The sequence below is a fragment of the Paenibacillus sp. FSL R10-2748 genome, from assembly GCF_038005565.1.
GTDB classification, from domain to species: domain Bacteria; phylum Bacillota; class Bacilli; order Paenibacillales; family Paenibacillaceae; genus Paenibacillus; species Paenibacillus polymyxa_B.
Genome location: NZ_JBBOTK010000008.1, coordinates 173,014 through 230,684, shown reverse-complemented (window position 1 = coordinate 230,684; position 57,671 = coordinate 173,014). Strand labels below are relative to the sequence as shown.

The 57,671-nt window shown below is 41.6% G+C and carries 52 protein-coding genes, 1 other RNA gene and 1 pseudogene (2 of these 54 only partly in view); 37 read left to right on the top strand and 17 right to left on the bottom strand.

Annotated features, from left to right (window positions below; genetic code table 11):
- From eno to ssrA, 5 genes are all read left to right on the top strand, one after another.
- Nucleotides 1–87, top strand: partial view of a phosphopyruvate hydratase gene (gene eno / locus NSS66_RS21965; protein WP_013308266.1) — the final stretch only. It extends 1,200 nt beyond the left edge of the window; only the last 87 of its 1,287 coding nucleotides appear in the window; the start codon falls outside the window, past its left edge; its stop codon occupies nt 85–87.
- A 339-nt stretch (nt 88–426) separates the two neighbouring features.
- The gene (gene secG, locus NSS66_RS21960) at nt 427–660 is read left to right on the top strand and encodes a preprotein translocase subunit SecG (RefSeq protein WP_013308268.1); all 234 of its coding nucleotides are present in this window, start codon (nt 427–429) and stop codon (nt 658–660) included.
- A 188-nt stretch (nt 661–848) separates the two neighbouring features.
- Nucleotides 849–3,473 carry a ribonuclease R gene (rnr, locus tag NSS66_RS21955; protein ID WP_028541877.1) on the top strand — a complete coding sequence of 875 codons (2,625 nt, stop codon included), beginning with the start codon at nt 849–851 and terminating at the stop codon, nt 3,471–3,473.
- Between the two features lie 278 nt (nt 3,474–3,751).
- Nucleotides 3,752–4,231, top strand: coding sequence for an SsrA-binding protein SmpB (gene smpB, locus NSS66_RS21950; RefSeq protein WP_013308270.1), 480 nt, complete (start codon nt 3,752–3,754; stop codon nt 4,229–4,231).
- Between the two features lie 250 nt (nt 4,232–4,481).
- Nucleotides 4,482–4,846: a transfer-messenger RNA gene (gene ssrA, locus NSS66_RS21945) on the top strand.
- On the opposite strand, the gene NSS66_RS21940 is transcribed toward ssrA, so the two are convergent.
- The 5 genes from NSS66_RS21940 to NSS66_RS21920 form a co-directional block, all read right to left on the bottom strand.
- Nucleotides 4,807–6,366 (bottom strand): recombinase family protein, encoded by a 1,560-nt coding sequence (locus tag NSS66_RS21940; protein WP_340959784.1) that lies wholly within the window; start codon nt 6,364–6,366, stop codon nt 4,807–4,809. The two genes, ssrA and NSS66_RS21940, sit on opposite strands and share 40 nt — an antisense overlap.
- A gap of 210 nt (nt 6,367–6,576) precedes the next feature.
- Nucleotides 6,577–6,744 (bottom strand): hypothetical protein, encoded by a 168-nt coding sequence (locus NSS66_RS21935; protein ID WP_340959783.1) that lies wholly within the window; start codon nt 6,742–6,744, stop codon nt 6,577–6,579.
- Nucleotides 6,745–6,843: 99 nt separating this feature from the next.
- Nucleotides 6,844–7,293 (bottom strand): JAB domain-containing protein, encoded by a 450-nt coding sequence (locus tag NSS66_RS21930; protein ID WP_340959782.1) that lies wholly within the window; start codon nt 7,291–7,293, stop codon nt 6,844–6,846.
- A 400-nt stretch (nt 7,294–7,693) separates the two neighbouring features.
- Nucleotides 7,694–9,604 carry a DNA primase family protein gene (locus NSS66_RS21925; RefSeq protein WP_340959781.1) on the bottom strand — a complete coding sequence of 637 codons (1,911 nt, stop codon included), beginning with the start codon at nt 9,602–9,604 and terminating at the stop codon, nt 7,694–7,696.
- Nucleotides 9,586–10,134: a bifunctional DNA primase/polymerase gene (locus NSS66_RS21920; protein ID WP_340959780.1), complete on the bottom strand. Its 549-nt coding sequence runs from the start codon at nt 10,132–10,134 to the stop codon at nt 9,586–9,588. The genes NSS66_RS21925 and NSS66_RS21920 overlap by 19 nt, the downstream gene beginning before the upstream one ends.
- Nucleotides 10,135–10,799: 665 nt before the next feature.
- Here NSS66_RS21920 and NSS66_RS21915 point away from each other — a divergent pair.
- Entirely contained in the window at nt 10,800–11,246 is a 447-nt protein-coding gene (locus NSS66_RS21915; protein WP_340959779.1) for a hypothetical protein, read from the top strand.
- A gap of 111 nt (nt 11,247–11,357) precedes the next feature.
- Here NSS66_RS21915 and NSS66_RS21910 read toward each other — a convergent pair whose 3' ends face one another.
- The gene (locus NSS66_RS21910) at nt 11,358–11,657 is read right to left on the bottom strand and encodes a hypothetical protein (RefSeq protein WP_340959778.1); all 300 of its coding nucleotides are present in this window, start codon (nt 11,655–11,657) and stop codon (nt 11,358–11,360) included.
- A 110-nt stretch (nt 11,658–11,767) separates the two neighbouring features.
- Nucleotides 11,768–12,181, bottom strand: a complete 414-nt coding sequence (locus NSS66_RS21905) for a hypothetical protein (protein ID WP_340959777.1) — start codon at nt 12,179–12,181, stop codon at nt 11,768–11,770.
- 231 nt (nt 12,182–12,412) lie between these two features.
- Between NSS66_RS21905 and NSS66_RS21900 the strand changes: the two genes are divergently transcribed.
- Nucleotides 12,413–12,754 (top strand): helix-turn-helix domain-containing protein, encoded by a 342-nt coding sequence (locus NSS66_RS21900; RefSeq protein ID WP_340959775.1) that lies wholly within the window; start codon nt 12,413–12,415, stop codon nt 12,752–12,754.
- Nucleotides 12,755–12,802: 48 nt separating this feature from the next.
- Here NSS66_RS21900 and NSS66_RS21895 read toward each other — a convergent pair whose 3' ends face one another.
- The 3 genes from NSS66_RS21895 to NSS66_RS21885 all read right to left on the bottom strand — a co-directional run bounded on the left by NSS66_RS21895 (nt 12,803) and on the right by NSS66_RS21885 (nt 14,804).
- Complete coding sequence (locus tag NSS66_RS21895) at nt 12,803–13,831, bottom strand: hypothetical protein (RefSeq protein WP_340959774.1); 1,029 nt, start codon at nt 13,829–13,831, stop codon at nt 12,803–12,805.
- Between the two features lie 89 nt (nt 13,832–13,920).
- Nucleotides 13,921–14,436, bottom strand: coding sequence for a hypothetical protein (locus tag NSS66_RS21890; protein ID WP_340959773.1), 516 nt, complete (start codon nt 14,434–14,436; stop codon nt 13,921–13,923).
- A complete protein-coding gene (locus NSS66_RS21885; RefSeq protein WP_340959772.1) occupies nt 14,409–14,804 on the bottom strand; it encodes a hypothetical protein in 396 nt (131 codons plus the stop codon). The genes NSS66_RS21890 and NSS66_RS21885 overlap by 28 nt, the downstream gene beginning before the upstream one ends.
- A gap of 325 nt (nt 14,805–15,129) precedes the next feature.
- Between NSS66_RS21885 and NSS66_RS21880 the strand changes: the two genes are divergently transcribed.
- From NSS66_RS21880 to NSS66_RS21825, 12 genes are all read left to right on the top strand, one after another.
- Nucleotides 15,130–18,117 (top strand): contractile injection system protein, VgrG/Pvc8 family, encoded by a 2,988-nt coding sequence (locus NSS66_RS21880; RefSeq protein ID WP_340959771.1) that lies wholly within the window; start codon nt 15,130–15,132, stop codon nt 18,115–18,117.
- The gene (locus tag NSS66_RS21875) at nt 18,117–18,791 is read left to right on the top strand and encodes a hypothetical protein (protein ID WP_340959770.1); all 675 of its coding nucleotides are present in this window, start codon (nt 18,117–18,119) and stop codon (nt 18,789–18,791) included. The genes NSS66_RS21880 and NSS66_RS21875 overlap by 1 nt, the downstream gene beginning before the upstream one ends.
- A gap of 162 nt (nt 18,792–18,953) precedes the next feature.
- Complete coding sequence (locus NSS66_RS21870; RefSeq protein WP_165084527.1) at nt 18,954–19,124, top strand: hypothetical protein; 171 nt, start codon at nt 18,954–18,956, stop codon at nt 19,122–19,124.
- 310 nt (nt 19,125–19,434) lie between these two features.
- Complete coding sequence (locus NSS66_RS21865; protein ID WP_340959769.1) at nt 19,435–19,872, top strand: hypothetical protein; 438 nt, start codon at nt 19,435–19,437, stop codon at nt 19,870–19,872.
- Between the two features lie 106 nt (nt 19,873–19,978).
- Nucleotides 19,979–20,350, top strand: coding sequence for a hypothetical protein (locus NSS66_RS21860; protein ID WP_340959768.1), 372 nt, complete (start codon nt 19,979–19,981; stop codon nt 20,348–20,350).
- 59 nt (nt 20,351–20,409) lie between these two features.
- The gene (locus tag NSS66_RS21855) at nt 20,410–20,649 is read left to right on the top strand and encodes a hypothetical protein (RefSeq protein WP_340959767.1); all 240 of its coding nucleotides are present in this window, start codon (nt 20,410–20,412) and stop codon (nt 20,647–20,649) included.
- Nucleotides 20,642–21,577 carry a hypothetical protein gene (locus NSS66_RS21850; RefSeq protein ID WP_340959766.1) on the top strand — a complete coding sequence of 312 codons (936 nt, stop codon included), beginning with the start codon at nt 20,642–20,644 and terminating at the stop codon, nt 21,575–21,577. The genes NSS66_RS21855 and NSS66_RS21850 overlap by 8 nt, the downstream gene beginning before the upstream one ends.
- A 2-nt stretch (nt 21,578–21,579) precedes the next feature.
- Nucleotides 21,580–22,065, top strand: coding sequence for a hypothetical protein (locus NSS66_RS21845; RefSeq protein ID WP_340959765.1), 486 nt, complete (start codon nt 21,580–21,582; stop codon nt 22,063–22,065).
- Entirely contained in the window at nt 22,065–24,101 is a 2,037-nt protein-coding gene (locus tag NSS66_RS21840) for a hypothetical protein (RefSeq protein ID WP_340959764.1), read from the top strand. Before NSS66_RS21845 ends, NSS66_RS21840 begins: the two co-directional genes overlap by 1 nt.
- 707 nt (nt 24,102–24,808) lie before the next feature.
- Nucleotides 24,809–25,312, top strand: a complete 504-nt coding sequence (locus NSS66_RS21835; protein ID WP_340959762.1) for a hypothetical protein — start codon at nt 24,809–24,811, stop codon at nt 25,310–25,312.
- Between the two features lie 154 nt (nt 25,313–25,466).
- Nucleotides 25,467–26,984: an AAA family ATPase gene (locus NSS66_RS21830; protein WP_340959761.1), complete on the top strand. Its 1,518-nt coding sequence runs from the start codon at nt 25,467–25,469 to the stop codon at nt 26,982–26,984.
- Nucleotides 26,985–26,986: 2 nt separating this feature from the next.
- Nucleotides 26,987–28,183, top strand: a complete 1,197-nt coding sequence (locus NSS66_RS21825) for a 5-methylcytosine restriction system specificity protein McrC (protein ID WP_340959760.1) — start codon at nt 26,987–26,989, stop codon at nt 28,181–28,183.
- Here the strand turns inward: NSS66_RS21825 and NSS66_RS21820 are convergent.
- Nucleotides 28,145–29,362, bottom strand: a complete 1,218-nt coding sequence (locus NSS66_RS21820; protein ID WP_340959759.1) for a DNA-methyltransferase — start codon at nt 29,360–29,362, stop codon at nt 28,145–28,147. The two genes, NSS66_RS21825 and NSS66_RS21820, sit on opposite strands and share 39 nt — an antisense overlap.
- A 312-nt stretch (nt 29,363–29,674) precedes the next feature.
- Here NSS66_RS21820 and NSS66_RS21815 point away from each other — a divergent pair, with 312 nt between their 5' ends.
- The 4 genes from NSS66_RS21815 to NSS66_RS21800 all read left to right on the top strand — a co-directional run bounded on the left by NSS66_RS21815 (nt 29,675) and on the right by NSS66_RS21800 (nt 33,256).
- Nucleotides 29,675–30,478, top strand: coding sequence for an AlbA family DNA-binding domain-containing protein (locus NSS66_RS21815; RefSeq protein ID WP_340959758.1), 804 nt, complete (start codon nt 29,675–29,677; stop codon nt 30,476–30,478).
- The gene (locus NSS66_RS21810) at nt 30,411–30,848 is read left to right on the top strand and encodes a hypothetical protein (RefSeq protein WP_340959757.1); all 438 of its coding nucleotides are present in this window, start codon (nt 30,411–30,413) and stop codon (nt 30,846–30,848) included. Before NSS66_RS21815 ends, NSS66_RS21810 begins: the two co-directional genes overlap by 68 nt.
- 376 nt (nt 30,849–31,224) lie before the next feature.
- Nucleotides 31,225–31,572 (top strand): hypothetical protein, encoded by a 348-nt coding sequence (locus NSS66_RS21805; RefSeq protein ID WP_340959756.1) that lies wholly within the window; start codon nt 31,225–31,227, stop codon nt 31,570–31,572.
- A gap of 415 nt (nt 31,573–31,987) precedes the next feature.
- Nucleotides 31,988–33,256 carry a hypothetical protein gene (locus tag NSS66_RS21800; RefSeq protein ID WP_340959755.1) on the top strand — a complete coding sequence of 423 codons (1,269 nt, stop codon included), beginning with the start codon at nt 31,988–31,990 and terminating at the stop codon, nt 33,254–33,256.
- Nucleotides 33,257–33,791: 535 nt separating this feature from the next.
- On the opposite strand, the gene NSS66_RS21795 is transcribed toward NSS66_RS21800, so the two are convergent.
- Together NSS66_RS21795 and NSS66_RS21790 are read right to left on the bottom strand one after the other, a co-directional pair.
- Complete coding sequence (locus NSS66_RS21795; protein ID WP_340959754.1) at nt 33,792–35,414, bottom strand: S8 family peptidase; 1,623 nt, start codon at nt 35,412–35,414, stop codon at nt 33,792–33,794.
- Between the two features lie 80 nt (nt 35,415–35,494).
- On the bottom strand, nt 35,495–36,142 hold the full coding sequence (locus NSS66_RS21790; protein WP_340959752.1) for a hypothetical protein: 648 nt from the start codon (nt 36,140–36,142) through the stop codon (nt 35,495–35,497).
- A 596-nt stretch (nt 36,143–36,738) separates the two neighbouring features.
- Between NSS66_RS21790 and NSS66_RS26860 the strand changes: the two are divergent.
- From NSS66_RS26860 to NSS66_RS21775, 4 genes and pseudogenes are all read left to right on the top strand, one after another.
- Nucleotides 36,739–36,876 (top strand): annotated as a pseudogene (locus NSS66_RS26860) (IS5-like element IS711 family transposase); the annotation flags it as partial.
- A gap of 811 nt (nt 36,877–37,687) precedes the next feature.
- Nucleotides 37,688–37,915, top strand: coding sequence for a DUF896 domain-containing protein (locus NSS66_RS21785; RefSeq protein WP_068938382.1), 228 nt, complete (start codon nt 37,688–37,690; stop codon nt 37,913–37,915).
- A gap of 67 nt (nt 37,916–37,982) precedes the next feature.
- The gene (locus NSS66_RS21780) at nt 37,983–38,381 is read left to right on the top strand and encodes a DoxX family protein (protein ID WP_340959751.1); all 399 of its coding nucleotides are present in this window, start codon (nt 37,983–37,985) and stop codon (nt 38,379–38,381) included.
- Between the two features lie 74 nt (nt 38,382–38,455).
- Nucleotides 38,456–39,406, top strand: coding sequence for a ring-cleaving dioxygenase (locus NSS66_RS21775; RefSeq protein WP_340959750.1), 951 nt, complete (start codon nt 38,456–38,458; stop codon nt 39,404–39,406).
- Nucleotides 39,407–39,636: 230 nt separating this feature from the next.
- Here NSS66_RS21775 and NSS66_RS21770 read toward each other — a convergent pair whose 3' ends face one another.
- Nucleotides 39,637–39,990, bottom strand: a complete 354-nt coding sequence (locus NSS66_RS21770) for a winged helix-turn-helix transcriptional regulator (protein WP_340959749.1) — start codon at nt 39,988–39,990, stop codon at nt 39,637–39,639.
- Between the two features lie 175 nt (nt 39,991–40,165).
- Between NSS66_RS21770 and NSS66_RS21765 the strand changes: the two genes are divergently transcribed.
- Nucleotides 40,166–40,813, top strand: a complete 648-nt coding sequence (locus NSS66_RS21765) for an NAD(P)H-dependent oxidoreductase (protein ID WP_160788547.1) — start codon at nt 40,166–40,168, stop codon at nt 40,811–40,813.
- A gap of 295 nt (nt 40,814–41,108) precedes the next feature.
- Here the strand turns inward: NSS66_RS21765 and NSS66_RS21760 are convergent, their stop codons facing one another.
- Nucleotides 41,109–41,582, bottom strand: a complete 474-nt coding sequence (locus tag NSS66_RS21760) for a tautomerase family protein (RefSeq protein WP_340859431.1) — start codon at nt 41,580–41,582, stop codon at nt 41,109–41,111.
- A gap of 284 nt (nt 41,583–41,866) precedes the next feature.
- On the opposite strand from NSS66_RS21760, the gene NSS66_RS21755 reads away from it, so the two are divergent.
- Entirely contained in the window at nt 41,867–42,424 is a 558-nt protein-coding gene (locus NSS66_RS21755) for a PadR family transcriptional regulator (protein ID WP_023986500.1), read from the top strand.
- Nucleotides 42,425–42,646: 222 nt separating this feature from the next.
- Here the strand turns inward: NSS66_RS21755 and NSS66_RS21750 are convergent, their stop codons facing one another.
- Complete coding sequence (locus tag NSS66_RS21750) at nt 42,647–43,798, bottom strand: glycosyltransferase family 2 protein (protein ID WP_340959748.1); 1,152 nt, start codon at nt 43,796–43,798, stop codon at nt 42,647–42,649.
- Between the two features lie 352 nt (nt 43,799–44,150).
- On the opposite strand from NSS66_RS21750, the gene NSS66_RS21745 reads away from it, so the two are divergent.
- From NSS66_RS21745 to NSS66_RS21710, 8 genes are all read left to right on the top strand, one after another.
- Nucleotides 44,151–44,873, top strand: coding sequence for a GntR family transcriptional regulator (locus NSS66_RS21745; RefSeq protein ID WP_023986502.1), 723 nt, complete (start codon nt 44,151–44,153; stop codon nt 44,871–44,873).
- A 294-nt stretch (nt 44,874–45,167) separates the two neighbouring features.
- On the top strand, nt 45,168–47,552 hold the full coding sequence (locus NSS66_RS21740; RefSeq protein ID WP_340959747.1) for a phosphoketolase family protein: 2,385 nt from the start codon (nt 45,168–45,170) through the stop codon (nt 47,550–47,552).
- Between the two features lie 278 nt (nt 47,553–47,830).
- The gene (locus NSS66_RS21735; RefSeq protein WP_023986504.1) at nt 47,831–48,673 is read left to right on the top strand and encodes an aldo/keto reductase; all 843 of its coding nucleotides are present in this window, start codon (nt 47,831–47,833) and stop codon (nt 48,671–48,673) included.
- A gap of 183 nt (nt 48,674–48,856) precedes the next feature.
- Nucleotides 48,857–49,516, top strand: a complete 660-nt coding sequence (locus NSS66_RS21730) for a PspA/IM30 family protein (protein WP_023986505.1) — start codon at nt 48,857–48,859, stop codon at nt 49,514–49,516.
- Between the two features lie 26 nt (nt 49,517–49,542).
- A complete protein-coding gene (locus NSS66_RS21725) occupies nt 49,543–50,577 on the top strand; it encodes a TFIIB-type zinc ribbon-containing protein (RefSeq protein ID WP_340959746.1) in 1,035 nt (344 codons plus the stop codon).
- Nucleotides 50,574–51,368: a TPM domain-containing protein gene (locus NSS66_RS21720; protein ID WP_340959745.1), complete on the top strand. Its 795-nt coding sequence runs from the start codon at nt 50,574–50,576 to the stop codon at nt 51,366–51,368. Before NSS66_RS21725 ends, NSS66_RS21720 begins: the two co-directional genes overlap by 4 nt.
- A 44-nt stretch (nt 51,369–51,412) precedes the next feature.
- Complete coding sequence (locus tag NSS66_RS21715) at nt 51,413–52,405, top strand: SPFH domain-containing protein (RefSeq protein WP_069290815.1); 993 nt, start codon at nt 51,413–51,415, stop codon at nt 52,403–52,405.
- Between the two features lie 258 nt (nt 52,406–52,663).
- Nucleotides 52,664–56,413 (top strand): alpha-L-arabinofuranosidase C-terminal domain-containing protein, encoded by a 3,750-nt coding sequence (locus tag NSS66_RS21710; protein ID WP_340959744.1) that lies wholly within the window; start codon nt 52,664–52,666, stop codon nt 56,411–56,413.
- Between the two features lie 102 nt (nt 56,414–56,515).
- On the opposite strand, the gene NSS66_RS21705 is transcribed toward NSS66_RS21710, so the two are convergent.
- A protein-coding gene (locus NSS66_RS21705) for a phytase (protein WP_279834994.1) crosses the window boundary here: on the bottom strand, nt 56,516–57,671 show its 3' portion. Its footprint extends 242 nt past the window's final position; 1,156 of the gene's 1,398 nt are visible here — the last part of the coding sequence; its start codon lies beyond the right edge, outside the window; it ends in the stop codon at nt 56,516–56,518.

Below are 57,671 nucleotides of genomic sequence, written 5' to 3'. Positions count from 1 at the left end.
TACAACCAATTGCTCCGCATTGAGGATCAACTGGGTGAGCTGGCTCAATACCACGGCCTGAAATCTTTCTACAACCTGAAAAAATAATATTGCGCAAAAATGCTGATGGCGCCTCTGACTCATGGTTCATGATCACGAAGTCTGAACGCTCAAAGCTTTTACGCATTAAAAAACAGACCTACTCGCCACCGCGGGCAGGTCTGTTTTTTTGTTATTATGGATGTGTATGAGAATACATAACTTTGCAAAGGCTTAATGGCTGAGTGACTTGTATAACTGTTGTTATCTACTGGAAGCTGTGGTAGAATAAAAATAGTGTTTTGCGTTAATTTCCGGCTATTTATAACATGATATGTACATGTTTTCATAAAAGAGGCTGTGTTGTTTTGCAAAACAGATGTATAAGCTCAGGAGGTGGGATTTTTCATGGAAATCTTTTTGAAAGTGCTGCTCGTTGTGTTCTCGATTGCTGTTATTGCGGTTGTTTTACTGCAAAAGGGGAAAAGCGCAGGTTTGTCCGGTGCCATCTCTGGCGGTGCTGAGCATCTGTTCGGCAAAACAAAAGCTCGCGGTATGGATTTGATTTTACAACGTGCAACTGCTGTTTTGGGTGCGGGTTTTATGATCGTTTCTGTTTTAGTTGCATTTTTTGCAAAATAAGATAAATATGTACCTTAAGCCTTCGTTTCGCGGGAAACGGGGGCTTTTTTTAGATTTTGGACAGGCAGGGATGCCGTCGATTAAATTCGTGTATACTAGGGTATGAGTATATTAAGAGCCTTGTATCAGGAACAAGGACATTCGGATTTATTACTGAAAATTAAAGGTCACCCGAGGTGGACAATATTATGATAACAGAGCAACAACTACTCGATTTTATGCGCGAGACTGCATACAAACCCATGACTTACCAGGAGCTGGAGCAGCACTTTGATATTAAGGATGCGGAGGATTTCCGTGAATTTCTTAAGCTCTTGAATTCCTTGGAGGAAGAGGGGAAAATCCTGCTGACCAGCACAAACCGTTATGGCGTGCCGGAACGGATGGATTTGCAGCGTGGGCGGTTGCAGGCTCATGCCAAGGGATTTGCCTTTCTGATTCCAGAGGACCGGGAGCACCCGGATGTATATATTCATGCGAACGACTTAAAAAGTGCGATGAATGGAGATACGGTACTGGTAAGAGTGTCCTCGAAGGGACCTGCGGGCGGTCGATTAGAAGGTGAAGTTGTACGGATCGTGAAGCGTGCAGTGCTTCAAGTAGTAGGCGTGTTTCAGAGCCACGAAGCATATGGTTTCGTTCTGCCGGATGATAAGCGTATTAACCGGGATATTTTCATTCCAAAAACAAGCTTCAATGGAGCCGTAAACGGTCAAAAGGTCGTTGTGCGTATTGTGAGCTATCCAGAAGGACGAGCAGCGGCGGAAGGCGAAGTGTTGGAAGTTTTGGGTCATAAGGATGATCCGGGCGTCGACATTTTGTCAGTTATTCGCAAGCATCAGCTTCCGGAAGCTTTTCCAGATGAAGTTACAGAGGAAGCGGAGAATGCTCCCGACGCGATTACGGAAGAAGAGATTGTACGTCAGGGACGGCGCGATTTGCGTGATAAGATCATTGTTACCATTGATGGTGAGGATGCTAAAGACCTGGATGATGCTGTAAATGTAGAGCGCTTGCCGAACGGGAACTACCGTCTGGGCGTTCATATTGCCGACGTAGGGTATTATGTGCGTGAGAACTCTAAGCTGGATCAGGAGGCATATAACCGCGGTTGTAGCGTGTATTTGGTTGACCGTGTCATTCCTATGCTTCCACATCGACTTTCGAACGGAATATGTTCTTTGAATCCACAGGTGGATCGACTGACTTTATCCTGTGAGATGGAATTCAATGAGCATATGAAGGTTGTAAAGCATGATATTTTCACCAGTGTGATTAAAACGAAGGAACGGATGACGTACACTAACGTTCGCAAAATCCTCGAAGAGGAAGATGCTGAACTGATGGAACGGTACAAGGATCTCGTTGATGTATTCGGCACGATGAAGGAATTGGCATTGAAGCTGCGTGCTAATCGAATGCGCCGAGGTGCGGTTGATTTTGATTTTGATGAAGCTAAAGTGATTGTGGATAATGAAGGAAAAGCTGTAGATATTGTGAAGAGAGAGCGTACGATAGCTGAACAAATTATTGAAGAGTTTATGTTGGCGGCCAATGAAACGGTAGCCGAACATTTCCATTGGCTCAAAGTACCTTTCTTGTACCGGATTCATGAGGACCCAGATCCAGAGAAGCTGCAAAACTTTATGGCTTTCGCGGCTAATTTTGGGCATCAGATCAAAGGTAGAGGAAATTCCATTCATCCGCGTGCACTGCAAACGTTGCTGGAAGATATTCAGGGTACGAAGGAGCAAACCGTGCTTAGCACGATGATGCTGCGTTCGATGAAGCAGGCAAAGTATGATGCGGAAACGACAGGACATTTTGGGCTAGCAGCGGAGTATTACTCTCATTTTACATCGCCGATTCGTCGTTACCCTGACTTGGTGATTCACCGTGTCATTCGTGAGGTATTGGAGAACGGCGGGGCTTTAACAGCCGAGCGTCAGGAATATTTGACTGCACGTATGCCTGATATTGCGCAGCAATCTTCCGAGCGTGAACGTGTGGCTGTGGATGCAGAACGTGATACAGAGCAGATGAAAAAGGCTGAATACATGCTGGACAAGGTCGGCGAGGAGTTCGAAGGCATCATCAGCAGTGTAACCAGCTTTGGGATGTTCATTGAGCTGGACAATACAGTGGAGGGTCTGACGCGTCTGAGTGCGCTTACGGACGACTATTACCACTTTGACGAGCAGCATATGGCTTTGATTGGCGAACGCACCTCCAAGGTGTTCCGCATTGGGGATGAGGTTAAGGTTCGCGTCGCGCGTGTGAACATGGAAGATTACACAATTGACTTTGAACTTGTCGATATGAAGCAACGGCAACGCCGTGAACGGACGGGCGGTTCAGGACAGGGCGGAGGTTTTGCGCGTGGCGGTGAGGGCCGAGGTAAAGGCAAACCCCATGAAGGGCGCGAACGTAAGGGTGGTAAAGACAAGGCTGGCAGGGAGCGTAAAGGCGGTCGTGATGCTGCCGGGAAGCCTAAAGAAGCCGGTTCAGGCGTAGGTGGCGGAGGTATTAGCACCGCAGGTCGTTCAGGGCGCGGCGGTGGAAACGGAGCTGGAGCCGGCTCAGCTAGCAGCTTCGGCTTTGGCAGTGGCAAGGGCGGGTATAACTCGCCAGCATCCGGGGCAAGCAAGCGGCGGAAGAAGACGTCTGCCAGCGGTATTTTCATCGGCGGAGCAGCTACACCAGGCAGTGATGCCAGACCAAACGGTGAAGGCGCTGCACGTCGCAAGCGGAAGAATAAGGGCGGAAGTGGCGGCAATAGCACCGCGGGCTTTGTGCGGAAAAAGAAGAAGTAGGTAGCTAGAGCTTACTTGCTTTGAAGGTTGGAGCTTTCATTGCAGTGAATGAAGCTGATTTGAAGATAGGTATACGAGCGGTTTCTGTCTGCTGTAATGGATGGAAGCCGCTTGCTTTAAGTGTGATATAACTGCAATTAGAAATGTAGAAGGCTTGACCTTTCTTGCTTTTACCATCTGAAATTTGTTACAATATATTTCTAGGTGGCTCCTTTGTAGCCGGATTTTGATACCTGGATTTCAAGAGTGAATTACGTTATTCATAAGGAGTGGTATTCATGGGTAAGAAGGCAGACGGGAAAGTGCTCGCCCAGAACAAAAAAGCTTCCCATGACTATTTTATTGAGGACACTTACGAGGCGGGCATGGTGCTAACGGGAACAGAAATTAAGTCTCTACGGAATGGTCGCTCTAATATAAGTGATGCATTTGCTACGATCCGTAATGGCGAAATTCATATTCACAATATGCATATCAGTCCCTTTGAGCAAGGCAATCGTAATAATCCTACCGATCCGACGCGTACACGTAAGCTGCTGTTGCATAAAGAGCAGATTCGCAAGCTTATCGGTCTGTCCAAACAGGAAGGCTACACGATTGTTCCGTTAAAGATATATGTTCGCAATGGTTATGCCAAGCTTTTGCTCGGACTGGGCAGAGGTAAGAAGCAGTATGATAAACGTGATGCTGCCGCTAAACGCGATGCACAGCGTGATATCCAACGCGCTTTGCGTGAGAAGCAGAAAATTGCGAGATAAGTTGTTGTATTATTGGTTATGGTACAAATTACGTGGAGAAGTTACTTGTTCCTGTAATGGTGCTATTTTATAAGGCTTAAATGGCTTCATTTCGTTCCGTAATGAGCTGTAATATGGTATACTAACGAAGTAGTCAGTTTTAAAGCTTTTAACTTTGTTCGAGTGTTGAATCTTAGAATTCAGCTTTTGATATTATGCATGCTTATGCTCCGGTATTTCCGGATTTATCCGTGGAGCCCTTTTATAATAAGGGGGCGTTTATGGATTCGACGGGGATAGTTCGAGCATGGGTAGCGGGTAGTGGGGACGCGTCCGCTTCATCAACGCTAAAGCCTATTAAACGGCAAACAACAAAACAACTACGCTTTCGCAGCCTAAGAAACTGTGTGCGTGCTTCTACCCAGCATCGTCCATGTGACTGGGATAGGGGCTAACAAATAGTGGAATACGCTGTCTCATCTCCGCCTGGGGTGAGCTGAAGAAGATAATCAGGCTGACCCGAAGGGAATCCGGTGACAGGGAGTTTCTAGGGTGACATCAAAACTGTCACTACACCCGTAGAAGCTTATGTGTCGTTATCTTCGGACAGGGGTTCGACTCCCCTCGCCTCCATCGATCAAATCCACAACTTGTAGCTTAAAGATGACTTCTACGTGTTCCTTGTAGACGATCACCTTTTCTACATAGCTGCCGATGAACTTCTTGATCTCAGGAAGATTCCGGCTGGTGATGTGGTCCTGAAAGCCAGAAAGCAGTTGTCGCAGAGCATCCTCTGTGATGGCTGCTTTTTCTTTTACCTGCTGAGCCTCAAGCAGTTTCGTTTCTAGCTCAATCTTTTGCTGTTCCAGTGAGGACAACTTTTCAAGAATGGTAGGATTGTTCAGACCGCCAGCCACCGCATTTACAATGTTATCGATCTGGCGCTCTACACCTTCCAGACTCTTGTTCAGGCGTTGTTGATCGGCTTTCACATGAGTTTCTTTGGACTTCTGGTACTCATTAAGCTGTTTAGCCAGAAGAGGGATAGCTTCATCGTTAAAAATCTTCTCTTGGAGTTGGGCTAGTACATAGGCTTCAATGTACTCCCGGCGTAATTCGGGATTCTTGCATGCCTTTGTTCGGTCACGGTTGCCGCAACGGTAGGTGACATATTTCAGTTTGCTTCTACCGCTGTATTTGGTATTGCCCATCATGGCATACTGAATACCTACGTTTTTCAAACATTCCCCGCAAACAATGAGTCCGCTAAGCAGGTACATTTCTTTTGCCTTGTAAGCGCCAGGTTGGCGCTTGTTTTGATTCATCTTATCCTGTGCCTTCTGAAAATCTTCCTTGGTTACAAGTTGTGGCATACCACCTTGGACACGAATCACATCTTCACTATTTTTATGCCGATTGCCGTTTCGTTTACCAGCCGCATCCTTGCTATCGGTGAGGTTGAAAATGTAGGTGCCTGTGTACTTTTCATTGCGAAGAATGGTACCTAAGGTTCCCTTGCTGATCGGTTTTCCATAACGTGATGTGTAGCCTTGCTCCGTCAGTTCCCGAATGATCTGATTATAGCCGTGACCAGCGAGGAACATAGAAAAAACAGTTTCGACGATGCCGCGTTCCTCTTCATTAATGATGTACTTTTTTGTTACAGGATCTACAGCATAGCCGATGGGAGGTAAGCCGCCTGTATGTTTACATTGGTATGCTGTTTCTTTCATTCCCTTCATGACCTCACGGGCCAAGTTTTTGGAATAGTATTCAGCCATACCTTCCAGCAACGATTCCAGAATGACACTTTCGGGAGAGCCATCTAGGTTTTCGGTGACGCTGTACAGTTTAATACCGTTCAATTTCAGTTTGCGTTTGTATTTAGCACTGTCGTATTTGTCCCGGCTGAAACGATCCAGCTTATGAACGATGAGCACATCAAACAGACCTTTTTCACTATCGACAATCATTTGCTGGAACTGTGGACGTTTGTCTGAGGTGGCGCTTTTGGCACGGTCGATATAGATTTTAACGAGTTCAAAGCCTTTTTGTTTACAGTAGGCTTCAATGGCTCGAACCTGGGCGTCAATGGATTCATCCCGTTGATTGTCACTGGAAAAACGAGCGTAAGCTGCGGCGCGTTGAATAGTCATTGGTATGATTCCCCCTTTCAATGTAGGCGAATGATGATGGTGATGAATCTGTAAAAGAAGGTGAATCTGAGGAAAAGAATAGCCCCTCTGTAAAAGGAGAGGCCACAGATAGGTGTAGTTCACAAAAGCGTTAAATCGTTAAAGTATGTGAATGTGTTCGCGTTCTGAAAAGTCTACCGCTCAGGTATCTTCAGGAACGTAACTGTGAGCCTATCGTTTTCTCTTCAAAATGGTATCCAGCATTTCAACGGCAGGTTGGTAGTATGAAATGGTCGTTTCCCGTACCTGATCGGAAGTAAGCCAGGAAGAAGCATCGGGATCAGTGCAAAATTGTTTGAGCTTGCGTCTGGAAATACGAGTCGAGTAATGCATTGGCATGAGAACAAAAACTCCTTACTTATCTTTTTTTAGATTGAGCGATGATCTCGAATGCCAACTGAGCAGCAGCGACGATCAACGTGAGTATGGCTTGATTCATTACATGAGCCCCCTTTGCTTGAGGCTGACAAACGAGTCATCGCCCAAAATGATGTGATCCAGCAGTTCAATACCTAAAATAGCACCGCTTTGTTGAAGCCGCTTGGTCATGTCCAGATCTTCCGTAGAAGGATCTGGCTTGCCAGAAGGATGATTATGACAAGCAATGATGGACGCAGCGTTGGACAGCACCGCTAGTTTAAACGTCTCCCTCGGGTGTAACAAGGACGAGCTGAGTGTACCCAGTGAAACCAACTGTAAGGCCATGGGCTGATTCTTGGTGTTCAGGGTTAGGACACAAAAGGCCTCCCGGTCACAGTCCCCGATGAACTCCCGGAAAAGGCAAACGGTATCCTCGGGCCTGTGAACCACCCGATCTGCAAAGAGCAGGGACTTCTCTCGAATGGTGTGTAAGTGCAACACCTGTATACGTTTACCAGCTTGTTTCATTGAGGTTCCTCCTTCAAACAGGTTGTGATGTAGTCTTGTGATCAGGACTACAAAGATATAATGTCTGTTTGAAAGAGGAGTTGAAACGGATTACCTGTTTAGGTGGTGGCGCTAGAGCGACCCGAAAGGGACGTTTGTGAAAGCCTGTGCCACTAGCCTCTTTCTTTGCAGGGCATGGCTTTTTTAGGTGACGGGGCGCTTGTGGCCCGTTTTCTGGAAAACTTCTCTTTTTACTTTAGATGATGAAGGATAAAAAAATTTGTCAGGGGGGGAAGAGAAAGCCACAAGCGCCCCGCTTTCTCCAAAATCCTTACCGGGCAAGGAATTGAGATGTGGCGTGCCTTCGATGTACCTGTCACACCCTCGTCCCTGACTGCCCCACAATGCCTCTTGCTACCGTTTAATCCAAGTCTTCAATGTTATCAACGACTTGGATCTGAGTGCTATTCATCCAAGAAGGCTTAGGGGCGGTTTTCAGGCAAATGCCTCTGATTAAGCGTTCCCCGCCAGACTTATCCGGTTCAAATACAATTCCCTGTTCCTTCAAAACTTCTTTCACTTTACCCGTCAGTTGCTGATTACTGATGTTGGACAGACCGTTATGGCCTTCACGCTGACACCAGCTTACAAAACCGGCCTTTAGATCCTTGTTAAGCAGTTTACTCTCAGGTTTAGCTTCAACCATATCCTCAACAAACACTTGAATTGGATTAATCATTTGGCTGTACTGGTTAGCCAGTTGCTGTACCTTTTTCGACTTTGTAAAAAGGTATGAGTGTTTACGTAAACGTTCCAATCCTTTTAACGCGAAGTTCAAAATACCAGCACCCTCCTTCATCAGCTTGTCCTTCAAATTCGGATCTTTTTGCTCGTCGGTAAATGTTTTTTCAAAGGGAAGAATGGTCATTTTACGAATGAGTCCGTAGCTTTTGTCCTTAGAGTAGGGCAGGTTGTTGGTTGCAAATATGAGCTTACAAAATAGTTCCTGCATGTACCCTTGTTTAAACTTTTCTTCGGTACGAACAGGATCACCAGAAGCGATGGCCTTTAGGTAGCTCGTTTCAATCCCCTTACTGCCGACTTCATTCTCGGTGGTGATGTTGACCAGCTTGTTAATCATCTCAGAGCGAGCAAAGGGCTTCTCCAGATCATTTAACGAAAGGGCTGAGGTATTCCGCTCTCCGACCAAATTTTTTAGCACATGAATGAGTACAGACTTTCCGTTAGACCCTTTTCCGTAAAAGAGAAAGACTTGCTCGGCTTTGGTGGATGTAGTCAGGCAGTAGCCAAAGATTTCAGCAATGAGGTCAATACGCTCTTGGTCCTGATCGAAAATATCATTCAAAAAGGCTTCAAATTTCGGGCATGTAGCTTTAGGGTCATACGCGATGGGAACCTGTACGCTGGAATAGAACGTAGGATCATGCTTCTCCAACTGGAAGTCACGTAGGTCAAGCATCCCGTTTTTCAGGTTAATGTAGTCGCGTTTGCTGTCCATTGGATGTTCCCGTGTACAATCACGTGTCAAGGCAGTCATGTACTCCGCTTCGATTTTAGAACTCCAGAAATAAGGAGCCCAAGTGTGAAGAATTTTTCGTACGTTCTTTTTGAGTACATCGGGAAGTTGATCCCGCCACACTCCAGAATTGTAAACATAGTAGCGTTGCTCAGGAGCTACAAAAATAGTTTTGAGGTAATGACGACGGATGAATTCAGAAAACAGGTTAGGGTTTAAACGTGTTGGCTTATTGTTATTATCTAAGGTAAAGCCAACGTCTTTCGGACCCATATTGTGCACAGACTTCAGTTTGGTCGTTTTGGACATGTAGGGATTAGCACGAGTACTTTTTTTGGTTTTAGGTTGGCTTAACATTTTAGTAGGACTATTCACGATGATTCCCTCCTCATTTTTACGTACACGGTGTTGAAAGCAAGTGGCGATTTGTTGTTCATCACAGCCAAACGTGCGGCAGCGCGTAGGCGGCTTCTTGTTCAGTTGTAATTGACGAATACGATTCTGACTATGTGTGTCGTGTTTATCCGAAAGCGCCGAAAACTCCAATGCTAATTCCTCTGGGAGTAACTGTACCCACTTAAACCAGGTTTCTTCATCCAGGCCCTGTTGTTGCTGGGTAGCGTAGTCCTGGGTAAAACGTGGGCAACGATCGTGCAAGGTTTTCAGGCTCCCTTGTACGTTGGTTTGTACAGATGCAAACGTGTTTTTGTTGGTCGGCACCCGAGTAGGACATTGAAAAATCCAAGAAGGTGCTTCTGCCAGCACTGCACTGGCCTTTAGGGTTCGATGATCCATTGGTATTGACCTCCGTTAGTATGAATGGACGGGGGAAGAACGGTCTGACGTCCACTTCCCAACACGTTTACTTCGCAATGTGACTCCGTCGGGTGTCGCTCTACCCAACCAGTGAACGACGATCCCTCAGGGATTTTGTACAAGTACCTCATTCCTCCGCCTGGGGTACTAAATTGCCATGTAGAAGGTACATTCCCTTGGGAAAGGCGCTCTAGGATGTCAAAACCCTTCTCTCCATCTACGTCAATGCCGATGATGCCACTGTCTCCACCTAGCACCAATCCGATGTTACATGACGGGTATTTGGAGAGCCAACGGTCAATCTTGGCTTGGGATGGTGGCACAGCCTCTTGCCACCCCTTCAAAAAAGGGGCTTTTCCAGGGTGACTGCACGTTACTTTATGCCTCTCAGACATTCCTTCGTGATCGTGAGGGCAAAGCGGAATGACAGGTAAGCCCATGTCGGCATACTTGTAAAAGTACTTTCGAATTTCCTGAGCGTGTTGGTTTTGACCTTTTGCAGTGTTCATACTGTTTCCTCCTCAAAGTAAGTGAAAATACGCATCAGTGTTGCTCTACTTCTCAAAAGACTTTCCTGCAAAGGCGGAACATGTAGGGCGGGATGTAAACTTATCTGGTGAACATAGCAACTAGAGATAAGGAAATACAAACAATCTACTGGTTTTCCTTGTTTACCTTTCTGTCATTTATCCACTCCATGCTCCCACGCATTAGGGAAAGTAAAAATGATGCGTGATAATATTTCGAAGTTGATATCGTAATATAAAAATCAAGTAATATTCAACTTTCAAAGAGCTGCCAAGTGATCATATAACAAGGATTTTTGCTTGTAAAGAGGCTGTTAATCAAGGGATATTCGTAAATAAAGGGATATGGGATTTCCGATTTCCAGAAAAAATATTCATAGTTATTCTTGAAAATAAAGTATTTTATTCGTATTATGAATATATAAAAAGGAAGGATAGAGAGGAGAAGAGTTTCCTGAGAATTTTCCCAGGTAGGACAACGGTTTTGGGGCTATGAATGTTATTCAGTATTTTAAGAGCATTTTGGTTGCTTGAAAGCCCATAAAAACCCATAAATTCATTCACTTACTGGATTTAGAATCCAAAATATCCATGCATAATCTACCATTATACTTATTTATTTCAAATAAAAAAATTTGAGGTGCTCTATGAAAACGAAAATCGAGGAAGCAATTGAAGACATTATTAACAATAATAAAATCCAGACCCAAACAGAATTGAAAGACAAACTGGCATCTGAAAAAAAAATTAAAATATCTCAGGCCACTCTTAGTAGGGAGCTACAAAACCTGGGTATTACTAAAGAAGATGGTTATTACACGGGGCAGAGTGAAGAAGAGCGAGAAAGTGAGGCTTTTTATAAAACACTTTGGAAGGGTCTTATTGTGGATGTACCTAAAAATCATGTTAGCTTTTATGTTCAAACAAAGCCTGGATCGGCAGCTTTGCTAGGTAAAATGATTGAGGAAAAATATCCGAGTAGCGTATTGGGGTGTATACCCGGAGAAAATATGTTGCAAGTAGTCGTGAAAAATAGTACAAGGAGAACTAGAATGAAGGAACGCCTTCAGAAATTAATAAATAGTACTGACTAAGCCTTTATTTTGGTCCTATGTGGTTAAATAAATAAAGACATAAGACCAGGTTAGATGTGCAAGTTGAAAAGACCGGCCTAAAGAGGACGGTCTGAATAAAATTAATGTTAGTTAGTATTGATTGTTATTATTGCGTTCAGACTCTGAAACGTTATCTTGCTCTTTTTTTACACGGTTCCCTTTCACCAGCCAAAAAATGAGTGCGACTACAATCAATGCAATGATCCAAACATAATAGTTTGAAAAGAGAGCAGCACCTGCCATGAGGATGATGTAAGCAGCGACACAGCAGCCTCCGTAAAACATTAAAACTCCTTTGAATCCCCAATATCCAATCGTGAAGATTCGATTCATGATTCGAAAAATAATAAAGCCGAGAATGAGCGCTCCGATGAGTATGAAATCTTCCATTGTGTACGAACCACCCTTTTTAGTATTTAGCAAGTAAAATTAGTAATCTGACGTTTTTTAAGGAAAGTCTTCTCAAGTTAACTGAATAGCGGCTACATATTGTTAGGTGCTTAGTCATTTCTCCAAAGGTCGATTCCCCATGTGCTTTTGGTTTTGGCAGGAAAGGAAAATCTGAGTGATTCCTTGCTCACACTAAAATCAATTTTGTCACTGGAAACTATTCCCCACTTCAGATAAATAGTATGTTTTCCTTCTGCAAGTGAGAGGACATATTGTTTAGTGGAGCCATTAGAAACACTTGATATTTCTTCATCATCCAAGTAAATCGAATAGTCAAGAAATGCGCCACCCCAGGCTCCTTCTCTATTGATGATCAAGGTAACATCGTAATAAGCTTTATCCTCCTCGTGCTTTTCCTCTTTCGAACAACTTGTTAACAAGATAAGGAATAGTAGTAACATACACAGAAACAGAAAAGTTGCTGAACGTAAATAAGGGCCAGCGTTTCTTTGTATAGAGTTCATAAAGTCTGTTTGCATCCTTTCTTATTGTTTAAAGAGTCACATCGTGCATTTAGTGTGACAACGTCCTAACCTCCTTTGGATAGTCCAATTGAATAGGTGGAAAATAAAACCTAAGTAATTGGACCTATTGTACCATAAAAAGTCACTATAGAGACTATTATAAGTAATAAATCCCTAAAGTCCCTTGGTCAGTTTTATGACCTCACTTATGTTTGGCTTAGGGTGATAACTGTGAGCATAGTAATGAAAAAAGTTGGAGAAGGCATACGTCATTATCGTAAGGAACGTGGCTTGAGTCAGGAAGAACTGGCACATTTGGCGCGTATAAATGAAAGCTATATTGGTAAATTGGAAAGAGCAGAGAAGGTTTGCTCAATTGAAATGTTATCCAAATTGACAGATGCCCTTGAAGTCTCCTTAAGTGAATTTTTTCGCTATATTGAGCCTACAAGCAAAGAAGGAAACCAAGAGATCACCACTTTGGAATTAGTAGTGAACAGATTGCGAGGATGCTCGGTTTCAGAACAGAAAAAAGTATTAAAAATGATTGACGTACTACTTGAAGGAATTTAATTGTTTCCTCAAAACGATTTGTACAGATTCCTTTTTCCAAGAATATATTCATTTTAAATATTTCGGATTAACCTTTATTTGTTCGCTATCGTGTTTACTGTAGAACTTCATGTCACGAGTTGATTGGTTGGCTTGGTCTGTAAAAGCCTGTTGGATTGAGGAATCCCCTGTAGTGAAGTAATCCCTTCCTTTCTGTTTACCAAACAAGGAAATGAGCGCGTATTTAAAGCTGGCGGGATTACAAATGCCTCCAGTACCCATAGGGAGCAGCTCAACGACTTGTCCAATGGTAAGTTTTTGCCCCACCTCTGGCTGCTCGTCCAACAATGAGAGTAGGCAAGCAAACAGGACGTCTGCATTGGAGCGTAAAGTGATTTTCTCCAGGGCATAGTGTTCTGTTTTGACGTCACTCCAAGAAAATTGCCAGATGTGAGGCTCACTGGTGGTGTAGCTGCTGTCTACATTTTTGTAAGCATGACGGTTGCCGTAGGCTTTTAGAAAGCGGTCAAGTTGTATGCGGTTGTGTTCGCCAAAGGAGAATTTGGGTAAGATGGCGCGGAAAAAGCTGGAGTAGTTTTCAAGGTCAAGTAACGAATGTGACAAACTACGGTCGTTTTCCTGGTGATTGATCGTTTGAAGCAATTCATACATGGCTTGAAGGCGATGGGAGTCCGTGATTTCGTAATGGTCAGGACGCATGAGGTGTAAAAGGAAGGAAACAGCCTGGAATCCATTCGTCCAGTCTGTCAGCCGCTCCTCCCAAAATTGAAGGATGCTAGCGGATTCTGATGGCATCTTTTCTGTAAATTCCGGCCACAGCTTGATGATGCTTCTAACCACACTGCTTTGTGCAGAGGGAAGGTCTTTCCGCTGCCAGCTCCCGAATGTCCAACCAAGTGTTTGCTTTAAAATCGTTGGCGTCACAGTAACTGGATCACACAAAAGACGCTTCCATTCTTCCAAAGGATATACGGGATATCTGGCATATGGGAAGCGTGAGAGATGTGTATCCATCTGCTCTTGAATGAGAGCAACGAGGGCGCGTTTTTCTTTTTCCGTGAAGGTTAGCGTTGTCATGGTTTTCGCTCCATTTCTAAATAAGAATAGCGGCAGTATGGACATTCACACGCCCATACTGTCGCTTTTTTTTGATTGGAAAGATTCATTTACAGAGTAAAAGGATCATCTTCTTTTGCACTCTGCATGAACAGGATGCGTTGCTCCGGTGTTAGATACGGGTCTTCTAGTGCGATGTAACAAGGATCGGCTAACTCATTCACCCAACGTAAGGCATCTGCAATTTCACCGCCATGAAATACAGGACTATCTGACAGTGCTTCATCCTCTTTTAAAATATCTACAACTCCAGTATCCTGGTCTATCGTCACAAACAGATTCGTACCGTCCACGTATCTGTTTGTCCCACTCTGATCGGTTGTCCTGATGATCACACGCACAAAAAAGGCCTGTTCGGGATGGAGCACTTCATGCTCTTCCAAACAGGCGGGTAGGAACTGTTTTTGATTGTGAATGAATGATCTAAGCGACACCGCCATGATCCAGGTATTTCCGTACGATTCTGGATCATTGATAATATCCCCGTTGTATTCAATGACCTCTTTTAGCTTGTTCAGTATGTTGTCCTTATTTTCCTTTAAACTTGTGCTAGTTCTTTCAGCCATTGTTCGACCTCCTTGTGGTGAATTCCGACTTGTGTGAACAAGGTGATGATATAGTCGTTGGTGTTCATGACGGCGATTTTGTAGATTTGGATGTTGCCGAGGTCGTACAACTCGACGTATTCAGGACAACTACCGAAAAGTCCGTCGTCTTCTCGCCTAAAACCTACGAGGCTAAGATCGTGTAGGTTATCCCCTGCCTCCAGGATGAGGATGGGGCCGGAAGGCTGGAGGGAGAAACGCAGATCATCTTTGTCATGGAATGAATTGCGAAGCTGAGCGAAGTAATCCTGGATGTGTTTTAAGAATGTGGGGGGAAGCGAAGAGTATTGCAGTGAGTCGATGTCTTGCTGGGTCTGTATAATACGCACAACGTAACCTCCTAAAATAAAATAAGGCTTCACCGATAACAGGAAGTCTTTCAAAGTAATAATATCTATTTTCATTTAAGGCCAAGACGGTTTTAGGGTAATTCATATATTCATTCGTTCGCTATGTTAATTCAAAATAACAGAATGGATGGGGCTTTCTGTAAACAAAAGCTTTATTCTATCCGATACATACATAAGAATGGTTTTCTGTTAAAAATAACCTCTTAAACTCAGAATCTGAATGGTGTGATAGCTACGAACACATGTAAACACAAGGTAGCTGGCGAACGTGCCTTGTGCCGCTGGAAAGGAGATATGAAAGCATTTGGACGTACTGCAAAACGGAATAGGATATGAAAGTCTACGCTTATACGGTCCCTTTCAACCTCAGCATATGGAACAATTGCGAATTACCAGGGCCGTTAACGATCATGCATACCTGTATGTGAGCGGCATGCTGTCGGAAGAACAGGGAGCCGCGTGTGTTGGACAGGACATGGAGCAGGAACCGATTGTTATACGTCAGTTGGATGAGCAAGGACAGTCGATGAGAAGATTGTTTCACGGTTTAGTTACACGCATGTCCGTACACTGTATAAGGGGAGTATATACCTTTGATCTGGAGGCGGCCTCGCATTCCTATCAAATGGATATCAAAACGAAAAGGCGCTCCTATCAGGATATTCACCGTACCTATGATGATCTGGTCACTACAATGGTTCGGAAGTACATGTATGGAGATGCCATTGATACCGTAACCAACTATGCCCAGTTAGGTGCTTTTGTTTTACAATATGAAGAAACCGATTGGGCCTTTTTAAAGCGTCTTGTCTCTCGCTTTGGTTCGGTACTTGTACCGGAGATCACGGCTGCATCACCTAAGATTTTCTTTGGGATGCCGGAAGGCAAGCAGCACAAGGTGGAGCGAGATGTATTTTATAGGGTACGGAAAACATTTCATGATTTAGATAGAGGGAACCCGGGGGAACGTGCTGGCGCGTATATCACCTATACGATTGAAAATCTGCAATACTATGCACTGGGTGACTTTATCACGTTACCTATCGGACAAGGCAAAGAGCTGGTCATTGTTCGGGCAGTGACAGAGTTAAAGGACGGTTTACTCCAAACTCGTTATGATCTCCAAGCCGAACAGGATATTCAGTATGCTCGGTATGAAAACGATCAAGCTATCGGGATTTCACTCACGGGAACGGTGCTGAAGGTACAACAGGATTTCGTACAACTTCAACTGGAAATTGACCCGAAGCAAGACCCAGCTAAAGCCTGCTGGTTTCCCGTAGCTACCCGTTATGTCGCAGAAGAGCATAGCGGTTGGTACGACATGCCTGAAGTTGGGGAACAAGTGGAGCTATATTTACCTACACACTGTGAACAGGAGGCCTATGTGACAGATTCCTTGCGACAGCATCGCCACGCCAATGGACAGCCAGATGTGAAGGCATGGAAACACGTACAAGGTAGCGGCATAGAAATGTCTGAGCAGGAGCTGACCCTGTCCACTTCCGATGGGTTTTCGATTACACTACATGAGGATACGGGTATCACCGTCAACAGTCCAGGGAATGTACAGATTCAGGGCGGTCATGTAAAGCTGGATGCAGGTCAGGAACTATCACTTGAAGCTGGAACCGCACTATACTTAAAAGGTGGAGCCAGCAGTATGGTGCTGGATGGTGAGACAGACACCAAAGCCCCAGTGATTTATCAGGAAGGTACGGTAAAAGCTCCAGTTTTCGTAGCTGACCTCCCTCCTGTACCTGAGCCTCCATTGATGAGTATTAAAGCCTATGAAGCGGCTCAAACTGCAGCAGCCAACGCTTCTTCCAGCAGTGCAACTTCTACTCCTACGGCAAAGGTTACAAGTCCAGCGGCACTTCAACAGGCCAACGCTTTGCTGGGTACAGTATCCAAGCTATTAGGCTCCATTCCAGCAGTCGGGAAAGTAGCCAACGTGATGTTGAATACATCGGGTGGAATAGCAGGTAAGGTAGCAGCAACGGTTTTACAAGCAACCGCAGCGATTCCTGTTCGCAGCAAAGGAACGCCTACCTTGGGAGCGTCTAAAGAAGCGGGTGTACATCCGTTGAAACATTTGGCAGGTTTGGCGCTTCAAGGATTGATTAGTCAGTATGAGCATGAGCAAGCGAAACAAGCCTATTATAGCAAGTGGATTTTAGGCAAAGTATACACGAGTGCGCGTCATGTGGCGCATTCCGGTGGTCCTCTGGAGCTCGTTCAAAACTTACTGAAAGAATCGAATGCTATGGCTCGTGCTTATCAGCAAATTCCCGCCGAGTTGAGACAACGCTGGAGGGCGAACTACGACAGTTACATGGCACAACAAGAAAAGCCAACGAAAGAAGAGAAATCTCAGTCTTGGTGGGAACGAGCATTAGAGAAGCAAGGTGAGGCTGAATTACTGAACGCACAACTACAGTTAGAAGGAGCCCGGATTAGCAGTGAAATGGCATGGGATGCTACTCAAGGAGCATACCAAGCTGGTTTAAGAAGTGTATCACATGGTAAACATCAAATTGACTACAACCCAAAACATCCGATTGCAGGTAAAACAGGTGAAGTGATAGGAGATGTGTTCAGCACTGTAGCTGGAGTTGGAGAGATGATGATTGGTACGGGGGGAGAGGTTGGTGGTTTTCTCCTTGATGGATCGGTCGTATTATCTCCGGCTGGTGTGTTGGTGAACGTTGCATCTGCTGGTATGATATATCATGGAGGTGTGATGTCCTACCACGGGGCGTCGAATACAGGAGGAGATTCTGCTGAACTCTGGAAAATGATTAAAGAAAAAAACAAGCAGGGCTCGACCCCTCCTAAGCCCACTGATACCAAGTCGAGTAAGGGCTCGCCAACACCACAGAAACCGAAAAAGAGTGTTCCTGAAAATAAAGGAAACAAGGACGCAGAATCAGGTCCTTATTCCAATCTTGAGGATTCAAAACATGTGGGGCCAGGCAAAAATTTCACACCTGCCCAAAAGAAAAAAATTATAGAGGAAAATAGAAAACAAAACGGAGGCGTGGTGAAATCTGATCAATCTGGTCAAATTGCTACTAAGCCACAAAAAAGCCAAAAAGGTGTTACTCCCGATCAGAATGAATGGCAAATTGATCATATTTACCCCAAAGATAAAGGTGGAAGTAACAGTTATAGTAATGCCCAGGTACTAACACGTAAAGAAAACAGAGATAAATCAAATATTTTGCCTTCAGATTCATCGAAAGCCAATAAAGCGAATCCACCTTCTAAACCTAAAAAAGGGAGACCATAATGAAGCCTATAATGATAACTAAAGGATGGAATAAACACGATCTTTGGAAGGGATGTATACTTTCATCTATTGCGCACGCAATTATGGTGGCCCATTACCCTGAACTGTCCTATGAACATTCTTGGGATGGAATGAACTACAGTGTTATCGACGGAACAGGTGGGAGAGCGACAATTACATTCAGTGAAAAGTATTGTGTTGCAGCATTCCGAAATGACAATGTTTCTCGTTCAGATGTTAAAGCTGCTATTGATTTTTTTGAAGGAGCACCCAATGAAGTTTTGGAACTAGCCAAAAACGAAACTTTGGAGTATCTGCTGGAAGAAGGGGAAGAAGGTGTGCCCGTTCCTTCCATTACTACAGCTTTCTGGGGGGATCAGGATAATATGATCTCTATAGATAACGTAGTAAGAATCGTTTTAAATGGTGGCTATCTTTTAGAAAGCCAGTTAATGGAATATGATTCAGCGGTTGAATCTTGGCGAGATTATTATGAGATGACGGACGAACAAGTTGAACTTCTTAAATCAATATACACGAGAAAGATTAAAGATTTAAGTAATGACATAATATTAACCAAGAAAGAAATTGAAGCGATTGGAACGAGTGATCCTGAGGGATTGAATGAAAGCGAGACTTCCTTTGGGGAAATTGGAATAGGTTGGAGCAAGTAACCTGGATAATAGATGTTATTGTCTTGCTTTCTCTGAGTGATAGCGACGATACTGACTTTGGCGTAGTTTGGCGCTTTCGTCGGTATCGTCGCTAAATGTTATTGATAGATATTGAATTAGTACATATAATTTACAATATAAAAAGGAAGGGACTGGAATAACGTGGCGAAAAATACTGGCAACGACTACAGAAAAGGAGCTGTAAGAGATAGATCTCAAACTTACAATCCTAAAAATGACACATGGGTTAAAAGGGATGCAAGTAACGGAAGATTTTTAGATGCTAAAACATCTGATAACACTCCCTTTAAGGGTGTTAGGAAGGAAAAGTAACTTTTTAATAGAGGGTTAGTAAATTTTATATGTGTGGAGGACAGAGAGTAGTTTGTATGTTTTATTGTAAGCGAAATGAATTTAACTGATTGGTACGCTGATTCAAATAAAAGCGGTGGTTGAAACAGAAGTCATTCTGTCTTGACCGCTGTTTTTTTTAGCTGATTCAGTTTGGGTGTTGTCTATGTGATTTTAGAGTTAAGCCTATTTTCTATTCGTGAAATTTTAAATTTATTATCTTTCTTTGAAAAAAACAAATATACCGACATAAAACGACAAATTTTTCATTAGGCAAATGGTATTATTACTTTTGTCTCATAAGGACAAGAAAATTTGGGGATCAAGTTCAAAGCATTACATTTTAAGTAATTTGTACAAGGCCAGTTATGGGCTGACCTCAGAGAATAGAAGGAAGATTTTCACTGAAAAAAACCTAACACTCTATCAGGATAATGTTGGGTTTGGAAGACGCACAGGTTTTGTGAAGTTTTTATTTTTTGTAGAGCAAGATGTGCCGTACTTGTTGATAGTTAAGGAATATGGTTACAACAGTATCACCAACAAAATTGAAGAAGTAGTTGGAACAATTGAATCAGAGCATCTGAAGGATTTAGGATTCTCGGTTATAGAAAATGAAGTTCAAATATGGTATATGGAGGATGGCGAATTTTATCAACAAGTACAATTGGAGTATGGCTTAGTAAACTCTGAATGGAGAGATCGAAGTAAAAGAAAAATTATGGTTTGAGAATGCTTGGCTTACTCAGAGAAGCGAATCGAAAAGGGATCAGAAAGATACGTTCTTCTTTGAGAAAGGACGACAGTTTGACGTTTATAACACCATAAAAGCGATTTTGATTGGTGCTAAAAAAGAGATTTTAATTGTTGATAATTACATAGATTCTTCACTGTTCCTGGTGCTGGAAGAAGTAGCTCAGTCTGTAGCTATAAAAATATTAACTTCTAAGCTACAGGGAGATACTCCCGTTGCTATAGAAAAGTATAAAGCTCAGCGAGGAAATTTTGAGTGGTGCCAAGTAAAGAATTTTCATGATCGCTATATATTTGTGGATAATGAGTGCTATTTACTCGGAGCCTCAATAAAAGATTTCGCTAATAGAGCAACAACCCTATCAACAATTAAAGATAAGCAGGTAGTTAAATTAATTAGAGAATATGCACTGAATAAGCTTAAAGAGGCATTGGCTAAGAAGACGATGGCTTAACTCTCCAAGTAAAAATATTACATTAAAAAAGATGACGTGCCTAATTGGAAGGTGATCATATGACTTTTTCTGCAATTAAAGATGCAACGAGGTCATTAAAGCAATTATATATCGATTCTAAAGAGGTAGAGGTACTTTTTTTGGATGAGCTTACTGAGACAATTGAAGTTAGGTATATCAACACAGGTGCAGTCACTTTTGTGACAAAATCATCCTTGAGTGAATATAGCATGAAAGCTAATACAATTTTGTTAGATGATTTGTTAATTCTTCGATATAGAGAGGTTACAGATGTATAAAATTGATATAGGTGAGTTTGACGGTAACTCTTGGGAAGCAATAATACAGCATTGCTTAAAAGATAAGTATGAAAATGAACTATATCAAAGAATGCCAGCCAATGTAAGCGGAGATAGCGGTATTGAAGGTTTAACAGTTGAATCAGGTAAAGTATTTCAGTGTTACTGTCCAGAGAGTCAGTACGAGACAAAAGAACTGACTTCAAAGCAAATAAGTAAGATTACGACAGATTTAAAGAAGTTAGTTACTTATGAGAAGCAATTAAAAAAGGTGCTAGGAGCTCAAAAAATTATGGAATGGCACCTAATTACCCCAGAATTTAAGGATAAAAGTCTTGTAGCACATTGTAGATCTAAGGAGGAAGAGTATCAAGAATTAGGTCTAGATCATCTGGACACAAATTTTAAAGTTTTGATTAAAGAGCATACAGATTTTAGTATTGAGCTTAGGAGACATATGCTTTTGATGGAGTACAAAATTGATATTTCCGTTGAAGAACCTAAAACAGTAAATTGGGATGAATGCGATTCTGATCATATTAAAAATTTAAGACGAAAAGTTCGTTCACTTGTTGATATTCAACCAGTGACAGATGAAGAAAAGAATAGAAAAACTGATAAAATTGTAGACAACTTTGTTTTCTATTTCCAGCGTGGAATGAAGGTTGTTAACAAGTTAGAGAGAAGATTTCCCGAACAGTACAGTAGGCTTAATAGGATTAAAATGGGACTAGGTGAGAGAATTGAAGACGAGTGCTTGTTGTCTCAATTACCTAAAGATAAACTTTACGAAAAAATCCAGCAAGAGCTGCTGGACTCACTGATAGAAGGATTAGGAGAAAATTTTGAAAATGCAGGAATTGAACAGTTGTCTAAGAGGATTATTGCAGAATGGTTGATGCTATGTCCTCTTGATTTTGGAGGATAATTATGAGTAATGAGCTGGAGTCAATTAAAGAGTATATTACTGACTTGAATTTTACGAATAGACCTATTCATATCACTTATAAATACAGAGTAATATTTCAAGTATCTAGATTAGTGCTAATACTAGGAATGGCATCATCGAAAAGTGGTAGTTCTATTCTTAAAATTCAAATAGTCTCTGATGCTTTAGAAAATGAAACACTGTTAGATTATTTGAATTGGTTAATAAATAATAACGGCCAAAAATTCGTTAAAAATTGGCGGTATAACCCTATGTTAAGTAGAGTGATTAGCTACAGCAATGCTGAGAGGCTAACTGAGTACAGTAAGACAGGAAAATTGGTTTTAACAGAAAAGGGAGTCACACTTTTTGATGAACTCAGTATGGATGAAAGTCTCCTTGCATACGAGAAAAGCCAGCTATCGAAAATAAAGAAGAGGCTATCTGAAGCTAAATTATTAAGCATATTGGAGAAAGGTAGTATCTAATGATAAAAATCAATCAGCTTTACATTAGAGTGAATACCGCAGATGAAGTTTTAGAATTTAGAGATACATTTGATTCTGGGCTTAATATAATTAGTTCATACACTAATACTAAAGGAAAAAGCACTATAGGCGAAACAATCCTGTTTTGTTTAGGATTAGAGGAGATTCTTGGACATAAAAATGAGAGGGCAATAAAGCCAGTATTAAGATCACTTATCGAAAAAAATGGTGAGGAGAAATTTGTAGTTCAATCAGACATTTACTTAGAGATTGAAAATTCCCATGGTAATGTTATTACTATACAACGAAGTCCAAAGCATAATGACAGAAAAGTTAAATTAGTTAGTGTGTATAATACGACACTTGATGAAGTTATGAATAAAGAGTGCTCTTTCACTGATTATTTTGTCCATGATGGTGGTGCAGCAAAAAATTTAAGGGGATTCCATGCTTTCCTAGAGAAATTTATAGGTCTGGAATTACCAACTGTTTCAACATATGACGGTGATACTGTCCCGCTTTATATTCAAACCATTGTCTCGTGTTTTTACATAGAGCAAAAAAAGGGATGGACAAATATCCTTGCAACAATGCCTAATTATTATAAAATTAAGGATTCGAAAAAGCGGGTGCTTGAATATGTGCTTGGATTGTCCGTATTAGAAACTGAGAGGAAATATAATATTGCGAAAGCAAAGTTGAAGCAAACAGAAACTGAGTGGAATGTTGTATGTCAAAGTATTATCTCTCGAATAAGAAAAAAAGCAGGGTTCACAATCGAAGGTTTAACAGAGAGTCCCTATGTCATATCAGAAAATGAAAATCCAATAATTTCCTCAAAGGAGGATGATAAAAGGGTTTTAATTAGAGAAGTAATTAACAAAATTCAAGTAGAGATTGATGAGCTTAATAATCAGTCTGAACCACTTATTAAAAACAGAAGCGAGGCTTTAAATCGTGAGCTAAATGAGCTAAGTGGATTACTTGAAAATTTCACACTTAAGTTAATGGAGACTCGAAATGATTTAGCCCTTGAACAAGAACAATTGGATTCCATTGAAGCAAGAATTAATTTAATTAATAAGGATTTAGATGAAAATAAAGACCTAAGGAAACTCATCAAACTAGGTTCGTTAGAGAATGCAAACATTACAAAATTAAAATGTCCTACGTGTGGTCAAAGAATTAATGATACTTTGTTTGAACAAGGTAATGACTCCAAAGTGATGACAATTGATGAATCAATTATACATCTTGATAATGAAAAATCTATGCTTGAATTTACTCATAACACTCAATTTGACTTGGTACGCTCTAAGAAAGAGTTAATAGCTAAATTAGAAGAACGTATCGAAAATATATCATCAAGAATTCGAATTATCAAATCGGATATGATATCAAATAATAAGGCAATATCACAGAGTTATGTTCAGCAAATTGTGGATCTTAAGGTTATGAAAACAAACTTAATTGAACTTGAGGATGATGTAGATAAATTATGGTCACAACTGAGGAACATAGGAAGTCAGTGGGCTGTTGATAAAGAGCAGCTAGATAAACTCCCATCTAACTTTATCAATGATTATGACAAAAGAATTTTGAAAAATCTGAATGAGGAATTCAAACGATTACTCACCAATTTCAACTTTGAATCTACAACTATCAGCAATATTTTTATTGATGACTACAACTATCTTCCAAGTGTCCAAGGATTTGATCTGAATGCTGATTCATCTGCGAGTGATACCATTAGAATTATTTGGTCTTACATTATTGCATTGCAGAAGATCTCGATGAATTATGGCAATAATTTAGGATTTTTAGTGTTCGACGAACCTGCACAGCAAAATGCTGATCTTAGTAGTGCGAAAGAATTAATTAAGGAACTTTTGGAATTGGGTAAAACACAACAAGTTTTTGTACTCTATAAAATGGAGCAAAATGACGGGCTTCTCGATAGGCTACCAGAAGGAAGCTACAAGCGAATTCACGCTGATGAGCATATTATTTCATACAGCGTTCAGGATGAATTATAAACATCTAAGGACAAGGTGCAGGTCGCTTTAATTCTTGAATTCTGATTGGAGTGTAAGTTGAAAAAGGATTGAGATTTTCAGTTCCCAAACTTTTCCGGTGGTTCTTCTTTTTTATCTCAATTGATTTTTTTAAAATTCCATGGAATGCGTATAAAATGGACACCTTGTAAAGTAGAAAACGTCATGCTGCACTCGTTACCCAGCATGACGTAGATTTTATATAGGACATGTCCCTCACAAAAAGTAATCGTTCGATTTATTCAGGGTAAACTTACCCACCGAGTATGAGAAGAATGTTTGGTCGTGGTGAATGTTGGAAAGAGGATCTATGATTTACAGAATGAAGATTTATTTATCGTGCGGCGGGAAGAGCACGCCTTAGAATGTCAAGCGAAAGTGCTACATGTAATCTTTGTTGAATGTACAGCACCTGTTAGGAAATTCGCTGCTATGGAGTAGGGTTGAGAGTTGTGTATGAGATGTCGGGTCGATCACTTTACTAATCCCTCTTGATTGCAGTTTAATTGGGTTTGTTGCATTAGAAGGGATGGTGGTTAGCTTTGGCAGCTGCAAGAGCCAGGCTCTACTATATTTATCGAACTTAATACTAACTCATAAATTCACATATTCTTCAATGCTTATAGGATGATTTTATCTTTCATCATTACATAATACATAAGAGTGACTTTAGTAAAGGAGTGGAGACTATGAACAGTAACAGTACATTACGTTCGGAAATTGAATCTATGATACGACGAGATGCCTACAATGATAGGGAGTATATACAGCACCATGAGAGGTATTACGACATATTTTTTGATATTTTCTCTTCATTACGTAGAGATTATGAGAATAATTATAAGCACTTAAAGAAAATAGAATACATTGAGAAGAAGAATCTTCTTAAAATCTATAAAGATATTGTTGCTGGGAGAGGGAGAGAGGTTAGAGCAAGATACTATAGATTTCTTGAGGAAGAGACGAAGAAGCAAATAAGAAAGGGGCTTGGGGAAGAGACGATAGAACGTATTATTAAAAGAACAACTGATTATAATCAAAAATTATCTAAAGGTGCGAACACGCCACTAGAAGATTGTTTTGCAAAAAATATAGTCGATGAGGAAATTAAAACATATGAATGGAATTGCAGCACAAATAAGGTTAAACCATCAAAGAGTGTACTTCAAAAAGCCGATTCATACAGAATTTAAGATTTCATAAACTGAATGTTTCAACCTGGAGGAGGCATCACTAAATAATCAGTGCTAATGGAGCTGAGACTGAACTAGCTCTTTCTTTTGTCAATCAACAATTGTCCCTTTCTGATTTTCAAAGATACAAAAAAGTGATAATGGAGGAAACTTAATGCCATATATAAGTAAACAAACACTTCGAGAAGCTTTGCAAAGAATGAAGGGTACAGCCGATCACATGTTAAAGATTTGGTTTGTACTTAAAGTAATGGGATTAAAGGATGGGGAATCGGTTGAAATAGATACAGGAAACTCGACCCCATCACTTAATAGGCTATTCTCGTTTGGAGAAGCCGATGGCAGTTTCTTTATACCATTTGCACACACTAAGAGATTTATGACAATGAAAAGCGATGCTTCTCGCTCAATAATCCAAACAACTATTCAGCGTTGGTTAAGTAGCGGATCTGTAGTAACTATAAATCCCACTTCTTACTTGGACATTGCACCCTCACAAAGTGGGCGAACCCTGTATGTTACAAAGGGTAGGTCCTATCCTGAAGGATTGGGTTATGGTAAGAATGGGTTTGCATTAAGCGACGATTCTCGCGTATCAATACCAAACTTATCATTTGCAATTTGGTTGTTGGTTAGAGAAGGTATACCGGAGGGAAATAGCAAACAGTACTTAATTGAGCGTATGTTTGAAATTCTAAACCTCAACAATGTTGAATATGAATTAATCTTTACTCGGGAGAATTTCGAAATTGAGTTTCAAGAAGAAGTATTAACTGAAGCTGAAATAAATGAGATATGTAAAAATTCACTTGTAAATACTGATCAACTGGCTAATAACGAGATTTTTGAAGCAAATGAGGATTATAAAAGGAGAATCAGACGTATGGTTACAGTATCGAGCGCACCAGCATGGTTAAAACAAGATCCAAAGGTTCAAGTATCACAACTTATCGACAGTGGGGAAAGAGCAATATTATTATATGGCCCACCAAGAACAGGGAAAACCAGAGTCATTGATAGCATTGTCCCAAGAGATTCTGATGAAAGGGTATCTATTCAACTACACGAAGGCTGGACCTATGAGAACTTAATCATTGGCCTTCAACCTGAAACAGATACAGATAGATTTTCTTGGAAGCTAGGCCCTTTGGCAAAAGCCATCCAAGAGAAAAAGAAATACATAGTTGTAGAAGAAATTAACAGAACTAAAATAAGTCAAGCACTAGGTGAAGTGTTTTCTCTAATTGAGGCAGCATATCGCGGAGAAGAGAACGGAATCATTTTACCAAACGGGGAGAAATTATGGATAGACAGTGAAGTGATGTTCTTCTTTACAATGAATACACTAGATGAAAGTACGGAAGACGTTGATGATGCACTTCTTGGGCGAATGGCTTGTATTGAGTTTCCACCAAGGCTCGAGGATCTTGCTGATTTGTTAGCACAAAGAGAAATCGAAAAAGAAGTATCCAATAAAATCAAAGATTTCTATAACATTGTCCTTGAATACTATCCGCTTGGCCATGGTTATTTTGCTGGATTAACAAAAGAAAGTAACTTTATCTCGTACTATGTTTCTCGTGTTCGCCCTACGCTACAGAATCACTTTCAATCTGCACGAAGTGAGATTGTAGATCAAATTGATAATGCTGTTGATGGGGTGTTTAGGTAACAATGGAGTGGATAGCCAAAGAGTCATCAACCACCTATCTAAAAGATTTTCGGATAGAACTACTTCCGAATAGTATTCCATCTCAGATAAGATTTATAAAAAATAAAGGCAGGATTGGTATTGAAGTAGGTAATGTAGTAGGACTTCTTCCGCTTGAAGGAGGAAACTCTATACGTATCCTTCCGAAGTATACAGGAATAAACATTGTTGAGATGATGTTATACGTCCAAGGCTTAACGAACAAACATAATGAAAACAAAATAGGTGAGCAATTCGAAATCGGTAATAACATACCGCAAGCTGAATTATTTGTTCAAGTATTTTTGCGCGAATTGAGGATAATTGAAGAAAGAAGTATAAAGTTTGAGAGAAGGAAAGAACAGCAGCAATCAAGCTACGCAAAGGGTTCAGTGAATTGGAGTAAGACCAAACTCAATATTATGCAAAAAAAGAATCGCCCTATAGAGACCAAATCTTATGTGCAAGATTTTAATATTTCAGAAAATCATTTATTAGCTGCTGCTGCAGCTAAGGCGATAAATTACATCGAGAAATACTCCAGCGATTGGAACCTGCTGAATAAGTGGATACAACGATTTAGTTATAATGAAGTGTCCAAGCTATTTAGGACAATTGACAGGAAATTAGTTCAAGACAGAATAACTGGTGCAAGAGCATATTATAGAAACGCGATAATATCAGCTAAGATTATTCTTGGCTACTATGGAGTTGATTTAGGTGAAGATGTTGAGGGCGATGCATTGTTAGTAAATACACCTGATTTATATGAAGAATATATTAGGGCGGGTTGTGGCAATAGCCTTAGAGAGCACGGTATACACATTACTAAGAACTTTTCCCCGCCAGAATATTTATTTACCAATGGGACTTGTGAATTGATACCGGACATTGTTTTTAATAAAGGTAATACATTACTCCTAGTTGGTGATGTTAAGTACAAGGAGCCGGACTCTAAAGATTACTATCAATTATATTCATATATAAAAAAAGCCGGATTGGGTACCGGCATAGTCTTCACTCCAAGTAAAAACGGGGAGCAAGAACCCACCGTAAAAACTAGAAGCACATTTGATAATGTAATTATATATGATATATGTGTACCTACCACAGACTCAAGGTCATTAGAAAATACTATTAAGCTACTCTACGATGAAAGAATTATCCCTCATTACAAATGAATTTTGATGATTATTGGTACGGTTTTTAGCAAGTGTAATGTAGTTTTCTGAAATATCGAAACCAACACATTTTCTATTCAGTAATGAAGCAGCTTGAGATGTTGTTCCAGCGCCTACAAACGGGTCGAGGACAACATCTCCTTCTTTAGAAGAGAGTGCAATACAACGGGCAGGGAGTTCTATGGGAAATTGAGCTCCATGTCCATCTCTACCTGACGAAGTTGGCAAATACCAGAAATCCGAGAGTTTATCTGATTCCATAGCTTGTCTTCCACCTAGTTTTGGCTCCAGTAAACGATACTGTTGCTTATCAAAATAGGGTGTCCGAGTTTTAGTTAGATGAATAATAAATTCAATATTACGACTGACTCTTGAATTTTGTGGTTCAGGTGTTGAGGAAGTTTTTGCCCAACAGATTATACTCTTAACATAATATCCCATACGAGATGCTCTTTCCGCAATTTTATGAGGAATAAGGCATTGTTCTCCATCTTTTAGATATGAATGACCCGCGGAATATCTCTTATGGGTATGATCAGACCAAGACCGTTCATCACGTCCTTGCATAGCGCGCAATGCCTCCGCAGCATTTCCTCTTATTTGTGTCCTAGTATTAAAAGTATCCATTAAATTCCACCAGATAGATCCGTTATCGGTTAGTTTTGGATATAGTTCATCCAATATTTCTACTGAGTGGCGTATAAAGCCTTCGGGAGTTTGCTCCATTCCTAACGGACATTCTTCGCCGTCAGCCCAGGTTGTTGGTGTTAAGTCATCATATATTCGCATAGCCCAATAAGGAGTTGAAGTCACCACAGTTTGAATATAATTGTCTGGTAATTTACGAATAAGGTCCATAGAGTCACCCTGATGTAAGCCCTCTAGGATTAACTTGGAGTTATCAACCAACTCATACGGCGACTCATTGCTGAGATAATTAAGAATTTTGCTTCGTGGAATAAAAGTTTCGGCATAAGCATCTTGCTCTAGTAGTTCTACAATCATGGCAGAATCGAGGAACTGAGTATTTCCTACAACCTTTCGAATAAAACTAGGCTGCATCCCTGTAACACGTGCTATCTTATCGATGTGAATTCTTACATCTGGAATACTTTGTGGTACAAATTTGGTAATAGGGGTAGTCGGCTTTATATCAAATTTCTTGTTAAAATCAATCAAATCAATTCCTCCACTATGAATATGGTCAAATGTGGTCAGTTGACGTCTTTTTGTTTAATATCATTTTAAAAATAAAATCGGAACTACTTCCTTCATGGAATTATACCATGTCTGGCTTTTTCATTGTTGATAAAAGATATCCAGCGATATTTATAACTCCGTGTTTCCCCTTGTCCATGCAAAACCACAACGGTTAATGCAGGACAAGGGTTTTATCTTTCAATCAGAGATCTTCAGTTATATTTCCTATATTTGATAATCCAAATGCCAGAGGTTTAGAATAAGGTCGACTAAGGTCAAAAATGGATTGGAGTGATTCTTGTTTCATTAATGCACATTCCGATTTCGCAGATTACTGAAGCTGATCTGCAGAATCTAATCACTAATTCGGTTTCGGAGAGTAGGTTTCTCGATTATAAAGAGCAGTTACATATCCAGCAACAATCTGAAAAGAAGGAGTTTTTATCAGACATATCGGCATTCGCAAATTCTGGTGGCGGTGAGATGATTTTTGGGGTGTCAGAGACTGGAGGGCAAGCTGTTTCCATTAATGGAATCCCCGTCACTGATCCAGATGCTCTGAAGCTACAAATTGAGAATATTATTCGTACAGGAATCGCCCCGCGCATCTATGGATTGCAGACTGAGATTATTAAATTAACTAATGGAAATAGTGCAGTGGTCATACGTATTCCACAAAGTCTTAATGGCCCTCATATGGTAACCTTAAGTGGATCGCAAATATTTACAATTAGAAATTCTGCCGTCAAACACCCAATGAGTGTTTCGGAAATAAGGTCTGCGTTTATTGCGAACAATGCTCTCCGAGAGCAGACTAGAAACTTCTGCATGGAACGTCTGGCAGCCATAAAGCTTAACGAGGGTACTTTAGATTCAGGAGTTCAACTAGTCCTTCATGTAATTCCCTTAAGTTCGTTTGGTGACAGTATGTTGAGTACGGAAGTTCTAGATAGCCCAAAATTCTATCTTCGAGATTTTGACACCACCGGTGGCGATTACCGTTTCAATTTAGACGGAGTGTATCAGTATGCAAAATGGCAGGCATTTGAACAAGCCTGTCGCCTATACTCAGTTGTTCCGCAGTGGACAAATTGAATCTGTGAACGCTACAATTATGCGTGTTGATACTTATTCTGATATAGCAATATCTGCGGTGGAATCTGAACTTTGTAAGCGAGCGTTCAATTTCATTACTGTCTTGCAGAATAGTGGAATTGCACCACCCATAATTTTAGCTCCTGCAATATTGGGGGTAAAAGGAAGAATTGTAATCGAAGCTGCTCATGGTATGAGGTTTGGACCTATCCAGAAAAACGATTTAGTCCTTCCCGAAACCTTAGTGGAATCATACCCTATCAATGTCGCTGGTGTTGCGAAGATCATGCGTTCGGCGCTTGATGCAATGTGGAATGCAGCTGGCCATATGGGATCTAAGCATTTTAAGTTGGGCTACGCACTTCCCTAAACATCCTAATCATCAAACTCCGGGGGATTGTGGTTTTACACAGCCACGGTTCGCATTTATGAGCCCTTATCCAGATAAAACCACAATTGATAATTCAGGACAGGGGTTCGTTAAGCTTTTAATAATGGAAACATTTTTTGGTTTAACAGTTCGCAATCAGTTCGAGAATATCTTAGGGGTAATGAAAATCCAATACTTTTTTTTACATGCGGTGATGATGTGATTGTTTGGATTTCCTTGGAAGTGTTTACTGAATGGTTCGGAGATGAAGGCCGATTGGTGAAGATAATTTGATCAAGTACCAGTGATTGGGTTGATCCAATTTAATAAAGAGATCGTATGAACGCATATCCACAGAAGAATGGGAGGCTACATTATGAGTCAAGGTTTTAAAAATGACTTGCATCAAGCTATTATGAGTTATAGAGGAGATCCCTTATCAGGGGACAAGGTTCACGTTATAGCGAGAGTGAACGGAACGGTAAAGATTAACGACTATGTGAAGGTTTTTGCAAGTATAGAGACAAACTATAATAGGATTGCATTCATCTGGGGGGAAGATGGAATTGTTCCAGCAGAGTACCAAGAACACTATCCAAATGAATTGAATAGGTACCCAGTTTTATTTACATACTTTAAAGATAAAGATATCTTGCACCTAGAGGGCAAGTATTTCGGTGAAAATTATAAATTGGTTGTACAATTACCTCCAAAAAGACCTTAAATTTAACTAAATTAGGCCTACTTTTACGCAACTTCCCCAAACATCCTGAGCATCACACGACGGCGAATTGTGGATTTACCAAGCCACGGCTCGCATTTATGAACCCTTGTCCATACAGAACCACAATGGTTAAGATGGACAGGGGTTATTATGCTCTCTAGTCCACGGTTTGCTATTTCATTTGTTTATATTGTAATACTTTTACCATGTTCATCATTTCTTACATGCCATAATATGAAATGTAAAGGAAAGCAACCCAATCGAACGTGGAGTAATTGAAATGCTATTCAGCAATACATAGTTAGGGAATGATGGGGGAGTGAATATAACAGTATTTTAGAACTATTACGTAAAAAAGGCACTTATTAATACATCAATCATAATTTATTACTTTAATTGAAGGAGAGGGAATGTGATGGCAGTTGTCACACAAATCGTAACCTGTGAAGTTTGCGACACAAAAACTCTAGTTAAATTCCAAGTGGGTATCCTAAATCAATATCCTATTCACTATTCTTGTCCAACCTGCCTTACTCATATTTATGGGGATATTATACATCACGAAGAAGAGGGCAGGATTGAATATAAACTAAATAATGCTTCTCATTCAAGTAAAGGTAATGAAGAGTACATTTTAGTTGTATCAGGAGAGTTCCCATCTTCCAAGATCGTAAAATCAAACGAAGAAACATTTAAAGCTGCGATGTTTTCTCCCTTTATACGTTATTCCCCACATGAGAATAGGGAAGTTTATAAGTACGAAGTGCTGGTACAGACCTTACCTAACCTAATAGAATATGAGTGGAAAATGATTGAAAGGATTGCGAACCTATATTTTAATAATCAGGATAGATTTCTAGAAGGCGAAGTGGATAAACTAAGGGAGAGCCCCAGGTTGATCTTAAGCTCGTTTGAAAAGGACTCAAGTGTTAGTAAGCTTATCACTACGGTGTTTAGAGAGCTTTCTTCAACAAATCCACTGATACCCATTACTATTGAAAATGTTGCTATACAGTTAAAAACTCTTTCCCAAGATAATAATCAAGCATACGTTGAGCTGCTTCAATTGTATTCATTGGACGATTTGCTGAAGATTCAACAAGAACTATTTAGTCTGTTTAATGCCTTTATTGCTCATTATCGATATTTAGTACCTGTGATATACATGGAGGCAATCGAAAGAAGAATTGAAGATATCAAAGATTACGAAGGATTAAATACGGTTTCATTTGAAAGGTTAGATCGGCTTTATCAAAATGCATACGAGACATTGTTAGAAAACTCAACATTAACATTAATGCTCGATAATTTATTGATAAGGAGTTCTGTTCATAGCATGAATACACGTATATCTGTTAGAAGGCAAGAAGTAGTGAACCTACACGACTACAAAGGACTAACCAAAGGGCAAAAACTAGGGTATCTGTTGGATAACGCGAATATTTTATCTCATATTTTCAGTATTCCGCTTGATAAGGATTTGAGAAATCCAATTGGTCATAATAATTATTCCTATGATCCTAACTCACAACTGATTCAGTTTCACTCCAATAATCCCAATCGTGCGCCCAAAGAGCTATTCCTGATTGAGTTTGCTGACAAGTGCTTTCAATCTATTAAAATAAATCTCTTGCTATGGGATATTACTGTACTTATGAGAAAATTAATAAAGGAAGAACAGTAAGTGTAAAGTGGAAGCAGAGAAGCTGTGTAGTTTTTTTAGGGATGCGAATCACCTTAGTCTAACTCTTCAAACAACCGGAGCATCATGTAGCGTCGAATTGTGGATTTGCTAAACCAAGGTTCGTATTTATGAACCCATGTCCATCCAAAACCACAATTTTAATGGATATGATTCTAGTTCAAACATTGCAACAGTACGGTCAGTTACTCTTGTTGACTCTTTTGACAGTACTATCATTTTTTTACAGAAGCCCATATAATCGACCTTGGTTACGAATCACTGTTGTAATGTAATTGTTTTAAATATTCGTTGTTACCTTTTCGACACTACATGCCTCGACGGGTCTCCATTCACTGATATGGATAAACGTGAAGGGAAACACGGGAAAATAGGCATTGTGGTTCCGAGAGGAACCGACTGTTGATCGCCGAAATCGAGTTTAGATCAATTAATAAAAAACAGAAGAAGCCGATTAATAAACTAATCGGCTCATTTTTTGCTAATTCTATCTCAGTGACGTAATTTACATTCAAAATTAAACCGACACTGGATTTGGAATTGGCAAATGATCTGGTATAGTTACAACTGAACCCAAAATTGGGACACCTGTACCGCATCGATCTGAATCAAGATTTAGAGGCTTGCATTGCTGGTGAAGCAACGCCATGAGTGCTTCAACCCTTTGCCGGTTTCGCGTTTTAAATTCGGATTGGAAAATTGGGTGATGCGCTAATAAGAGCGCTGCCATTCCTGTAACGTGAGGAGCTGCCATAGAGGTACCTGAATCAAGTTTAAAAACACTGCCTGGCGCAGTTGAAATAATGCTTACACCGGGCGCACAAACGTCCACCTCTGGCCCGAGGCATGTAAATATTGGTGAGAATAAGTTACCATCGAGTTTATCTGTAACAGTCAACGAATCTAGCGAATTCGACTCAACTGATTGTAGATCACCGATTGCTGAAACGGTTAAGACTTGAGCTGACGAACCGGGATACAGTACTGTTTTGTTTTCTTTAAATGAGTTGCCTGCCGCAACAACACAAGTAATGCCATCATCAACTGCTGCCGTAATAGTTTGCTCAATGATCGGATCGTATCCCTCTACACCAATGCTCATGTTAATGATGTCAATGTCATTGACTATACAATATTCGAGTGCATGTTGTAACGCGCTTAAACCCACTTCCCTATCTCCAGGGAAAATCTTAAGAATATGAACCTCCGCTTCAGGTGCGAATCCACGAAACATTGAATGTTCACTGCTTTTGGCAGCAATTACTCCCGCACAATGAGTACCATGGTTATAAGGGTCATTACTCCAAGATGAGCTATCGGCATTTCTGCTTGAGAAATCGGCACCTTTGAGAATATGGCGAAGCGACGGATGGGAATTATCGCATCCGCTATCGATAATTGCTATCTTTACCTGTTTGCCGTCGATATCGGGAGGCATCTTAGAAAGGCCCATGAGGTTTTGCCCCCATCCTAAGGAGAAATGCTTGATGTCGCTCCCGTTATTTTCGAAAATCGAAGTTAAGTAAATGGTATTGGTGATTCCTTCTTCTAGCTCAGGATTATTTTTTATAAAGCTCCAGTAGCTGTGAGGGGGCATGATTTTCAGTTGAAATGGTGAATTAGGGGCAACCATCTGAACATGTAACTCCACTATACCTTCTTCATTTGTTACCCCAACAGCGGGTTTGAGACCATCACCTGTGATATAAACATTCACGCCTTTCAATGGTGCATTGCTGTCTTTACCATTGATTAATAACTTGAAAATTTTCGTTGTAAAGTTTGCACTTGTCGAAAATATTTTGAGGTATTCTAGGTCCATAGAACTCAAATGCCTTAAAGTTTGATTTTCTGAGATAATCACCTGAGGATTTTTCTGAAACTGCTCGGCCTCCTGTGGGGACATACGAACAACAAGTACATCTGTTGCTATTCCTTCTCCACTTGGCATCCCTAACAACTGTAGAGTTTTATTACTGCGTTCAATGCGATCGATAATCTCTATATTACTACTGGTTAGCAGCGTGTCCAATTCTTGTGTAGACATCGGTCTAATGTTCATGTCTTGCAGGGAGATGCCCGTTCTTGGAACAATCATATAACTTTTTTTATCGTTATTGTTTCCGATAACTTTTTCCACAGATACTCTCTCCTTAGTAGATATAGATTTGTAAAAAAATCACGCAAAGCAGAATTCATTGCTCTGCGTGATTTTGGCTGCTAGTGTATTTGTGTTGCCTGTGGTTGGGAGTTCGCGGTCGACATCAGAATAATTTTTACAAGCTCCCCGATGCCTTGAACTGTCAACGTAGGCTGAAGCGTCGGTTGGGAGTTCGCGGACATCAATGCAGGAATTAACGGCAACACTTTTTTGATAATATCCTTAAAGTCAATGCCCTGAGCTGTAAGTTGTGAGCTCGCTGGCTGAAGGGTCGGTTGGGAGTTCGCGGTCGACATTAGAATAATTTTTAGAAGCTCCCCGATGCCTTGAGCTGTCAACGTAGGCTGAAGCGTCGGTTGGGAGTTCGCGGACATCAATGCAGGAATTAACGGCAACACCTTTTTGATAATATCCTCAAAGTCAATGCCCTGAGCTGTAAGTTGTGAGCTCGCTGGCTGAAGGGTCGGTTGGGAGTTTACAGACAGCAACAGCGGCAATAGAATTTTGGCAATATCCGCGAGGTTAGTACCCTGAGCTGTAAGTTGCGAGCTCACTGGCTGAAGTGTCGGTTGGGAGTTTGCGGACAGCAAAGCAGGGATCAACGGCAATAGAATTTTGGCAATATCTGCCCAGTTCTTGTCCTGAGTGGAGAGGGGGATGATCGGAGAACTTACGGTTTTTGGATTAGTTTCGAACCAACTAGTCATTTGCAAAACTCCTTTTTTAGTTGTTATTTGAACCAAAGGTATTTTGACCAGTAAAATCGGGTTTATGCATCTTTTTTATTATTTTCCAAGTTCAATTGTCCTTTACCTTTTATCGAGGCAGTCAAATTGTTTCAGGAATATTGACTGATTTCACTGGAAATGATAATGCCCAATTGCTAAAGGGGTTGCTTAAAGAGAGTTGCTGAATTTAATGAACGCATTACAGAAAAGGTTGCTCCCATGGCTGTGGGCCTGCTAGAAACTCAACTCAATATGTTGATGTGTATCGAAGATAAGTTTGATGAGAAGTCGTCCGGCATTTTCTCCCTCTATTGCGGAGAAAGAAAACATTGGAAGTCGGAAGTGGAAACTTACAAGTGAGGGTGGAGAGAGAGTTATACTCTCATGAACCGCCGGTTTCGTTTATCAGAATCAGCGCCATCATTTTGTATTAAGGTGTGTTCCTAAATTCCTTAACAAGGCTTAAATAGATTAAATAATATAGATGAGTACACGATACGAAATCCAAGATAAACAATGGCCGCTGATTCAAGATATCTATTTCGACCTGAACGAGAAACCCAAGGAGGACGCCCGCTGTGGATAATCAACGGATGTTAAATGCCATGCTTTGGGTTGCTCATTTGAGCACTTCACGAAGAGATCTTCTATACACGTTTCCCAATTGGAAATTGATGTATACCCGCTTTTGGCGCTGGGAGGAAGGGGGTTGAGGTAAGGGTCTATAGTATGTTTCACTTGATCTTAACGAAGAAAGCGTAATGATTGATGCTACAATTGTACGGATCCATCAGCATGGATCAGGCGCAAAAATGGGCAAGACAAGCAATCGGACGATCCCGAGGCGGACTAAGCGCGAAAATTTCATTTCCTGGTCGATGCGTTGCGAAATTGATTTCGTTTCGAATTGACAGGTACGCTTGTTATCGAATCAAAAAGCAAACCTCCTCTAGCACTGTGTGTTGTTGGAGAATTGGATTGGTCCTGAATCAGAGGAATAGTGGATTCATCAAGGTGTTGCGGAATCGAATACGTGTATACGAAGAACTTTAATACGGTTAACATCGATGATTTGTGTAGAACATTTCCAGTTGAGATTGGGAGTATGGGATATGGTTTAGAGCTCAATTACATCATGGCTTTGATTTTTTCTGTTCAGACACAATATAAAATTTGGTCCTAAGCAACCTCCTCGAACAATCTAAGCATCACGTGTCGGAGAATTGTGGATTTGCCATGCCACGGTTCGCCTCCATTTAAGTAAGACAAGAAAGCCATCAGCCAGTGATTCTGGTTGGTGGCTTTTTATTATGGCTCTAGTAATTGACTTGAAGAGGTTTTACACAACTTGTAGCTTAAAGGTATCTCTAAGTGTTCCTGCTGCTTTTTCTCCGTAAGCAACCCAAGCATTGATTTTCTTTTCGAAAAAGTATTGACATGGATAAAAAAATATTATATCTTTATATCAAGATAAATAAATTAAAGATAAAACAACCAGAAAATTTTGAATAGGGAGGTATACACGTGATCACCATTTTAGAAAGAATTAATCAGCTTGCAAAAAAAACAAAAGAAGTTGGGTTGACTGAAATTGAAAAAACGGAACAAACGGATCTTCGCAAAGAATACCTTCAAATCTTTCGGGGTTCTGTACAAAGCATTCTCTTGAACGCTACGATTTATGATCCGAATGGAGACGATGTTACACCTGAAAAACTAAAAAAAGAACAGGCTCAAATCGCTAAACAATGAATTTAATTTTATCTAATATCTCTAATTAAATAATCTTAAAATTAATATAATATGGAGGGTGATTTTTATGTTGGCAAGTGGATTGTTACTGATACGTTTGGTGGTTGGATTGTTATTGATGGGGCACGGAGCACAGAAGCTTTTTGGTTGGTTTGGCGGCTATGGTCCAAAGGGTACGGGCGGTTGGATGGAATCGATTGGCATTAAGCCCGGAGTATTCATGGCAGTGTCTGCTGGGTTGATGGAATTGTTGGGAGGAGTTCTATTTGCTTTAGGACTATTCACTCCACTGGCTGCATTGTTGATTACGGTGACTATGCTCGGAGCAATTTTCAAAGTACATGGCCCAAACGGGATCTGGGCAACAGCTAATGGCTATGAATATCCGCTAGTTCTTATTGCAGTCGTAATTGGTATTGCGTTGACAGGAGCAGGTTCATATTCTATCGATGCATTACTTAGATAAAACATGATGTTTAGGTCATTAAAAGCCATTAACAACAAAAAATAAAGGTTCCTACGATTAAAGGAGGGTTTCATATGTCACTGCAAACTACAGGTATCCATCATATTACAGCTTTTGCCGGTAACCCGCAGGAAAATGTCGACTTCTATGCCGGCGTCCTGGGGCTTCGGTTAGTGAAGAAAACAATCAACTTCGATGCTCCTGAGGTTTACCACTTGTACTTTGGTAACGAGGCAGGAAGTCCTGGAACGATTATTACTTTTTTTCCTGCACCAGGAACTCCCAAAGGGCGAATCGGAGGTGGCCAGGTGGGTATAACCTCGTATGTGGTCCCACCAGGTTCACTTGATTTTTGGCGGCATCGTTTAGAAAGCTTTGATATTCAAGTTACGAAAACGAGCCGTTTTTCTGAACAATATCTTCAATTCGAGGATAATGAGGGCTTACGACTTGAGCTTGTTGAACGTGAAGCGGGAGCGAATAGTACTTGGTCTTACGGTGGCATTTCGGCTGATCAAGCAATTAAGGGGTTTGGAGGTGCTGTGCTATTTAGCGTTAACCCACAGAAAACGATGGATGCATTGGAGACCATACTCGGATTTACAAAAATCGCTGAAGACGCCGAATATGCCCGTTACCAGGCCGTAGGAGAAATCGGCAACATCGTAGATGTTCCGCTCGCCAAAATGGGTTTAGGCTTTGGTGGAGCAGGCACGGTACATCACATTGCGTGGCGTGCAAAAGATTTCGAACAACATGAAGAATGGAGAAGCGCAGTCCAGCATTATGGTTATCAACCGACTCCAATCATAGACCGCCAATATTTTAATGCGATATATTTCAGGGAAGCGGGCGGCATACTATTTGAAATTGCTACAGATCCACCGGGATTTGCTAATAATGAACCTCCTGAATCTTTGGGGCAGGAATTAATGCTGCCAGAGTGGTATGAACCGCAGCGGGCTCAAATTGAGGCGAATCTGCATCCTATTGAAGTGAGAACATTAACTGGAAAACAACAGTAAGCGAAACTGCAGCTGTTTTGCCTCCAGAGGAAAAGGTGAAGCCACGTTGATGGGAACTGCCAGGTTTAGAAAAACGGTACATGACTGAATATAAATATGACAAGATGAATATCAACACGATTAAACCCACTTTGACAAAATTGGTCATAGTGGGTTTTCATTATGCACTTGGTATGGACTATAACATAGGGATGAAAGTCTGATCACGCTAGGCAGGAAGGGATGTAGATTTAATCGCTTTTTTCAACGCATCTAACTTTTGAGTGCTCCAGATGAACCTCCCCCCAATCATACATACTGCGCAATATGGGGACGAAATTTGCTCCGTGAGCTGTTAGCGAGTATTCTACCCGGGGAGGAATCTCTCTGAATATTTCACGATGCACAAATCCGTCTTCTTCTAATTCTCTTAGTTGCTTGGTTAACATCGCTTGTGTGATATCAGGAAAGGCGCGTTTAATTTCACCGAATCTTCGGGTACCACGGGACAGAAACCATAAAATCACTATTTTCCATTTGCCGCCAATGATTTTCTGAACCTTTGTTAAGGGGCAATCTATAAAATAGTTCAGATTTTCACTCATTTGTGCCATCTCCTCATCATTTGTATTCCAGAAAGTCCTATGAAATCAATTAGTATGATTTTTGATAGTATATACTATAAATATGCCTACTTGTTGTTTCGATACCATTGGCTTAACATTACATTAGCATTAAAGCTTTGACAAGCCATCTGAAAATATTCTGGGGGCGAAGAAGATGAACATTAATATTTTATACGGTCACCCTTATGCTAAGAGCTTTAACAAAGCGATTTTGGAGCAGGTGATCGCTCATTTAAACGTACGAGGGGCGAATGTTAAGGTAAAAGATTTAATTCAAATGTCATTTAATCCGATGGTAGGCTTAAAGGATTTAGAGGCTAAGGTCACTAACGTATTGCCAGAGGAGATAGTAAAAGAACAGGAGGATTTATTGTGGGCAGATGCCTTGATTATTATTTCACCGGTATGGTGGGGCGGATTTCCCGCTGTTATTAAAGGATATATAGATAGAGTGTTCACAACAGGACTCATACGCTCTTCTGATGGTGTATATGGGCTTGAGGGCAAGAGAGCCTACTCGATTTTTACAACAGGATCTTCAGAAGATTATATTCGCATATCACGTCAGAAAGATATGCTCTACGCGGCTAACGATAATTTGTTTGGGTTCGCCAAGTTTTCGGATGCCGAGATTAAGCTTCTTTGCTCGGTGCCGCGTGTAACCTTGGAGGAACGAAAAGCAATGCTGCTGGATGTCAATCGATTTGTCGATCGTATTTTTGATATGAGACCGGGAGAGGGAGGCAGTACGAGGGATAGCCTTTCTCTTCAAGCTTTGGAGCATGATTTGGCTAGCCATTAAGATTACGTAAACTGCAGGATGTTTCTTTGGAAAAATGAAGAACACCCTTATGGGTGTTCTTTCGTTTGGACATATGGACATATTACACTGTGCTAAGTTATAAGCTTGTTACTGCTAAAGATATAACCTTTTGGATGGTTCTCCTACTGGATACCGCAGAAGGTTTAAGACGTCAGTTGCCGGTTTGTAACTTGCCTTAGCCACCACGTCAGGAGATTTCCCGGTGTTTCCCGTATCCTCTAGCCGACAAGATATGAATGCTCCTCCAATCTTTAGAAATGCCAAATTCCACGCATTACCGTGTAATATTTTGCTTGATAGCCTTAATTTTCTCCTCAGTAAAGACTCCTGAATCCAGCAGGTCTAGAATGGAGAGCACGCTGCCGCGAGAACCCCAGCTGCCTTCTTCAATGACCTGGAAGGATACCCACCAAGTTGGGGATGGTTCCGGTACACCAAGTACTTTAGTCAAACTGCCAAGAATATTCTCAAGCACTTTTTTGCGAACGTCGTTAGGCCAGTCACCATCCATCACCAGAACATTGACAGTAATTACATCACGTTCTGGCTGATCCGACAGCAATTGCCCGCCAATTGCCATGTAATCTATTGGACGTTCGGTGAAATGGACCTGAAACCCTTCTCTTGCTGGCGGACAATATTGACCTACCTCTGGAACGAGAACTGCATCCGTCAAACCTTCTGCCAAAAGACGGCGCTGTTCAAGCGTTATGCGGCCTGCGGGATAATTTACACTGATCATGGTCATGGTCTGATATCTCCTTATTAAGATTTAACCAAGCGATGTCTTGGAATTCTTTATGATATCTGTATCCAAGGCTTCAGCTTGGCAAGCTCATTGGTATTTTGTTGATATCGTTAATATAAAACGATGATAAACCCCTGTCAACACTAATTATTATAATAATATATATTTAAATAATATATAGAGAGATGTGAAGCTAGTTTAAATGGGCTATAATTATGTCTAGTCTAATGAAAGCATGACATACTACGGAGATTTGCTAGAGGTAACAGGAGGCAAAATATATAATGGCGAGACAGTCAGGAAAAACCAATACAATGTTTGCGGTATTAGGCATTCTGAGTCTGGGTCCTCATACCGGTTATGATATAAAGCAACATATGGAGCAAAGCACTAGTTACTTTTGGAATGAGAACTATGGTCAGATCTATCCCAGCCTGGCAGAGCTACTGGATCGAAAAGATATTGCAGTCGAGGTTATTCGACAGAAAGGAAAGCCTGACAAGAAACTCTACAGCATTACCGATCAGGGAAGGCAGACGTTGTCAGACTGGCTTTCTCAGCCCATGGAGCATGTGGTGATGCTTAAAAAAAATGAGCTGCTGTTGAGGGTGTTTTTTGGCGGGAATTCTTCGCCTGAAACGATTATAAAGCACATACAGGAGTATAAAGAAAAGCTAGTGGAAAGCTTGCATATTTTTGAAGAACTTGAACGTTGGCTTATCAACGTAGAGCATAAAGACCATAATCACAAATATTGGATGATCACAATGAGCTATGGTAAAAGTCAGTTTAGCAGTTTAATTAGCTGGTGCGATGATAGCATTAAAATATTGAGTTCTTAGCAGTTGGTAAAACTCATATGTAATGAATAATCAGAAAGCATGCTGGACTATCAGAGGAATAGTAAACTAGTAACGACAATTCTTGTCGTTATCTCCGGACATGGCGACTCCTCCTCCATAAAGCTGCTTGCCAAGTTGGGCTCGCACCTTTATGGAGGAGTTTTTTTATCCCGTAAGGAGGATGCAATACATACGATTTTGCACGCTGTAAATGAGTAACTATTATTCCACCAGCTTTTCAGACTTCACCAGCATTTCTCGTAACACGTGAGCGACTCGACTTTTCCGGTTCTCTGCTTTCTTTTTTATCAAGTGTAATGATTTTTTGTATGCATGAGTATGGCTTTGATCGTAGAACTGTTTGGCTGCAATGCGTAATGTTCTTCTTAATAACAGTGCTGATGAGCGTGTTAACCTAGAGCGGAATCCCCTGCGCAATACCCGCAACGTATTTTTGTAGGTCTCAAAATCCTCGGATGGAGGGATAAGGGCAAATAAATTTAACGAGGAGTCATTGAATCCGTAAGTTTCATACATGATTCTCAGATTTTCTGTATTTAAAACGTTACCTCTGAGATAGGTTGGATGTTCCTGATGATATCCGACCACCTCTTTGATGCAATAAAAAGGGATCTTCAAGCGATGCAGTCTATAGCCAAGGTCCCAGTCTTCGAGTCCATACAGCACAAACCGTTCATTAAAACCTCCAATACGAATCAAGTGGCTGCGTCTGATGGCTACACAACGAGTAACCAGCAGCATCCAGGGGGCGACATCCGTTGTGGCAAATTGTTTCTGCGTATTGGTGGGGACTCTTGTGGGACTAACTACTTTAGACAGTGCACCCGTTTGGTGAAGGATATCTTCAGGGGTTATGATTGGAGTAATTTCGTTCGCTGCTTCATAGTCAGCATTCCATAAGTTGGACTGCGTAAGTATGTTGCGACATTGTTCTTTTTCTTCAGGAGAAAAGTCAGGGTAATAATGGGTAAAAGCATCGTCCCATGAGTGAGGAATGCCTGAGAGCACAGACTTGGGATATTTACGGTGATAACGGCTCACGATCCTAATGAATTCCGGTAATACTACAAAGTCAGCGTCGCAGAAGATGATGTATAGCCCTTTTGCACGGCGCAGTCCCAAATTTCGAACGGCAGATCGACCGCGTTGTTCCTGATGTGACACATAGATAAGAGGATAGGATGCTTTGAAGCCTTCGACCATTTCTTTCGTTCCGTCTGTAGAACCGTCATCAGCTACAATGACTTCGAATAGTTGCTTTGGATAGGTTTGTGTCTCAAATGAAGCGAGTGTGAGCAACAATTGCTGGGCTCGATTATAGGTTGGAATGATGACGCTGTAGCGGATAGCCAATATGATCTCCCCCCCACCATTCTTATTAGAAAACGTTTGAACAAGATGAATAATAACAATGTATTCAAGGATTTTAGCCTGGTCTAGTCAAACATCCCTCAAGGTTCGAAACAGGCTTGGTCTTATTACTGATGCTAAGGTGGGGGTTCTGTATTTTCTGCTGTTTTGCAGGTACGTTCAGTGGTGTTATATATGTGTAATCATGGTATTATGCATAGAGATGTAAAGTAAAAGCGACGGCGCTTCCTATCCGCTGAAAGCCCGCTCAGCAAACAGAAACAAACATGAGATGAAATGGGCAAGTTATGGTAAACTATATAGAGTTATAGAAGACCTGAAAGAGGAGTACTTTATGACACAATTTGTCTATAAGCAAATTATTGACGATCTCAAGATGAAAATTTTTGCGGGAAAGTTTGCGGATATGAGATTGCCAGATGAACGTAGTCTTAGTGAGACGTACCAGGTTAGTCGTAGTTCAATTAAACGTGCTCTGACTAAAATGGAGAATGTCGGAATTATTTTCAAAAAACAAGGTTCCGGGACATTTATTAATCCATTATACATAAGAAATGAATCTATCTTTAACTACGAAGGCTCTAATCTAGGGGTCACTGATAATTTTCAAATGCATGGTAAAAAGCCTAAGATCAAAGTATTGAGTTTTGAGGTCATTCCGCCAACAGAAGAGTTACAGCGCGATTTGTTCTTGGAGACTCATGATTTTGTTTACAAAATTGTTCGCTTACGTCTGTTTGATGATGATCCTTTTATGATTGAAACGGGCTATATCCCCATTAAAATTGTCCAGAATTTAAATCAGACAATTATCGAGGGGTCCATTTTTAATTATTTGGAAGACTCGCGGAACTTGGCCGTCACCAAATCTTTTTTATCCATTTTTGCAGAACCGTCTCAAGAGAATGATCAAAAGCTGCTACATTTAAATGAAAATGAGCCTGTAGGTATTATGGAAGGTGTGTTCTTTTTAGATAACGGTACGCCATTTGAGTTTTCTCATATGCGATTTCATTACAAATATTTGAAATTTAATACCTTTGTATCGGTTCACTAATGATAAGACTGGAGAATTCTCCGGTCTTTTTTTTATGGTTTTGAAAAAAGGATTGAAGCCTGCAATTACCTCGTTTATTACAAATTTTATTGGTTTATACTTCTATATATTTTAATGTAAGAGCTTTTTTACTGTCTTTTTAATTTATATTTCATAGTATGTTCAAAATTTCACAAAATTGGACCGTATCACTTGTGAAAAAGGTTGAATTAAATTGGCGTAGCGTTATGATGGACATGTAGATGAAATTTCCGGAAATAAATTACAAACAAAACTACTTAGGGAGTGGACACAATGTCATTATCACCCGTGTTAGCAGATTATTCATCTAAAACATATTTGGAAAAACTTGATGCATATTGGCGTGCAACGAACTACATTTCGGTAGGTCAGCTTTATTTAAAAGATAATCCTTTGTTGAGAGAGCCTTTAAAAGATTCAGATGTGAAAGTTAAGCCTATTGGACACTGGGGCACAATTCCGGGTCAAAACTTTATTTATGCACATCTAAATCGTGTTATTAATAAATATGATTTGAGCATGCTTTACATTGAAGGTCCTGGTCACGGCGGCCAGGTTATGGTTTCAAATTCTTATCTGGATGGAAGTTACACTGAAATCTATCCACAAATTACGCAAGATATCCCAGGTATGAAGAAATTGTTCAAACAATTCTCTTTCCCTGGCGGTATTGCTTCACATGCTGCTCCTGAAACACCTGGATCTATCCATGAAGGTGGAGAATTAGGTTACTCCCTTTCTCATGGTGTAGGTGCCATTCTGGATAATCCTGATCTGATTTCGGCTGTTGTTATTGGTGATGGCGAAGCTGAAACGGGCCCATTAGCCGCTTCGTGGTTCTCTAACAGATTTATCAACCCCATCACGGATGGTGCAGTGCTGCCAATCTTGCACTTGAATGGCTTTAAGATTAGTAACCCAACGATTATGTCTCGTCAATCGAAAGAAGAATTGACCTCCTACTTTAAAGGTTTGGGTTGGGAACCGTTCTTTGTTGAAGGTGAAAATCCGGATCACATGCATCCAGAAATGGCGAAAGTATTGGATACGGCCATCGAGAAGATTGAAGCTATTCAAAAGAATGCACGTGAAAATAATGACCTTACTCGTCCGGCGTGGCCGATGATTGTATTCCGTTCACCTAAAGGCTGGACAGGTCCGAAGGAATGGGACAACGTGCCGAATGAAAATTCATTCCGTGCCCATCAGGTTCCAATTCCGGTTGATCAAAAGAATATGCAACACGCACCTGCTTTGTTAGAATGGCTGAATAGCTATAGACCAGAGGAATTGTTCGACGAAAACGGTCGTTTAAACTCTGAGCTTGCTGAAATTCTGCCTACAGGCGATAAACGTATGGGAATGAACCCTGTTGCGAATGCGGGTAACCTCATTAAAGACTTGAAATTACCGGATTTCCGTAACTATGCGCTGGATAATTCCGTACCTGGTAAAGTGATTGCGCAAGATATGTCGGTTTTAGGGAAATACGTTAAAGATGTGGTTCTTTTAAATGAAGAAAATCGTAATTTCAGAATCTTCGGACCGGATGAAACGATGTCTAACCGCTTGGCTCCTGTTTTTGAAGTAACCAAACGCCAATGGATGGACCAAATTATTGAACCTAATGATGAATTCTTATCATCCTATGGCCGCGTAATTGATTCTCAATTATCCGAACACCAAGCTGAAGGATTGCTGGAAGGTTATGTATTAACAGGTCGTCATGGTTTCTTTGCAAGTTACGAAGCCTTCCTGCGTGTGGTTGACTCGATGATCACCCAACACTTTAAGTGGCTGCGTAAAGCAACGGATCAAGGATGGCGTGCAGATATCCCATCATTGAATGTCGTAGCAACCTCAACAGTGTTCCAACAGGATCATAATGGGTATACACACCAAGATCCAGGTTTGTTAGGTCATTTGGCTGATAAAAAACCAGAATTTATTCGGGAGTATCTGCCAGCGGATGCCAATTCATTGTTGGCTGTTTTCGACACCATTTTAAATGACCGTCAAAAGATCAATTTGATTGTTTCGTCTAAACACCCACGTCCACAATGGTTTAGTGCTGATGAAGCGAAAGAATTGGTGGACAAAGGGTTGAAGATTATTGATTGGGCAAGTACAGATCAAGGTGGGGAACCTGACCTTGTCATTGCTTCTGCTGGTACAGAGCCAACTATTGAAAGTTTAGCTGCGATTTCCATTTTGCATGAAAAACTGCCTGACTTGAAGATTCGGTACATCAACGTGGTAGATTTGCTGAAACTGAGAAGTCAAAAACTAGACCCGCGTGGATTATCCGACGCCGAGTTTGATCATTTTTTCACAAAAGACAAGCCAGTTGTTTTCGCTTTCCATGGTTACGAAGGTCTGATCAAAGATCTGTTCTTTGATCGTCACAACCATAACTTGCATGTACATGGTTACCGTGAGAATGGCGATATTACGACACCATTTGATATGCGCGTATTGAATCAGATGGATCGCTTCGATCTAGTGAAGGAAGCTGTTCTAAGCTTACCTGACGCTGAGAAGTATACCAACATTGTGGATGAAATCGATGCTACGGTTAAGAAACATCATCAATTCATTCGCGAAGAGGGTATTGATTTACCAGAGGTAGAGAACTGGGTATGGAAAGGCTTGAAATAAAAACACAGACACTTCAACTTTATGTTGGACAACCAAGCCATCAAGCATGAAGTGGAATATATGATCTGGTAGTGGTATACAAGTGCCTGACCCCTTTGACTTCAAGTATGATTTCAATGGGGATCAGGCGCTTTTTGATTTAGCACACAGAGAACTTGGTAGAGAAGTTACAAGCTAGTGGGTATATACATATATAGGGAACGAAATGAATTTCTATATTTTGCCTGACGATTAAAGAGGTGTTATGGTATATGAGAATAGTAAAGGAGGCTGTTAATATGAACCATCAAATTCCGGAGAAGGTATTGAATGATGGCACTAAAGTGCCCGTCATTGGATTTGGGACTGTTGGATTTAAGGGTGCAGATGGAGTACAGGCGATTACCGGCGCAGTTGATGCAGGTTACCGTCTGATCGACACAGCGTTCAACTATGAAAATGAGGGGGCTGTCGGGAAAGCGGTCCGGCAGAGCTCTGTGCCCAGAGAAGAATTGTTGATTTGCTCCAAACTACCGGGTCGCCGACATGCTTACCAAGAAGCCATTGTAACGATCGAAGAGTCATTATATAGAGGAGGTCTGGACTATTATGATCTTTATCTGATCCATTGGCCGAATCCCCAAATTGATCGATATGTTGAAGCCTGGCAGGCGTTGATTGAGGCGAAGAAAAGGGGCTATATTCGTTCCATCGGGGTCTGCAATTTTCTGCCCGAGCATAATGAACGTTTAATTCGGGAAACAGGTGTCGCCCCGAGCATCAATCAAGTTGAATTGCATCCATTGTTTAATCAGGAGCACCAGCGTGCAAAAGATGCTGAACAGGGCATCGTGACCGAATCGTGGAGCCCCTTGGGGCGTGGTCACAGCATACTGGAGAATGAAAAGATTGGGGAAATTGCTGCTGCTCATGGTAAAACGACTACACAAGCGATTTTACGTTGGCATATCCAACTTGGAGCGATCCCGATCCCTAAGGCCTCTTCTTTAAAACACCAAACGGAGAATTTGGATATTTTTGATTTTGAGTTGTCTCCAGAGGAAATGAACGTGATTTCGGCATTTAGCAGTGAGGATGGGCGGATATGGGGTCAGGACCCCAAGTCCTATGAAGAACTATAATCAGGAACAATAAATAGAAGGGTTCAAAAATCTGTCGCGGGTTTTTGGACCCTTTGCTTTTATAATAAAACGAACACACATCCGAAAGTGATCAGTGGGCCAGTATATAGAGCTATGATGAACATTTTTTACCGGATTTGATGTATGATATGGTGGAATGTAGTCCTTTCGAAGGAGGTCATCATGGGAATTTTGTCGAGGTTTAGGGATATTATGAAAATGAATGTTAACGCCTTAGTGGATAAGGTGGGAGACCCGGAGAGAACCATTGACGATTATATGCGGAATTTAAACAGTGATCTAGGCAAGGTGAAAGCGGAGACGGCCTCAGTGTTGGCTGATGAGAGAAGGGCAAAAAGAGCACTGGATGAATGCAAAGCCGAAATCAAAAAGCTCCAGCATTATGCCAGTAAGTCTGTGGAAGCTGGTAATGAAGAGGAAGCTCGAAAGTTTCTGGAGAGAAAAGGTTTGCAGGCGGAGAAATTGGAACAATTACAAACGTCCTATGATTTAGCTTCGACAAACGCCGTAAATATGAAACAAATGCAGGAGAAGTTGGTGTCCGATATGGGACAACTAGAAGCACGGCGCGCTGAACTTAAAGGGAAGATGGCGGTTGCCAAAGCACAGCAAACCTTGAACTCTATGGGCAGCAAGAATTCTGCTTTCGAAGTTATGGAAGAACAGGTGAACAGAGCGTATGATGAAGCGATGGCTATAGCCGAGCTTCGGGCAGGAACGAAGGACGACCTGGATGCTTTATTTGCACAATACGAGAAGAGTACGAATGCAGAGGATGAACTGGCTGCGATCAAAGAAAAAATCAACCATAAGGAATCATAACAGTATCTACATGAAGAGGTGAGCAGATGCCGGTTATCGAATACAAATGCCCAAACTGCGGCAGCGGCATGGTCTTTGACGGTGAGACAGGGATGTTATCCTGTCATAGTTGCGGAAGAGAGGACAATATCGAATCTATTCCTGATCCTCTGATAAATCGTATTTTTTCAGAAGATGAGGCCCATGAGTATCATTGTAATAACTGCGGAGCAGTGATTATGACCGAAGTGGAGACGAGTGCAACGGTGTGCAGCTTTTGTGGTTCTGCCGTGGTTCTCGGGGATCGACTGACTGGCAAGCTGGCTCCAGCGCAGGTTATTCCTTTTTCAATCAGTAAGGAAGAAGCCATAGTTGCTTTCAAAAAATGGTGCAAGAACGGCCGTCTGACGCCGAACCGGTTCATGATAGCAGACCGAATCAAGGGAATAACCGGGATGTATGTGCCCTTCTGGTTATATGAATTACATAATAAAATTGAGGTTCAAGGTGAAGGTACCCAAGTGAGAACCTATACGAGCGGAGACTACGAATATACGGAAACGAAGCATTTTGATGTATATCGCAAAATCCGTTTGAATTATGTAAAGGTTCCGATTGATGCTGCGGAGAAAATGAACGACGAGCTGATGGATAAATTGGAGCCTTTTCCATACGATCAGCTAAAACCCTTTAAAACGCCATATCTAGCGGGTTATATTGCGGAGAAGTACAGTTATAACGAAGAAGAGCTTTTCCCGCGAGTTAAAGAAAAAGTGAAGGAATATATTGATGCTTATATTCATTCTACGGTGTCAGAGTATACGTCCGTGAGTTATACGGAAAAGCAAATTGATACTATATTAAAACAAGCGGATTATGTTCTGCTCCCGGTATGGGTCATACACTATGACTACAATCAATTGGAACATACATTTGCTATGAACGGACAGACGGGCAAGGTAGTCGGTAAGCCTCCGATTAGCAAGTTCAAAGTGACGGCTTGGTTTGCAGGCATTTTCGGCATTACTCTCTTCTCATTAAGGTTAATCACTTGGCTGATGATGGGAGGGGAATTCTATTGAAAAAGCATAGAGCCATTATAGCCGTCTTGTTATTCTTTGCTGTTTTTCTGGCAGTTCCTATGGAAATGAAGGGCGAACCAGCAACGACAGAAATGAAGCCATTGATTTATGATGAAGCGGGTCTGCTCAATCAAGAAGAGTATGATGTGTTGAACGCTATGGCTAATCAATACGGAGCGGAAAGAGAAACGGACATTATTATTTATACTACTCTCAATCCCGACAATATGGATGTTATGAAAATGACGCAGGACTTTTATGATGACCATGGCCCTGGGTATGACAGATCTCATGGGAACGCGGTCATTTTAACGATGGATATGAGAAATAGAGAGGTATACTTGGCCGGATTTTATAAGGCAGAACGGTATCTGGATGATGACAGGCTTACTAAAATACGCCATGAGATTAGCCCGGATCTGACCAACGGCAACTATGGGCTGGCATTTCAAAAGTATATTCTAAGCGCGCACAAATATTTGGCCATCCGTCCAGGGGTGAATCCAGACAGTATATTTTTTAAAGGATGGCTTCATTTGGCGGTGGCGCTGGGATTGGCAGCGTTGATCGTGGGTAAGATGGTTTCCAATTCTGGCGGTCGGGTTACGGTAAATCGGCAGACCTACGAGGATGCGAACGCCTCAGGAGTTCTGGAGCATCGAGATCAGTATCTTCACACAACGACAACAAAACGGAAGATTGAAAAGAGCAGCAGTAGCAGCAGCTCAGGCGGTGGTGGCGGAACGACCAGCGGCGGTCATTCGCATAGCGGCAGCAGAGGATCATTTTAACTGAGGATTTTGCAAAAATCCTGAACGGAAAGGATGGATACAGTATGGGATTCTTCAGAAATCAATTTGCAAATGTTGTAGAGTGGGAAGAATTTAGAGATGATATGATTTTCTGGAAGTGGAGTAATCGTGAAATTAAAAAAGGAAGTAAGTTAATTATCCGCTCCGGTCAAGACGCGATTTTTGTAAATAACGGCAAAATAGAGGGTATTTTTGAGAATGAAGGGTCATATAACATGGACTCTGACATTATTCCATTTCTATCGACATTAAAAGGGTTTAAATTTGGTTTTAACAGTGGCATGAGGGTAGAGGTCTTATTCGTTAATACGAAGGAGTTTACGGTCAAATGGGGGACGCAGAATCCAGTGCTGATCCCGACCCCCCAGCTGCCAGGCGGTATGCCGATCCGTGCCAATGGCACATTTAATTTTAAAGTGAACGATTATGTTACGCTCATCGATAAAATTGCTGGAGTGAAGGACAGTTATCTCGTTGAGGATGTGAAAATACGCATTACTTCAGTATTGGATCAGTTATTGATGAAGTGGATCAGCAGAGAAGGAAAGGACATGTTCAATCTGCAGGCGAATGCTTCTGACATTTCAAAAGGTATTCAAGAAGATCTGGATATGCAAGTGATGGACAATGGTATGACGATTACTGGCTTTCATGTGATGAGCTTCAATTATCCTCAAGAAATCCAAGATATGATCACGAAGACAGCTTCTCATGAAATGATCGGTAATCTGCAAAAGTACCAGCAAGTGACGATGACGGACGGGATTGCATCGGGTAATGTAAAAGGCGGTGGTGCTGCCTCAGATATGGCGAGTATGATGATGGGGATGAATATAGCAAATGAAATGATGAAAAATTTGAACCCGAACCCAAAGCCTTCGGCTGAGACTCAGCCTACACCTGCTGCCCCCTCTCCATCTGGAGACGGTAATAAGCCCAATTTTTGTCCGAATTGCGGTACAAAAAACGAAGGAGCTAACTTCTGTCCGAATTGTGGACAAAAATTGAACGGATAACATAGCTACGGCCAAACTTCTTTATTTCAGAAAAGTCCCGACTAGGCCAAGTAATCTTGTAAGCCAAAAAGCAGTTATCGCAGAGTATCTTCTGTGATGGCTGCTTTTTTATGTAGTTCGTTCAAGTATTTTCTTCATAAATCCGATTTATTGGATTGAAAAAAGTACTCAGGATAAGGTACTATAGCTATATAGTATGTATTTATATTAATTAATTAGTTATTACATTAATAAACTATAGGTATAGGAGCAACGAAGATGACCAAATTCCAAGATCAAATCATTGCACGTTACAAGTTTGATGATGCAGAGAACGTCGGCAAAGATAGCTCAGGGCAAGGTAACGATGGGGTTGCTTCAGGCACAGTAACACCTACGATTTCCCATGCTACCGGTAGAGCAGCTTTGATGCTTGAGGGAGGCCCCAACGGTACATCGTATATCCAGCTTCCTTCCGATCTATTCAAAGATGTAAGCGATAACACCGGTGTGACGGTTACTGCTTGGGTCAACTTCGGCAGATTCACAGATATGTGGGAACGTGTCTTTGACTTTGGTAAAGCCCATACAGGACCCTATATGTTCATGACACGGAATCTGCGCGGAACCCTTTTCACCGAGGCGGATTTGTCCGTAGACCCGGGAAGAGGCTTTGTCAGGGATGAGTGGATGCACATAGCCCTGTCTGTGATCGGCACGGAAGGCGGCACATTAAGTAGTGCCGGTCCGGTGATATATGTCAATGGTGAAGTGGTAGCGGATGGTTCCATCAGCCAAACTTCCAGCGGTAACTATGCCAAGCTGCGTAAATGGTTCGAAACGTTTACAGACTCGTCCAACTACAGCAACAATTTTATCGGTCGCTCCCAGCATGCGGCGGATGTAGACTTTGCCGGCTCCGTTTCAGACTTTAGAATTTATAAAGCAGGCTTGTCGGCAGATGAAGTCATTGAGGTCATGTGCGATTCGTTGACAGATGAAGAGATCGTGAAGCTTGCTAGAGATAAATATTTGTCCTTTCCAACGACGATTGTGACCAAGGACTTATCTCTGCCAACCGTTCTGATGGGCGGTAGAGTAGAAGTGACCTGGAAATCCAGCCAACCTAGTATACTCTCTGACAATGGGCAGGTGCAGGCGATTACCTCTGCACAAGGGGTTACCGTCACAGCTTTATTAATGAAGGGCTTAAGCCAGATTGAAGAAAGCTTTGAAGTATCCGTTCTTCCTGAACAGCTGCCTCCGTACACGCTGACCATTCATGGAAATAAGGAAGTACTGGATGTCAGCGAAGTGATGTACGGCTTGTTCTATGAAGATATCAATAACGCGGCAGATGGCGGGATTTATGCAGAACTCGTTCAGAATCGCTCCTTTGAATCTTTCGAGTTTGATACGTATTCCCATGCTTCCGGTGAATGCGGCTGCTCTACAGGACGGAACCGCAACCCGTTGTTTGCCTGGTCTGGTGATACGGACAAGATGACTCCACAACATAGCGGTGGATTAAATGAGTTTTTAGGCGCAAAAGACAAAGAAGTGAACTCTTATTATGTGACGGTAGCGGATGGTGCAACGATTCGGAACAAGGGCTTTTCCGATTCTAACCAGAATTGTGCCATGTCCATCCAAGAGGGTGCCAAGTATGAGTTTACCATCTGGGCGAAGGCCGATTCAGCGGGCGCAATCACACTGCAACTGCAAGGCTCGAATGAAAAGGCTATTAGTGATTCGGTTACGATACAGGTGGAAGGTGGCAACAGGTGGAAGAAGTACGGCATCGATTCCAAACTTGTGCTGACAGGCTCAGCTACGGTTCTCGGGCAGCTGGCGCTTACATTTGAAGGGGACATTTCGGTTGATATGGTTTCTTTATTCCCACAAGATGTATGGGGCGCAGGAGAGGAAGCGCAATCCCCATCGGCACATGCTAACTTCCAGGGAAATCCTAACTACCGACTGAGAAAAGATTTGGTGAACGCACTGGTTGGCATGCATCCGAAGTTTTTGCGGTTTCCAGGTGGTTGTATTTCCGAGGGTTCGTTTATATGGGAAAACGTATACGATTGGAAGGAATCGATTGGGGATATCGAGCTGCGCAAGGAAAACTTTAATGTATGGGGCTATATGATGACCATGGGCCTTGGTTATATGGAGTATTTCCAGTTGGCAGAAGACCTGAATGCAGCACCGCTTCCGGTTATGGCCTGTGGCGTTCTCTGCCAAGCCCGTTCCGATTACGCTCATCCGGCTGGAGGCGCATTAAGAGAATACTATATTAAGAACTTTACAGATCTGATCGACTTTGCGATCAGTGTGGATTTTGAACATAATGAATGGGCTGCTATGCGTAAAAAAATGGGCCATGAAGCTCCGTTCGATCTGCGTTATTTGGGTGTGGGTAACGAGAACTGGGGCACAGAGTTCTTTGCCAACTTTGAAGTGTTCAAGACGTCGATTGATGAGTACATGGAGAAAAACTATCCGGGTTATGAGCTGCATATCATCTCCACGGTTGGCGCTCAAGCAGACGACGATGCCTATCAGCAGGGCTGGAAGTTCCTGAGCGGTAATATGAAGGGCTCGGCTAAGGTTGCTTTTGCAGATGGTAACCAGGTGACGGAAGAAACTGTAACCTGGTATGAGAAGCAAAAAGACTATATGGACACTATTGCAGACGAGCATTATTATCGTTCTAACGAGTACCTGCTGAATAACGTGGACCGCTATAACTACTACTACAGAGCTTATAACGTGGACGGCAGTATAAATTGGAAAGCAACATCAAAGGTTTTTGTCGGAGAGTACGCCTCAACGGATAAAAATACATTAGCAGGCGCTGTAGCAGAGGCAGCGGTGATGACGGGCTTCGAAAATAATGCCGATGTCGTTCGGTTGGCTGCCTATGCACCGCTGTTTAACAAGGTGCTGACAGATGGAACCTACAGATGGACACCAGACTGCATCTGGTTCGATGACGAAACGGTGTGGTTTACGCCGAACTACTATGTACAGCAAATGTATGCTAAATATTTGGGGAATAAAGTATTGAGCACTTCTTTCTCTACTTACAAAAACGGCAAGCCAACGGATCTCATTCCTCAGGGTGGAATTGAAATCGCGACAGGCAACGCCGAAGTTATGATTAAGCGTGTGACTGTTACTTCCAACCAGGACGGCAGTGTTTTGCTGGATCAAGACTTTACCCAGGAATTGAATTCGGCCTGGCAGGTCATTCCCGGTTCCGGGGGCTCTACAGTGGAGGAAGGCAAGGGGCTTGTCCTCAAAGCTCAGGATAGCGGTTTGAATGGTCTGTACATCTTGAACGACAGCTGGAGCAATTACAAGGTAGAGGTGGTCGCTTCCCGTATTTCCGGCACGGACGGTTTTTATGTGGGTGCGGGTCTCACGGATATTTCTGCGGAGAAAAAGGACGTTGTCGAATACGCGATCGGTTATGGCGGCAAGGCTACCGGCGTGAAGGTTTACAAGCAAGGCATAGAAGGCTACACATTGGGTGACTACTCTTCCAGTACAGCGGCAGGTAACTTGAGAGCAGCTAGCTATGAAGAGTTGGCTGACAACACGGACTACACCATAACAGTGAACTACGGCGGTGAAACGGGCAGTAATCTGATTTGCTCATACACCGACGGCGAGACGACCAGCAAAGTGCTGGACTACAAGCTGGAGGCTTACAACAGAGACGTGTTCAACTCGGTAACCCAAGATGCTGAGCATGTATACGTGAAGCTGGTGAATGCTGACAACGTAGATAAGGTAATACAGCTGAATCTACAAGATTTGAGTGTTGAGTCCATCGCTAAGCTGGTTACACTAACCGGCGATTCCTCGCTTGTTCATGTACCTAACGTGAACAAGAAGAATGACGAGAAGGTAGTGCCTACCGAACAGCAGATCACGCTTGATACGAATTCTGTCCTTTTGTACTTACCAGCTAACTCGGTGAATGTGCTGGTGCTGGATCTTAAACCTTTTCCTGCTTAAAAACAAAAAGGGGTGTCCCAAGCAGCCGTTTTATGGCTTTTGGAACACCCCTTTTTTTCTATGAATAGAGTCGGAATGTTGAGTTGATTTCCCCGAAGGGCATTACTGCGTGCTTCTGTTTACCAATTCACGCGGGTTGATGCCATCGTCTATCGTTAGCGGAGTAGGGGCTCCCGTAGCGATTCGCTCCCAAGGCACCATTTTAAAGTTCTGATTTAACTTTTTGCCGTTTTGAAGATTTTCGTCATCTTGTGCAACGAAGATACCATGAGGGAAATTCTTGCCTAATCCGTAGCCAAGAACATCAATACCGTCTGTGACAGACGTACCGTCAACGGTAGGGCTCGCGCTGATCGTAAAGTTGCTTATATATGCATTGTCGCCTTGTCGTTCATAGATCGCATAGCTGCTGTTTCCTTGACTGGAGGCCATGAGATACCCCTTGCCATCTTTACCGTAATACAATGTAAGTCCTTCTATGTCATCGTGGAGTCTACGCCCATCTGCAATATCAACACGTCGCAGCGGCTCGGATGAACCGTCTGGCTCGGCACTATACTTCCAAATGGCGTAATCCTCTTCAGCGATGTAGATCGTACCATATTCATCATCAGCAACCATGCCCTCAGATTGCGTATCTAGCTTGAACTGGCGGACAAGCTTACCTGCAATTTTGCCACTTCCGTCATCAGTCAGCTCATATTGTTCAAATTCACCCTCTTTGCCCAACACGAGCGCGTAAAATTTATCTGTCTTGAGGCTATGGTATAAGCTGAATCCGTACACTTCTTTCATAGATGCTTTAATGGGTTTGCCAACCACGTTGGTCAGCTTTCCTGATGCACCGTCAATGGCAAAGATATCAATCGTGTTGTTGGTTCGATTGGTTGCCCCTGCGATATCAATTTTTTTGCCGCCCAATGTGAAACCGTAACGAAGGTCCACGTTATTCATTTTTCCGACCTTCATGTTTTGCAGTTGTTTGCCTTCCAGATCATAGACTAAAATCCCGCCGCCTTTATTGGTTGCTAAAATTCTACTTTTCTCTGGCTCGGCCGGGTTGAGCCAGATTGCAGGGTCGTCGGCTGCGTCTTCTCCATCCTCCACAGCTTCTGTTTCAGCAGAAGGGATCACTTTATAGGTGGGGACTGCATCCTTTGGATCTGCATATTTGCTGTTCTCTGCTTCAAGCGCTGTAAGAAGTTTTGTAGGAAGATATACATTTCCATTCATCATCTTAATTTCCCGGTCCGCTTTT

Coding starts and splice junctions, on each gene's coding strand:
- secG (WP_013308268.1), top strand. CDS start 427: ATGGAAATCTTTTTGAAAGTGCTGCTCGTTGTGTTCTCGATTGCTGTT.
- rnr (WP_028541877.1), top strand. CDS start 849: ATGATAACAGAGCAACAACTACTCGATTTTATGCGCGAGACTGCATAC.
- smpB (WP_013308270.1), top strand. CDS start 3,752: ATGGGTAAGAAGGCAGACGGGAAAGTGCTCGCCCAGAACAAAAAAGCT.
- NSS66_RS21940 (WP_340959784.1), bottom strand. CDS start 6,366: ATGACTATTCAACGCGCCGCAGCTTACGCTCGTTTTTCCAGTGACAAT.
- NSS66_RS21935 (WP_340959783.1), bottom strand. CDS start 6,744: ATGCCAATGCATTACTCGACTCGTATTTCCAGACGCAAGCTCAAACAA.
- NSS66_RS21930 (WP_340959782.1), bottom strand. CDS start 7,293: ATGAAACAAGCTGGTAAACGTATACAGGTGTTGCACTTACACACCATT.
- NSS66_RS21925 (WP_340959781.1), bottom strand. CDS start 9,604: ATGGATCATCGAACCCTAAAGGCCAGTGCAGTGCTGGCAGAAGCACCT.
- NSS66_RS21920 (WP_340959780.1), bottom strand. CDS start 10,134: ATGAACACTGCAAAAGGTCAAAACCAACACGCTCAGGAAATTCGAAAG.
- NSS66_RS21915 (WP_340959779.1), top strand. CDS start 10,800: ATGAAAACGAAAATCGAGGAAGCAATTGAAGACATTATTAACAATAAT.
- NSS66_RS21910 (WP_340959778.1), bottom strand. CDS start 11,657: ATGGAAGATTTCATACTCATCGGAGCGCTCATTCTCGGCTTTATTATT.
- NSS66_RS21905 (WP_340959777.1), bottom strand. CDS start 12,181: ATGAACTCTATACAAAGAAACGCTGGCCCTTATTTACGTTCAGCAACT.
- NSS66_RS21895 (WP_340959774.1), bottom strand. CDS start 13,831: ATGACAACGCTAACCTTCACGGAAAAAGAAAAACGCGCCCTCGTTGCT.
- NSS66_RS21890 (WP_340959773.1), bottom strand. CDS start 14,436: ATGGCTGAAAGAACTAGCACAAGTTTAAAGGAAAATAAGGACAACATA.
- NSS66_RS21875 (WP_340959770.1), top strand. CDS start 18,117: ATGAAGCCTATAATGATAACTAAAGGATGGAATAAACACGATCTTTGG.
- NSS66_RS21855 (WP_340959767.1), top strand. CDS start 20,410: ATGACTTTTTCTGCAATTAAAGATGCAACGAGGTCATTAAAGCAATTA.
- NSS66_RS21850 (WP_340959766.1), top strand. CDS start 20,642: ATGTATAAAATTGATATAGGTGAGTTTGACGGTAACTCTTGGGAAGCA.
- NSS66_RS21845 (WP_340959765.1), top strand. CDS start 21,580: ATGAGTAATGAGCTGGAGTCAATTAAAGAGTATATTACTGACTTGAAT.
- NSS66_RS21840 (WP_340959764.1), top strand. CDS start 22,065: ATGATAAAAATCAATCAGCTTTACATTAGAGTGAATACCGCAGATGAA.
- NSS66_RS21835 (WP_340959762.1), top strand. CDS start 24,809: ATGAACAGTAACAGTACATTACGTTCGGAAATTGAATCTATGATACGA.
- NSS66_RS21830 (WP_340959761.1), top strand. CDS start 25,467: ATGCCATATATAAGTAAACAAACACTTCGAGAAGCTTTGCAAAGAATG.
- NSS66_RS21825 (WP_340959760.1), top strand. CDS start 26,987: ATGGAGTGGATAGCCAAAGAGTCATCAACCACCTATCTAAAAGATTTT.
- NSS66_RS21810 (WP_340959757.1), top strand. CDS start 30,411: ATGCAAAATGGCAGGCATTTGAACAAGCCTGTCGCCTATACTCAGTTG.
- NSS66_RS21805 (WP_340959756.1), top strand. CDS start 31,225: ATGAGTCAAGGTTTTAAAAATGACTTGCATCAAGCTATTATGAGTTAT.
- NSS66_RS21800 (WP_340959755.1), top strand. CDS start 31,988: ATGGCAGTTGTCACACAAATCGTAACCTGTGAAGTTTGCGACACAAAA.
- NSS66_RS21790 (WP_340959752.1), bottom strand. CDS start 36,142: ATGACTAGTTGGTTCGAAACTAATCCAAAAACCGTAAGTTCTCCGATC.
- NSS66_RS21780 (WP_340959751.1), top strand. CDS start 37,983: ATGTTGGCAAGTGGATTGTTACTGATACGTTTGGTGGTTGGATTGTTA.
- NSS66_RS21775 (WP_340959750.1), top strand. CDS start 38,456: ATGTCACTGCAAACTACAGGTATCCATCATATTACAGCTTTTGCCGGT.
- NSS66_RS21770 (WP_340959749.1), bottom strand. CDS start 39,990: ATGAGTGAAAATCTGAACTATTTTATAGATTGCCCCTTAACAAAGGTT.
- NSS66_RS21765 (WP_160788547.1), top strand. CDS start 40,166: ATGAACATTAATATTTTATACGGTCACCCTTATGCTAAGAGCTTTAAC.
- NSS66_RS21760 (WP_340859431.1), bottom strand. CDS start 41,582: ATGACCATGATCAGTGTAAATTATCCCGCAGGCCGCATAACGCTTGAA.
- NSS66_RS21755 (WP_023986500.1), top strand. CDS start 41,867: ATGGCGAGACAGTCAGGAAAAACCAATACAATGTTTGCGGTATTAGGC.
- NSS66_RS21745 (WP_023986502.1), top strand. CDS start 44,151: ATGACACAATTTGTCTATAAGCAAATTATTGACGATCTCAAGATGAAA.
- NSS66_RS21740 (WP_340959747.1), top strand. CDS start 45,168: ATGTCATTATCACCCGTGTTAGCAGATTATTCATCTAAAACATATTTG.
- NSS66_RS21735 (WP_023986504.1), top strand. CDS start 47,831: ATGAACCATCAAATTCCGGAGAAGGTATTGAATGATGGCACTAAAGTG.
- NSS66_RS21730 (WP_023986505.1), top strand. CDS start 48,857: ATGGGAATTTTGTCGAGGTTTAGGGATATTATGAAAATGAATGTTAAC.
- NSS66_RS21725 (WP_340959746.1), top strand. CDS start 49,543: ATGCCGGTTATCGAATACAAATGCCCAAACTGCGGCAGCGGCATGGTC.
- NSS66_RS21715 (WP_069290815.1), top strand. CDS start 51,413: ATGGGATTCTTCAGAAATCAATTTGCAAATGTTGTAGAGTGGGAAGAA.
- NSS66_RS21710 (WP_340959744.1), top strand. CDS start 52,664: ATGACCAAATTCCAAGATCAAATCATTGCACGTTACAAGTTTGATGAT.